45 protein-coding genes and 2 tRNA genes (2 of these 47 cut by a window edge) are annotated in these 57671 nt (G+C 58.5%); 23 read left to right on the top strand and 24 right to left on the bottom strand.

The window, feature by feature from the left end:
• The 10 genes from trpE to PSUM_RS19705 all read right to left on the bottom strand — a co-directional run.
• Window positions 1-458, bottom strand: partial view of an anthranilate synthase component I gene (gene trpE, locus PSUM_RS19750; protein ID WP_083349809.1) — the 5' portion only. 1024 nt of this gene lie to the left of the window's left edge; only the first 458 of its 1482 coding nucleotides appear in the window; it begins with the start codon at window positions 456-458; its stop codon lies beyond the left edge, outside the window.
• A 69-nt stretch (window positions 459-527) separates the two neighbouring features.
• Complete coding sequence (locus PSUM_RS19745; protein ID WP_033044298.1) at window positions 528-1346, bottom strand: phosphoglycolate phosphatase; 819 nt, start codon at window positions 1344-1346, stop codon at window positions 528-530.
• Window positions 1343-2017, bottom strand: coding sequence for a ribulose-phosphate 3-epimerase (gene rpe / locus PSUM_RS19740; protein WP_033044299.1), 675 nt, complete (start codon window positions 2015-2017; stop codon window positions 1343-1345). The genes PSUM_RS19745 and rpe overlap by 4 nt, the downstream gene beginning before the upstream one ends.
• Before the next feature lie 80 nt (window positions 2018-2097).
• Window positions 2098-3246, bottom strand: coding sequence for an iron-containing alcohol dehydrogenase (locus tag PSUM_RS19735; protein WP_083349810.1), 1149 nt, complete (start codon window positions 3244-3246; stop codon window positions 2098-2100).
• 221 nt (window positions 3247-3467) lie between these two features.
• Window positions 3468-4292 (bottom strand): ABC transporter permease, encoded by an 825-nt coding sequence (locus PSUM_RS19730; protein WP_008061581.1) that lies wholly within the window; start codon window positions 4290-4292, stop codon window positions 3468-3470.
• A 12-nt stretch (window positions 4293-4304) separates the two neighbouring features.
• Entirely contained in the window at window positions 4305-5552 is a 1248-nt protein-coding gene (locus PSUM_RS19725) for an ABC transporter permease (RefSeq protein WP_020798799.1), read from the bottom strand.
• Window positions 5553-5744: 192 nt separating this feature from the next.
• Window positions 5745-6788, bottom strand: coding sequence for an ABC transporter substrate-binding protein (locus PSUM_RS19720; protein WP_020798800.1), 1044 nt, complete (start codon window positions 6786-6788; stop codon window positions 5745-5747).
• A gap of 48 nt (window positions 6789-6836) precedes the next feature.
• A complete protein-coding gene (locus tag PSUM_RS19715) occupies window positions 6837-7961 on the bottom strand; it encodes an ABC transporter ATP-binding protein (RefSeq protein WP_008061578.1) in 1125 nt (374 codons plus the stop codon).
• A 253-nt stretch (window positions 7962-8214) separates the two neighbouring features.
• Window positions 8215-8844: a response regulator gene (locus PSUM_RS19710; RefSeq protein ID WP_020798801.1), complete on the bottom strand. Its 630-nt coding sequence runs from the start codon at window positions 8842-8844 to the stop codon at window positions 8215-8217.
• The gene (locus PSUM_RS19705) at window positions 8845-11244 is read right to left on the bottom strand and encodes a PAS domain-containing sensor histidine kinase (protein ID WP_020798802.1); all 2400 of its coding nucleotides are present in this window, start codon (window positions 11242-11244) and stop codon (window positions 8845-8847) included.
• A 73-nt stretch (window positions 11245-11317) separates the two neighbouring features.
• Between PSUM_RS19705 and PSUM_RS19700 the strand changes: the two genes are divergently transcribed.
• A complete protein-coding gene (locus PSUM_RS19700; protein ID WP_083349811.1) occupies window positions 11318-12310 on the top strand; it encodes an alpha/beta hydrolase family protein in 993 nt (330 codons plus the stop codon).
• A gap of 44 nt (window positions 12311-12354) precedes the next feature.
• Here the strand turns inward: PSUM_RS19700 and PSUM_RS19695 are convergent, their stop codons facing one another.
• The 3 genes from PSUM_RS19695 to PSUM_RS19685 are packed head-to-tail and all read right to left on the bottom strand — an operon-like array spanning window position 12355 to window position 14811.
• Entirely contained in the window at window positions 12355-13122 is a 768-nt protein-coding gene (locus PSUM_RS19695) for a TerB family tellurite resistance protein (RefSeq protein WP_020798804.1), read from the bottom strand.
• Window position 13123: 1 nt separating this feature from the next.
• Window positions 13124-13795, bottom strand: coding sequence for an N-acetylmuramate alpha-1-phosphate uridylyltransferase MurU (murU, locus tag PSUM_RS19690; protein WP_020798805.1), 672 nt, complete (start codon window positions 13793-13795; stop codon window positions 13124-13126).
• A complete protein-coding gene (locus PSUM_RS19685; protein WP_033045299.1) occupies window positions 13792-14811 on the bottom strand; it encodes an aminoglycoside phosphotransferase family protein in 1020 nt (339 codons plus the stop codon). The genes murU and PSUM_RS19685 overlap by 4 nt, the downstream gene beginning before the upstream one ends.
• 130 nt (window positions 14812-14941) lie before the next feature.
• On the opposite strand from PSUM_RS19685, the gene PSUM_RS19680 reads away from it, so the two are divergent.
• From PSUM_RS19680 to PSUM_RS19630, 11 genes are all read left to right on the top strand, one after another.
• Window positions 14942-17740: an LPS-assembly protein LptD gene (locus PSUM_RS19680; RefSeq protein WP_083349812.1), complete on the top strand. Its 2799-nt coding sequence runs from the start codon at window positions 14942-14944 to the stop codon at window positions 17738-17740.
• A complete protein-coding gene (gene surA, locus PSUM_RS19675; protein WP_020798808.1) occupies window positions 17721-19037 on the top strand; it encodes a peptidylprolyl isomerase SurA in 1317 nt (438 codons plus the stop codon). The genes PSUM_RS19680 and surA overlap by 20 nt, the downstream gene beginning before the upstream one ends.
• Window positions 19034-20023 carry a 4-hydroxythreonine-4-phosphate dehydrogenase PdxA gene (gene pdxA, locus PSUM_RS19670; RefSeq protein ID WP_020798809.1) on the top strand — a complete coding sequence of 330 codons (990 nt, stop codon included), beginning with the start codon at window positions 19034-19036 and terminating at the stop codon, window positions 20021-20023. The genes surA and pdxA overlap by 4 nt, the downstream gene beginning before the upstream one ends.
• Window positions 20020-20838 carry a 16S rRNA (adenine(1518)-N(6)/adenine(1519)-N(6))-dimethyltransferase RsmA gene (gene rsmA / locus PSUM_RS19665; protein WP_020798810.1) on the top strand — a complete coding sequence of 273 codons (819 nt, stop codon included), beginning with the start codon at window positions 20020-20022 and terminating at the stop codon, window positions 20836-20838. Before pdxA ends, rsmA begins: the two co-directional genes overlap by 4 nt.
• Window positions 20839-20960: 122 nt before the next feature.
• Window positions 20961-21341 carry a Co2+/Mg2+ efflux protein ApaG gene (gene apaG / locus PSUM_RS19660; protein ID WP_020798811.1) on the top strand — a complete coding sequence of 127 codons (381 nt, stop codon included), beginning with the start codon at window positions 20961-20963 and terminating at the stop codon, window positions 21339-21341.
• Window positions 21341-22225 carry a symmetrical bis(5'-nucleosyl)-tetraphosphatase gene (locus tag PSUM_RS19655; RefSeq protein ID WP_020798812.1) on the top strand — a complete coding sequence of 295 codons (885 nt, stop codon included), beginning with the start codon at window positions 21341-21343 and terminating at the stop codon, window positions 22223-22225. Before apaG ends, PSUM_RS19655 begins: the two co-directional genes overlap by 1 nt.
• A gap of 33 nt (window positions 22226-22258) precedes the next feature.
• A complete protein-coding gene (gene glpE / locus PSUM_RS19650; RefSeq protein WP_033045301.1) occupies window positions 22259-22588 on the top strand; it encodes a thiosulfate sulfurtransferase GlpE in 330 nt (109 codons plus the stop codon).
• Window positions 22589-22885: 297 nt separating this feature from the next.
• Entirely contained in the window at window positions 22886-24808 is a 1923-nt protein-coding gene (locus tag PSUM_RS19645) for a PrkA family serine protein kinase (protein WP_020798814.1), read from the top strand.
• Window positions 24809-25012: 204 nt separating this feature from the next.
• Complete coding sequence (locus PSUM_RS19640) at window positions 25013-26284, top strand: YeaH/YhbH family protein (protein ID WP_020798816.1); 1272 nt, start codon at window positions 25013-25015, stop codon at window positions 26282-26284.
• Entirely contained in the window at window positions 26281-27843 is a 1563-nt protein-coding gene (locus tag PSUM_RS19635) for a SpoVR family protein (protein WP_020798817.1), read from the top strand. Before PSUM_RS19640 ends, PSUM_RS19635 begins: the two co-directional genes overlap by 4 nt.
• A gap of 63 nt (window positions 27844-27906) precedes the next feature.
• Complete coding sequence (locus tag PSUM_RS19630; RefSeq protein ID WP_083349813.1) at window positions 27907-29133, top strand: multifunctional CCA addition/repair protein; 1227 nt, start codon at window positions 27907-27909, stop codon at window positions 29131-29133.
• An 83-nt stretch (window positions 29134-29216) separates the two neighbouring features.
• Here PSUM_RS19630 and folK read toward each other — a convergent pair whose 3' ends face one another.
• Complete coding sequence (gene folK / locus PSUM_RS19625; RefSeq protein ID WP_083349814.1) at window positions 29217-29735, bottom strand: 2-amino-4-hydroxy-6-hydroxymethyldihydropteridine diphosphokinase; 519 nt, start codon at window positions 29733-29735, stop codon at window positions 29217-29219.
• Window positions 29726-30082 (bottom strand): dihydroneopterin aldolase, encoded by a 357-nt coding sequence (folB, locus tag PSUM_RS19620; RefSeq protein WP_033043882.1) that lies wholly within the window; start codon window positions 30080-30082, stop codon window positions 29726-29728. Before folB ends, folK begins: the two co-directional genes overlap by 10 nt.
• Window positions 30083-30156: 74 nt before the next feature.
• Here folB and plsY point away from each other — a divergent pair, with 74 nt between their 5' ends.
• Window positions 30157-30726 carry a glycerol-3-phosphate 1-O-acyltransferase PlsY gene (gene plsY, locus PSUM_RS19615; protein ID WP_033043881.1) on the top strand — a complete coding sequence of 190 codons (570 nt, stop codon included), beginning with the start codon at window positions 30157-30159 and terminating at the stop codon, window positions 30724-30726.
• 23 nt (window positions 30727-30749) lie between these two features.
• Here plsY and tsaD read toward each other — a convergent pair whose 3' ends face one another.
• Window positions 30750-31775, bottom strand: coding sequence for a tRNA (adenosine(37)-N6)-threonylcarbamoyltransferase complex transferase subunit TsaD (tsaD, locus tag PSUM_RS19610; protein WP_020798822.1), 1026 nt, complete (start codon window positions 31773-31775; stop codon window positions 30750-30752).
• 199 nt (window positions 31776-31974) lie between these two features.
• On the opposite strand from tsaD, the gene rpsU reads away from it, so the two are divergent.
• The 9 genes from rpsU to PSUM_RS19565 all read left to right on the top strand — a co-directional run bounded on the left by rpsU (window position 31975) and on the right by PSUM_RS19565 (window position 48309).
• Window positions 31975-32190: a 30S ribosomal protein S21 gene (rpsU, locus tag PSUM_RS19605; RefSeq protein ID WP_002551877.1), complete on the top strand. Its 216-nt coding sequence runs from the start codon at window positions 31975-31977 to the stop codon at window positions 32188-32190.
• A gap of 482 nt (window positions 32191-32672) precedes the next feature.
• A complete protein-coding gene (dnaG, locus tag PSUM_RS19600) occupies window positions 32673-34643 on the top strand; it encodes a DNA primase (protein WP_033043880.1) in 1971 nt (656 codons plus the stop codon).
• A 67-nt stretch (window positions 34644-34710) separates the two neighbouring features.
• Window positions 34711-36558, top strand: coding sequence for an RNA polymerase sigma factor RpoD (rpoD, locus tag PSUM_RS19595; protein ID WP_020798824.1), 1848 nt, complete (start codon window positions 34711-34713; stop codon window positions 36556-36558).
• 120 nt (window positions 36559-36678) lie between these two features.
• The gene (locus PSUM_RS19590) at window positions 36679-40425 is read left to right on the top strand and encodes a bifunctional diguanylate cyclase/phosphodiesterase (protein WP_020798825.1); all 3747 of its coding nucleotides are present in this window, start codon (window positions 36679-36681) and stop codon (window positions 40423-40425) included.
• Window positions 40426-40438: 13 nt separating this feature from the next.
• Window positions 40439-40515: transfer RNA gene (locus tag PSUM_RS19585), tRNA-Ile, on the top strand.
• A 718-nt stretch (window positions 40516-41233) separates the two neighbouring features.
• Window positions 41234-44272: a type I restriction endonuclease subunit R gene (locus tag PSUM_RS19580; RefSeq protein ID WP_093935796.1), complete on the top strand. Its 3039-nt coding sequence runs from the start codon at window positions 41234-41236 to the stop codon at window positions 44270-44272.
• The gene (locus PSUM_RS19575; RefSeq protein ID WP_083349816.1) at window positions 44262-45560 is read left to right on the top strand and encodes a restriction endonuclease subunit S; all 1299 of its coding nucleotides are present in this window, start codon (window positions 44262-44264) and stop codon (window positions 45558-45560) included. Before PSUM_RS19580 ends, PSUM_RS19575 begins: the two co-directional genes overlap by 11 nt.
• Window positions 45557-46690, top strand: coding sequence for an AAA family ATPase (locus PSUM_RS19570; protein WP_083349817.1), 1134 nt, complete (start codon window positions 45557-45559; stop codon window positions 46688-46690). The genes PSUM_RS19575 and PSUM_RS19570 overlap by 4 nt, the downstream gene beginning before the upstream one ends.
• On the top strand, window positions 46687-48309 hold the full coding sequence (locus PSUM_RS19565; RefSeq protein ID WP_083349818.1) for a type I restriction-modification system subunit M: 1623 nt from the start codon (window positions 46687-46689) through the stop codon (window positions 48307-48309). The genes PSUM_RS19570 and PSUM_RS19565 overlap by 4 nt, the downstream gene beginning before the upstream one ends.
• A 694-nt stretch (window positions 48310-49003) precedes the next feature.
• Here PSUM_RS19565 and PSUM_RS19560 read toward each other — a convergent pair.
• The 6 genes from PSUM_RS19560 to PSUM_RS19535 form a co-directional block, all read right to left on the bottom strand.
• The gene (locus tag PSUM_RS19560) at window positions 49004-50227 is read right to left on the bottom strand and encodes a tyrosine-type recombinase/integrase (protein WP_083349819.1); all 1224 of its coding nucleotides are present in this window, start codon (window positions 50225-50227) and stop codon (window positions 49004-49006) included.
• 106 nt (window positions 50228-50333) lie between these two features.
• A complete protein-coding gene (locus PSUM_RS19555) occupies window positions 50334-50900 on the bottom strand; it encodes a hypothetical protein (protein ID WP_083349820.1) in 567 nt (188 codons plus the stop codon).
• Window positions 50901-51141: 241 nt separating this feature from the next.
• Window positions 51142-51588 carry a hypothetical protein gene (locus PSUM_RS31735; protein ID WP_083349821.1) on the bottom strand — a complete coding sequence of 149 codons (447 nt, stop codon included), beginning with the start codon at window positions 51586-51588 and terminating at the stop codon, window positions 51142-51144.
• A gap of 336 nt (window positions 51589-51924) precedes the next feature.
• On the bottom strand, window positions 51925-52143 hold the full coding sequence (locus PSUM_RS19545) for a helix-turn-helix transcriptional regulator (RefSeq protein ID WP_083349822.1): 219 nt from the start codon (window positions 52141-52143) through the stop codon (window positions 51925-51927).
• 146 nt (window positions 52144-52289) lie between these two features.
• Window positions 52290-52721 (bottom strand): hypothetical protein, encoded by a 432-nt coding sequence (locus PSUM_RS19540; protein ID WP_083349823.1) that lies wholly within the window; start codon window positions 52719-52721, stop codon window positions 52290-52292.
• Window positions 52718-54145 carry a tyrosine-type recombinase/integrase gene (locus tag PSUM_RS19535; protein ID WP_197677865.1) on the bottom strand — a complete coding sequence of 476 codons (1428 nt, stop codon included), beginning with the start codon at window positions 54143-54145 and terminating at the stop codon, window positions 52718-52720. The genes PSUM_RS19540 and PSUM_RS19535 overlap by 4 nt, the downstream gene beginning before the upstream one ends.
• A 16-nt stretch (window positions 54146-54161) precedes the next feature.
• Between PSUM_RS19535 and PSUM_RS19530 the strand changes: the two genes are divergently transcribed.
• Window positions 54162-54236 (top strand) — tRNA-Leu (locus PSUM_RS19530).
• Between the two features lie 84 nt (window positions 54237-54320).
• On the opposite strand, the gene PSUM_RS19525 is transcribed toward PSUM_RS19530, so the two are convergent.
• Window positions 54321-54998, bottom strand: a complete 678-nt coding sequence (locus tag PSUM_RS19525) for a zinc metalloprotease (protein ID WP_042955514.1) — start codon at window positions 54996-54998, stop codon at window positions 54321-54323.
• Between the two features lie 391 nt (window positions 54999-55389).
• On the bottom strand, window positions 55390-57671 hold the 3' portion of the coding sequence (locus PSUM_RS19520) for a glucose/quinate/shikimate family membrane-bound PQQ-dependent dehydrogenase (RefSeq protein ID WP_020798841.1). 73 nt of this gene lie beyond the right edge of the window; the window shows 2282 of its 2355 coding nt (coding positions 74-2355); its start codon lies beyond the right edge, outside the window; its stop codon occupies window positions 55390-55392.

Raw genomic sequence — 57671 nt, 5'->3', positions numbered from 1 at the left:
ACCATCAGCAGAATGTCCGGCACGCCCAACGGGTCCGGGTTCGGGCATTTGCCCAGACGCTTTTCCACATAACGCACGCAGTCATAACCGAAGTAGCCCACCAGGCCGCCGTTGAAGCGCGGCAAACCGGCAATCGTCGGCACGTTGTAACGGGCCTTGAAGGTTTCGACGAAGGCCAGTGGGTCTTCTACACCGTGGCTTTCAGTCTCGACACCGTCGATGGTCACGCTGACGTGATGGTCGTGCACCCGCAGCACGGTGCGGCACGGCAGGCCGATGATCGAGTAACGACCCCACTTCTCGCCACCCTGCACGGACTCCAGCAAATAGGAGTTGGGCTCGTCGGCCAGTTTCAGGTAGATCGATAGCGGCGTATCGAAGTCGGCCAGGGTTTCGCAAGCAAGCGGGATGCGGTTATAGCCGGCAGCGGCCAAACGCAGGAATTCTTCGCGGATCATGAGGTGCCTCGTGGCTTGAGGATCAAACAGTCAGGTATGCAAACGCGCCGGACAACCGGCAAGGATCAGTCAGGCGCGCCAACGCCAGCGGGCCAGGGCCTTGATGACTTTCATCCAGAGTTTGCGAGTGACCACCACGATGGCGTTTCCAGAAGGGGGTTGGACAGCGTCGGCCAACGTTATCTCAGCGGCCGGGTCCAGGCAACCGCGAATTAGCTTGCGCAGGTCGTCGATCACCAGTGCCGGTGACTCTTCGGCAATCGGCCGGCCGTGGTTGTAGCCGTAGCTCAAGGCCACGCACTTGACCCCCGCCGCTTTCGCCGCCTGTACATCACTGCGCGAGTCGCCGACGAACAAGGATTGCGAGGCCGGGATATTGGCCATCTTCATTACGAAAAACAGCGCAGCCGGGTCGGGTTTTTTCTGTGGCAGGGTGTCGCCGCCAATGATCCACTTGAAATATCGGCCGATTTTCATCTGATCCAGCAGCGGCGCGACGAAGCGCTCCGGCTTGTTGGTAATCAGCGCCATCTCGACGCCCTGCTTTTGCAGCCATTTAAGGGTATCGCGCACACCGGGGTAGACCACGGTCAACCCATGGCTATCGGCATACGCCTGCATGAAAATCTCCAGCGCGCTGTCAGCCTCGGCGTCATCGACCTTCGAGTGGTCGATACCGCCGGCCAGGGCACGGCGCACCAGCACCGGCGCGCCATTACCCACCCATTCACGCACCGCTTCGATACCGGCCGGTGCTCGACCGAGCTTGAGCAGCATCTTGTCCACCGCCACCGCCAGGTCCGGGACCGAGTCGACCAAGGTGCCATCCAGGTCGAACATCACCAGTCGAGGCAGGGTTCCGGGAAACAGCTGCTCAAAGCCACTCATGGGCGGGCCAGCGCCAGTTCGGAACGCATTTTTTCAATCACTTCCTGGTAGTTCGGTGCATTGAAGATCGCCGAACCAGCAACGAAGGTATCAGCACCTGCCGCAGCGATTTCACGAATGTTGTTCACGTTGACGCCACCGTCGATTTCCAGGCGAATGTCACGACCCGACGCGTCGATCAGCGCCCGCGCCTCACGCAGCTTGTCGAGGGTGCCAGGGATGAACTTTTGCCCGCCAAAGCCCGGGTTGACGCTCATCAGCAGGATCATGTCGACCTTGTCCATCACGTACTTGAGCACGTCCAGCGGCGTTGCCGGGTTGAACACCAGGCCCGACTTGCAACCGCCCTCACGGATCAGTTGCAGGGAGCGGTCGATGTGCTGGGTAGCCTCCGGGTGGAAGGTGATGTAGGTCGCGCCGGCTTCGATGAAGTCACCGACGATGCGGTCCACCGGGCTGACCATCAGGTGCGCGTCGATCGGCGCGGTCACGCCGTACTTGCGCAGCGCCGAGCAGACCATCGGGCCGATGGTCAGGTTCGGCACGTAGTGGTTGTCCATGACATCGAAGTGCACGAAGTCGGCGCCGGCGGCCAGGACGTTGTCCACTTCTTCGCCCAGGCGGGCGAAGTCGGCGGAAAGAATCGACGGAGCAATTACGAAGGGCTGCATGACGCACCTTTTCTGAGCAGAATCACGATGGCGCGCATTGTATACCTCATGCTTTGGCCCGCGCACCGAAAGCGCGATGATCAGTAGGCCGCCCGGTAGATTTTCTCGATATCGACAGCACTCAACCGGCGCGGATTGTTGCGCATCAGGCGCTCGATCCCCGCTGCCTCCACGGCCATCGCCGCAATCGCATCCTCGGGAACCCCGACACTGCGCAGGCCTTGGGGGATTTCCACCGCCGCGCACAACGCGGTCATGGCCTCTACAGCTTTGTCGGCCGCTTCATTGGCGCTCAGATGAGCCGTCCTCACCCCCATGGCTTCGGCGATATCCTGCATGCGTTCAATGCAGGCCATCTTGTTCCAGGTCATGACATGGGACAGCAGCAAGGCATTGCTCACGCCATGGGCGATATTGAAGCGCCCTCCCAAGGGATACGCCAGCGCATGCACCGCACCCACCCCGGCATTACCGAATGCCATGCCCGCCATCAGGCTCGCGGTGGCCATGTCTTCACGGGCCTGCAGGTTGGACGGGTTGGCGTAGACCTTGGGCAGCGCCTTGGCGATCAGTTTTATGGCGCCGATGGCCAGGGCGTCGGTAATCGGCGAGGCATTGACCGACAGATAGGATTCGATGGCATGCACCAGCGCATCGACGCCGCTGGCCGCCGTGACCCCGCGCGGACAAGTCAGCGTCATCTGCGGGCTTACCAATGCCACGTCCGGCAACAAGTAATCGCTGACGATGCCTTTCTTCAACTGCGCGACCTTGTCGGAAAGGATCGCCACGTTGGTGACTTCCGAACCGGTGCCGGCCGTGGTGGGGATGGCGATCAGTGGCGGGCCTTTGCGTGGCACCTGGTCAACCCCGAACAAATCTTCGAGGGCGCCGTGGTAACCGGCGTAGACCGCCACGCTTTTAGCGATGTCGATGGCACTCCCACCGCCCAGGCCAATCAAGCCGTCATGCCCCCCATCGCGATAAACGCGCATGCAGTCTTCGACGATGGCGATTTCCGGGTCCGGCAACACCCGGTCAAAAATCTCATAAGTGCGCCCCCCAAGCTGGGCCAGCGCCAGCTCTACCGTGCCGGACTTGACCAAGGCAGCGTCGGTGACGATCAGCGGGTGGTCGATGTCCAGGCGCATCAGCTCGACGGACAACTGCTCGATGGCCGCTGCGCCGGTGATCAGTTTGTGGGCGATCTTGAAGGAGGAAAGACTCATGTGCGCAGCCTCTTATGGATGTGGGAGCTGGGCACAAGAGTAGCTGGGGTTTGAGGGTTGGCTGATATTCAGGTAGTGAATGAACCATGCTCGCGAATCAGCACAAAAACAACGGTGGGAGCGAGCCTGCTCGCGAAGACGGCTGAGTGCTCGACATTTGAGTCGACTGACACTCCGCTTTCGCGAGCAGGCTCGCTCCCACAGTGGATCGGTGTGAAGTTTTAGACCTGCGCAGTACGCAGTTTCTCGCTGCGCCCACGCAGCCACTCCAGGGTCAGGAGCAGGATCACCGAGAAGGCGATCAGCAGCGTCGCGGCGGCGGCGATGGTCGGGCTGAGGTTTTCGCGGATGCCGCTGAACATCTGCCGTGGCAAAGTCGCTTGCTCGGGGCCGGCGAGGAACAGCGTCACCACCACCTCATCGAAGGAAGTGGCGAAGGCAAACAAAGCACCGGAAATCACCCCGGGCGCAATCAACGGCAAAGTCACCCGACGGAACGCCGTCAGCGGCGAAGCGCCGAGGCTGGCCGCCGCGCGCACCAGGTTCTGGTTAAACCCTTGCAAAGTCGCCGACACGGTGATGATCACGAACGGCACGCCCAACACCGCATGCACCACAATCAGCGAAAAGAAGCTGTTGCCCAGGCCCAACGGCGCAAAGAACAGATAGCTGGCCACACCAATGATCACCACGGGCACCACCATCGGCGAAATGACCAGCGCCATCACCAGCGGTTTACCGGGGAAGTCGCCACGGGTCAGGCCGATGGCCGCCAGCGTACCGAACACCATGGCCAGCACCGTAGCGGCCGGCGCGACGATGATGCTGTTCTTCAGGGCGCGCATCCATTCCGCCGAGGCGAAAAAGTCGTGATACCACTGCAGCGAGAAGCCTTGCAGCGGGTACACCAGGAAACTGCCGGAGTTGAACGACAGCGGGATGATCACCAGCACCGGCAGGATCAGGAACAACAGAATCAAGCCGCAGAGAATCCGCAAGCTGTAGAACCACACCCGCTCGATGGGCGACATATAAGGACTCAGCATTTCATTCTCCCCTTAGCTCAGGCGCAGGCGACTGGCGCCCACCAGCCAGCTGTAAATCAGATAAAGCACCACGGTCGCCAGGAGCAACAGGCCACCGAGTGCGGTCGCCATGCCCCAGTTGATGCTGGTGTTGGTGTAGAAGGCGACGAAGTAGCTGACCATCTGATCGTTCGGGCTGCCCAGCAACGCCGGGGTGATGTAGTAGCCGATGGCGAGGATGAACACCAACAGGCAACCGGCGCCGACACCGGCATAGGTTTGCGGGAAGTACACCCGCCAGAAGCTGGCGAATGGATGGCACCCCAGGGAAATCGCCGCACGCATGTAGGTCGGCGAGATGCCTTTCATCACGCTGTAGATCGGCAGGATCATGAACGGCAGCAGGATGTGCACCATCGAGATGTAGACACCGACGCGGTTGAACACCAGCTCCAGCGGCTTATCAATGATGCCCATGGCCATCAGGCCGCTGTTGATCAAGCCACCCGATTGCAGCAATACGATCCACGCGGCAACCCGAACCAGGATCGAGGTCCAGAACGGTAGCAGCACCAGAATCATCAGCAGGTTGCTCTGGCGCGATGGCAGGTTCGCCAACAGGTAAGCCAGGGGATACGCGAGTACCAGGCAGATCACGGTGATGATCAGGCCCATCCAGAAAGTTCGGGCAAAGATGTCGAGGTAGATCGCCTGGTCCGGGGTGGCCGGGGCGATTTCGCCGAGGTCGTCGATGCGGTGATCGACCGCGGCCAGCAGATAGTACGGCGTAATGTTGCTGGTATTGCGGCGTACGGCTTGCCAGTAGGCCGGGTCACCCCAGCGCTCGTCGAGACCTTCCAGCGCTTCTTTATAAGAGGCCGGTTCACCGGCGAACGGCAAGGCGCGGGCGGTTTTGGTCAGCAGGCTACGATAGCCGGCCAACTCCATGTTCAAGCGCTTGGACAAATCGCCCAGGGTCTGATTCTTGCGCGCTTCGGCGAGGTCTTCGCTGGCCGCCTTGTAGACCGGTTCGGCAGGCAGGCCTCGGCCGTCCCAACTGGCGATGGCCGCCACGGTGCGCGGCATGCCACCGACCACTTCCGGGTTACCCACGCTTTTGTAGAGCAGCGCCACGATTGGCACCAGGAACACCAGCAACAGGAACAGCACCAGCGGCGCGATCAACGCCTGGGCCTTCCAGCGGTTGACCCGCTCGGCGTGCTTGAGCCGCTGCTTCAAGGTGGGGTCAGTGCCCGCGTTCACGGGAACGGCGATAGCCATGGCGTACTCCGGAAATCTTTGGATGGGCGGCATCAAACAGCGCGATGCCGCATTACATCAATGTTCTTGAACCATTCACTGGCCCCTGTAGGAGCTGGCGCAGCCTGCGATCTTTTGGCGGCTTAGAGACCGCTGAAGATCAAAAGATCGCAGCCTTCGGCAGCTCCTACAGCATAAGCCCGCGCTGCGGTCTTACTTCGCAGCCCAGGAATTGAAGCGCTGTTCCAGTTGCTCGCCGTTGTCAGCCCAGAAGCTGACGTCGATCTGTACCTGGTTGGCGATGTTTTCCGGGGTGGTCGGCATGTCCTTCAGGACATCCTTGGCCAGCAACGGTACGGCCTGGGTATTGGCTGGGCCGTAGGCGATGTTTTCCGAGTAGGTCTTCTGCTGCTGTGGTTGTACCGAGAAGGCGATGAATTTCTTCGCCGCTTCTGCACGCTTGGCATCCAGACCTTTTGGAATGGCCCATGCGTCGAAGTCGTAGATTCCGCCGTTCCACACCACTTTCAGGTTGCTTTCTTTCTGCACGGCGGCGATGCGGCCGTTGTAGGCCGAGCTCATGACCACGTCACCGGAAGCGAGGTATTGCGGCGGTTGTGCGCCAGCTTCCCACCACTGGATGTTGGGCTTGAGTTCGTCGAGTTTCTTGAACGCGCGATCCTGTCCATCTTTACCGGCCAGCACTTTATAGACGTCTTTTGGCGCAACGCCGTCAGCCATCAGTGCGAACTCCAGGGTGTACTTGGCGCCTTTACGCAGGCCTCGCTTGCCTGGGAATTGCTTGGTGTCCCAGAAATCCGCCCAGCTGGTCGGCGCGGTTTTCAGCTTGTCGGCGTTGTAGGCCAACACGGTCGACCACACGAAGAAGCCTACGCCGCATGGCTGGATAGCGCCTTTGACGTAGTCCTCGGTCTTGCCGAACAGGGCCGGGTCGAGTTGCTCGAACATGTCTTCGTCGCAACCACGGGACAGTTCTGGTGATTCGACTTCTACCAGATCCCAGGACACGCTCTTGGTGTCGACCATGGCCTTGACCTTGGCCATCTCACCGTTGTATTCGCCCGCCACGATCTTGCCGTTGCCTGCCGCTTCCCACGGTGCGTAGAAGGCTTTGACCTGCGCCGCCTTGTTCGCCCCGCCAAAGGACACCACGGTCAGGTCCGGGCCAGCTGCCATTGCGCTTGCTGCCCCCATCATGCCCAGTGCCAGAGCGGTGAATTTCAGGGATCTCAACATTTATTGTTCTCTCCACGTGCAGGGTTTGTGTTGTTGAAGCCGGGGCGATCAGTTCGCCTCTAGAATGGGATCGAGCGCGCGAACGTGTTCGACCTGCCAGCCAAGCGGAACCACGTCACCGACCGCGAGCGCAGGATCGAGCTCGGCAATCGGTTGTTTCACGAAGAAGTCGGTCTTGCCACAGACCTCCAGGCGAACCCGGACGTGGTCGCCCAGATAGATGAATTCCGCTACCCGTCCCGAGAAGCGGTTGATGCAAGACTCGCTGGAGCCATTGAGACTCACGCGTTCCGGGCGAATGGACAAGGTCACCGGTTCACCGGTCTTGCCGACGTTCACCGCCAGGGCTTCAACTTTTTCACCACGGCCCAGTTCGACCACGCAACGGTCGCCGGTCTGGCTGTGCAGACGGCCGTTAAGACGGTTGTTTTCGCCAATGAAGTTGGCGACGAAGGTGTTTTTCGGCTCTTCATACAACGTACGTGGAGGCGCGATCTGCTGGATCTCGCCCTGATGGAAAACGGCCACACGGTCGGACATGGTCAGGGCTTCGCCCTGGTCGTGGGTCACGTAGACCACGGTCACACCCAGACGCTGGTGCAGGTGCTTGATTTCCATCTGCATGTGTTCGCGCAACTGTTTATCCAGTGCGCCGAGGGGTTCGTCCATCAGCACCAGTTGCGGCTCGAACACCAGTGCGCGGGCCAGCGCCACGCGCTGCTGCTGGCCACCGGACAGTTGTGCCGGATAACGCTGGGCAAAGGCATCGAGCTGCACCATGCTCAGGACTTTCTTGACCTTATCGCTGACGTCGCTTTTGTTCAGCCCGCGCACAGTCAGAGGGAACGCCAGGTTCTCGGCAACCGTCATGTGCGGGAACAACGCATAGTTCTGGAAGACCATGCCGATGTCACGCTTGTGCGGCGGCACGTTGTTGATGGCGCGTCCGGCCAGCAGGATCTCACCTGCTGTCGGAGTTTCGAAACCGGCGAGCATCATCAGGCTGGTGGTTTTGCCGGAGCCTGAGGGGCCGAGCAAGGTGAGGAATTCGCCTTTGCGAATGTCCAGGTTGAGGTCCTTGACGATCAGGTTCTCGCCATCGTAGCTCTTCTGCACTCCACGAAAGCTGACCAGAACATCATTGGCCCCTGCGCTTGAATCGACCTGGCTCATACCCACACCTTTGTTGTTGATGACTGCTGTGGACTAAGCCTAGTGGACGCTGGGACCTGCGCAAATCGGGGGGCAAGAGAGAATCGCCTCAGCCATATGGAAGGCTGGGGGTAGGGATTGCCCTACAAGGATGGCGCGCTTTGGCAAGCGCAGCGGCGAGCGGTGAGCTGCACGCCGCAAGAACGAGCAATAGCGGTTGATCAGGCATGTCGCAAATGGACATGGCGACGCGCGCAGGGGGTGGGGGTGTTTTTCAGAGGAGCTTGTGTTCCATCGCGTACTTCACCAGCTCCGCCAGCGAGGTGATATTGAGTTTCTGCATCAACCGCGCCTTGTGGGTACTGATGGTTTTGCTACTCAACGCCAGTTGCTGGGCAATGTCGTTGACGTTGGCGCCCTGGGCCAGGCGTTCGAACACCGAAAACTCACGCTCCGAGAGCAGTGAGTGCAGCGGCCGCGAATCGGTCAGGCCGACTTCGAAGACCATTCGGTCGGCCAGGTCCGGATCGATATAGCGCCCTCCCGCTGCCACCCGGCGGATGGCCGTCAGCAACAGCGCCGGATCACTGTCCTTGGTGGCATAGCCTGCCGCACCGACTTTCAAGGCCCGTGCCGCCATTTGTGCCTCGTCATGCATCGACAACACCAGGATCACCGGCGGATTGTTCAAGGCACGGATCCGCGGGATCGCCTCAAGGCCGTTGACACCCGGCATGGAGATATCCAGCAGCACCACTTCGCAGGGCACATGCCGCAAGGTTTCGAGCAGCTGTTCGCCATTGCTCGCCTCCCCCACCACCAGCAGGTCCTTGGCCAGGCCGATCAATTGCTTGATGCCTTCGCGGACAATGGTGTGGTCTTCGGCAACCAGTACACGGATCACTTACGTCTCCTTATCCAAGGGTACTCGCACAGTCAGGGTCGTGCCCTCACCCGGCTCACTCTCAAGGGACAGTTGCCCGCCCATGATCAACACCCGCTCGCGCATGCCGACCAACCCAAAGGATGTTGGCCTGCCGCTTTCGGCGACAAATCCTACGCCATCATCGCTGACGGTCAGGCACAACTCGTCGCCTTCAAGAGTAAGTGTCAGTTCGACAGTATGCGCCTGGGCGTGGCGCATGACATTGGTCAGCGCTTCCTGAAGTATACGAAACAGGCCGATGGCCTTGGCATCACTGAGCACGGGCAAGTTTTCCGGCACCTGTACCAGGCACGGAATCTGCGTACGCGCCTCGAACCGGCGTGCCTGCCATTCGATGGCCGAGGCTATCCCGGCATCGAGGATCGGTGGCCGCAACGCCGTCGCCACATCGCGTACCAGCTGGAACAGCTGTGCGATCAAACGCTTCATGCTGTTCAGGCGCTCGTTCAATCCGGGGTCGAGTTGCGCATAAGCCAGCTCGCACATGGACGTTTCCAGCTTGAGCACCGTCAACATCTGGCCCAATTCGTCGTGAACTTCCCGGGCAATGCGCGCCTTCTCCTCTTCGCGCACGCTTTCAAGGTGCGCCGACAATTCGCGCAGTTGCTCACGCGAGCTCGCCAGTTCCAGTTCGATGCGCTTGCTCTCGCTGATGTCCCAGACAATGCCATCCCAAACGTAGGCGCCGCCCTCGAGTCGACGGGTTATCGCCTTGATTTCCGCCCAGCGTTGTTCCCCCTGACGCGTAAGGATCCGCCCTTGCCAGGACCAGTCGCTGTCAGTGTCCAGCGCACGATCCTGGGTCTGGTGATAGCTGGCCTTGTCGTCCGGATGCACCAGGCTGCGCAGGCCTTTGTCACGATGGGCCAGGGTCGCTGGCGAGTAACCCACCAGGCTCTCGCTGCCCTCACTGATGTAGGCAAAGTCGATCTGGCCGGTCACCGGCGCCCGTTCCAGGCGAAAGACCAGGCCCGGCACATTCGCCGCGATCCCTTGCAAGCGTGCTTCACTTTCCTGCAACGCCGCCAGGGCGCGACGACGTTCAGTGACATCGGTCAGGTAGACCACCAGGTACTCGCCATCGCGAAAGCGCAAAAAACTCAGGGAGACATCGGCCGGCAGGATGCTGCCATCGGCCCGCAGGCAATTGGATTCAAAACTTTGCGGCGCGTCGTCGCTGGCCCTGGCGCGCTTCCACAGGTTCAACCAGCGATCCATGTGCAGTTCGGGTTCGAACTCGATCAATGGCCGGTCGATAATCCCTCCGGGCGGATAGCCCAGCATGGTTTCGGCAGCGCGGTTGGCGTAGCGCACGTGGCTGTCCCAATTCACCCAGAGAATGCCGACGGTACTCTGGTCGATGGAAAACTGCGTGAGCCGCAGGGCCTCTTCACTGGCGGCACGCAGGGCAATGTCTGCCTGCGCCGCCGCCAGTCGTTGCTCCAGACTGTGCTGCTGGCGTCGTTGCCAGAACACGATGGCCATGGCGCTGAGCGCCAGTACCAACAGCAGCAGGCAGAGGTTTTGCCAGAATCCCGGGGATTCGGTGAGCCGCGGGTACTTGGGTTGCAGCCACTGGTTGTGCAGCGCCTCCAGGTCCTTCGCCGGGATCGCCCGCAGCGCGCTTTCGACAATGCCGGCCAGCTCCGGCAGGTCGCGACGCGTGGCCACCCGCAGCAGCTGTGGCAAGCCGATATCACCGACCACCACCAGCCCGGAGAACTCAGGTTCAACGGACAGGCGCCCCAATTGTGCCTCGTCGACCACCGCGTAGGCGGCTTGCTGGCTTAGCAACAGTTGCAAGGCCTGGCGTTCGGCCGGTACACCCTGCAGGTTCAAATGCGGATAGTTTCCACGCAGGTAGTCGGCGGTGGCACTGGGCATGCGCACGGCGACGCGGGTTTGGCTGTCGAGTTTTTCCAGCTCAACCGCCCCAGTTCTTTTCTGGTCGCTGACCACCAGCTGTGGCACCCGCATGTACGGATCGGAAAACTGCCAGAGGCGCAGGCCGCCAGGAGTCTGGGTCAGCCCCGGGGCGAGATCGATTTCGCCGGCGCGAGCGGCCGCCTCCAATTGCTCGAGATCGGGAAAGTTGCGCCAGCTCAGTTCGACCTTGAGCGACTTGGCCAGCCACTTCATCAGCTCGACATTGACCCCGGACAGGCGCTGCAAGCGGCGGTCGTACTGGGCGTAGGGCGCTTGCAACACCAGTCCCACCCGCAAACCGCCCTGCTGCGCCAACCACTGTTGCTGGCCTGCCGACAATGGCGCGACATGCGCCGGTGGCGCGGCCGCCGCCCAGCCCATCAAGGGCAACCACAAACAGCCGATAACCCACAGGCAGCGAAAACGCATCATCGAACTCTCACACACTGACAAAAACTGACCAACCCATTAGGCTGCCGGAATAACTTCTGGCCTGGAATATCCAATGCTCCCTGTCTACCGCCTGGCACTGCCAGCATTGTGCCTGTCGCTGGTCCTGCCATGGGCTTTTTCCGTTGAAGCAGCCGACCCGACGCCTGCCGCGGCAGAACCCCCCTCCGAAACAAAACCACTCGAACGCCAGCCGTTGCCTGAGCGTAGTCAGGAAGAAGCCATTGCACTGGAGCGAAAAATTCCGCGCCAGGAACAACAGCAATTGCAAGCAGGCTCCGATACGTTCCTGGCCCTGTGGAAGGCGGCCAATACCGCCGACCCCAAAGGTGCGGTCATTATCATTCCTGGCGCTGGCGAAACCGTTGACTGGCCGCAAGCAATCGGTCCGCTGCGCCGCCAATTACCGGATGCCCAATGGAGCAGCCTGAGTATCACCCTGCCTGATTTGCAAAGCGAAGCCATGACGCCGCGCGGGGTGCAAGCCACTCCAGCAGCCAAAGCGCCAGACGTCGGCAGCAAAGACTCGACCACCGCAGCGCCCATCGAACAGGCCGCGGGCGGCGAAGCCGAGGTGGCGGACAAGGCCGTCGCCGAAACGCCTGACGAGCAGAGCAAGGCTGACGCCGAGCGAATCTTCGCCCGCATCGACGCAGCCATCGCTTTTGCTGAACAGCAAAGTGCTCGCAGCATGGTGCTGCTGGGGCATGGTACGGGCGCCTATTGGGCTGCGCGGTATTTGAGCGAGAGGCAGACGGCGCAGGTCGAGCGCTTCGTCATGGTCGCCGCGCAGACACCGAACACAGCGGCCCCTGAACTGGACGAACTCGCGCCAACCCTCAAGCTGCCCACCGTCGACTTCTTCTATATGGACAAGCCGCTGGACCGCAACGCGGCGCTGGCCCGCCTGCAGGCCAGCAAACGCCTGAAGACTTCGGCCTTCAGCCAGGTCTCGCTCAAGGCTTTGCCAGGCAATAACAAGACACAACAGGAACAATTGGTGCGCCGGGTGCGGGGCTGGTTGAATCCGCAGAATGCGTCGAACTGATGGACTGAGTCGCCCCATTTTCGGGGCGACGCAACGCTTCGCTGCTAACGAAAGTCCCGCCGTTGACGAATCAACGTATAGGCGTTGTGCAGCTCGCGCGTCTTATCGGTGGCCTCTCGAACCTGCGACGCCGTTGCACCACTGCCGGCAATCTTGTCCGGGTGATGACGACTGAGCAGGCGTCGATAGGCGCGCTTGATCTGGGCGGGCTCACTGGTGGCAGTTACACCCAACAGCCGCAAAGCGTCCTGATAGGTTGTCACGCTGCTGACCAACGGACGATGCTGTGGCTCGTAATCGGCCGCCAACGCCCTGACCTGCCGTTCGGACCACCCCAGCCAATTACCCCACTGAAAGAGCAGCTCACGCTCGCGATTGCCCGCATGCCCATCAGCCCAAACCATCCGCCAACAAGCGCGCAAGACCCCTTCTGCCGCATAGGGTTGAGACCTTAGCCTGCGCAAATGGCCACGCAACCGGTCACTGCCCGACTTGCCACGATTGAACGCGGCAATCGCCCGGCGCTGTGCCGATTCGGACATTTCCAAGGCACGCATCTCCGCGCGAGCCTGCTGGATATGCCCCTCCACGACCCGTCCATCACACTTGGCCAGGCGTCCCAGCAACACAAACAACAACTCGTCGTTGCGCAGGACAGATCGCCCTCCGAGCTTTTCGCGCAAATGCGCCAGGCTTTGCAGGTGCAGGTGCCGATCCAGCACCTGCCCCAACAAGGCGCCAAGCATGGCTCCCGGAATGCTGGCGATGGCAAACCCCACTCCGGTTCCGATCAGCGTCCCTGGCCACAGCATGTCAGCGGCTCGCTTCGATCAGGGTTTCAGCTTCGGCCAGGCGCTCGTGAGTGCCGACATCGACCCAATGCCCCCTCAGGTGTTCGCCGCTCACTAGCCCGTCTGCCATAGCCTTGCGCAATAGCGGCGCGAGCTTGAACGCTCCTGCCGAGCAGCCATCGAACAACTGTGGATGCAGCACGGCAATACCGCTGTAGGTCAGGGTTGCGGTGTCCGGCTGTCCGTCCCGGACCTGGCCGTCGCTCAGGCTGAAGTCTCCGGCGAGATGATGGGGTGGGTTGTCGGCCAGCACCAGATGCGCCAGCCCGGTAATGGGTTGATGCAGCACGCTGAAGTCGTAGTCGGTCCAGATGTCACCGTTGACCACCAGGAAAGCTTCGTCACCCAACAAAGGCAAGGCGCGGAAGATTCCGCCACCAGTCTCCAGGGGTTCACCTTCGGCCGAGTAGCGAATGCTCACGCCGTAGCGCGAGCCATCGCCCAGATAGTCTTCGATCTGCTGGCCCAGCCAGGCATGATTGATCACGATCTCGGTAAAACCTGCCGCCGCCAGGGCTCGCAGGTGATACTCGATCAGCGGCACGCCACCGGCGCGCACCAGCGGCTTGGGCGTGGTCAGGGTCAAGGGACGCATGCGCTCGCCCTTGCCTGCCGCCAGAATCATCGCCTTCATGCGGTCACTCCGGCACGCAGGCTGGCCAGCAATACATCCAGCCCAGCCAGTTCAGGACGACGCGCAATCACTGCATCTATATAGGCAAAGAAGCGTGGTACATCGCCCAGGTAGCGCGGTTTGCCGTCGCGGTGGCAAATGCGGGCGAAGATACCGATCACTTTCAAGTGACGCTGCACGCCCATCAGGTCGCTGGCGCGCAGGAAGTCTTCGAAGTCTGGCTGCACCGGAATGTCCAGCGCAGCCGCTTGCTGCCAGTAATTTTCCAGCCAGCCGCGCACGCGCTCCTCGGGCCAACTGAGGAAGGCATCCTTGAACAGGCAGGTTACGTCATAGGTGACAGGACCATAGACGGCGTCCTGGAAATCCAACACGCCCGGGTTGGGTTCGCTGAGCATCAGGTTGCGTGGCATGTAGTCGCGATGAACCAGGACCTTCGGCTGGGCCAGGGCACTGTCGATCAACAGATCGCTGACCTGCTGCCAGAGCACTTGCTGCGCCGCATCGAACTCGACGCCCAACTCATGCTTGACGTACCACTCGGGAAACAATTGCAGCTCGCGTCGCAACAGCGCCACGTCGTAACTCGGCAATGGCGCAACCATCGGCAATTGCTGGAACGCCAGTAGCGCTTGCAGGGCATCGTTGAACAAATTGTCGGCGTTTTCGCTGTCGATCACGTCCAGGTAGGTCTGGTTGCCCAGGTCATTGAGCAAAAGAAATCCGCGCTCAAGGTCTTCGGCGTAGATTTTCGGCACATTTATCCCGGATTTCGCCAGCAGAAAAGCGATATCCACGAAAGGCTTGCAGTTTTCCTGGGGCGGAGGTGCGTCCATCACGATCAAGCTTTGACCTGCACCCTCCCACCGAAAATAGCGCCGAAAACTCGCGTCGCTACTTGCCGCAGTCAACGTGGCCGGGGGTACGGCACCCCATCCATGTTGTGCAAAAAGAATTGCCAATTGCTCATCGAGCCAAACTTTCAGGTGTTGCAAACGTATATCTTGGTCAGGCATTGCAAGGGTCTCCGACGGCGCTAGCCGTCAAGCGGGTCATGCTTTATTATCCAGCATCTTTTTCAGACCATCGAGAGGCGTGCGGCCCACACCGCGGGCAGATGGCACGCAGGAAGCCCGGACTATTAAGATGGCATTGAAATCCCCCGCGTTTCGTAAAAAATTTCCGTTGTTGATGACCGGCAGTTTGCTGGCTCTGCAACCCTTGGCCAGCCCTTTCGTGGTCGCCGCGGAACAGTATGACTGCTCGGTCTCCGCTTCGGGTGCCTGGAATTGTGCGCCAAAATCGCCGGCGGCTGCATTGCCACCGCGTCCAGTCCACGAGGGCAGCGCAGTCTCCGCCACCGGCGAGTCACCCGCCGAAACGGGCGCCAGCGAAGACACGGGGGCCAAACCTGCACTGGTCACCGAATCCAAAGGCCGTGGCCTGAAGTCGCGTAGCGCAGACTACAGCCACCTCGACTGGGTTCCGCGCGAGCAGCTCACTGCAGCACAATTGGCCGAAACCGGTCCTTACTGCTCTGGTTCCTATATCGAACCGATTCGTCCTGGCATGAATGACAAGACGAATAAAAGTGACGCCCCGACCTTTGTCGGCGCCAAAGCCTCCCGCTACAAGCAGGATGAGCAGGTCGCCAGCCTGGCCGGTGACGTGGTCATGCGCCAGGGCAGCATGCAGGTCGAAGCCGATGAAGCCAACCTTTACCAGGCCGAGAGCCGTGGCGAGCTAAGCGGCAACGTGCGCATTCGCGACAACGGTGCACTGATCGTGGGTGACCACGCCGACGTGCAGCTCGATACCGGTGAAGCCAAGATCGACAACGCCGAATACGTGATGCACAAATCGCGTATCCGCGGTAACGCGCTGTACGCCAAGCGTGCCGAGAACGCGATCATCCGCCTCAAGGATGGCACGTACACCACGTGCGAACCGAACAGCAACGCCTGGCAACTCAAGGGTAACAACATCACCTTGAACCCGGCGACCGGCTTCGGTACCGCGACCAACGTGACACTGCGGGTCAAGGACATTCCGGTCCTGTACACGCCGTATATCTACTTCCCGATCGACGACCGCCGTCAATCCGGCTTCCTGCCGCCGACCATCGGCACCGGCACCGATACCGGTTTCCTTCTGGTTACGCCGTACTACTTCAACCTGGCTCCAAACTACGATGCCACGTTGTACCCACGCTACATGAGCGATCGCGGCCTGTTGATGGAAGGCGAATTCCGCTACCTGACCAAGTCCAGCGAAGGTCAGTTCGGCGCGGCGTACCTCAATGATGAGAACGACGATCGTAAGCTGCAGACCGATTACGATAAAACCCGCTACATGTACAACTGGCAGCACAAGGGTGGTCTTGATTCGCGTGTCCTGACCCAGGTCGATTACACCAAGATCAGCGACCCTTATTACTTCCAGGATCTGCAGACCGACCAGATTGGCGTGAAGAGCGCCGACTACGTCAACCAGCAGGGTGCTGTTACCTACCGCGGCGACAGTTACACCGCCCGCGTGAATGCCCAGGCCTATCAACTGGCGACTGTGTCGAACATCACCCCGTATGACCGTTTGCCGCAGATCACCTTCAACGGTGCGCTACCGGATCGTCCAGGTGGTCTGAATTTCACCTATGACACTGAGCTTGTGCGGTTCGATCGGGATTTGAAGAACGGCGACTACACCGATGAAGACGGCAATGTTGAGCCGCGCCTCGACCAAAACGTTCAAGGCCTGGCCCGTGCCAATGGCGATCGCCTCAACCTTGCGCCAGCGGTCAGCTTCCCGATGGAGGCGAGCTACGGCTTCCTGACGCCTAAACTCAAGTACCAGTACACGCAGTACCAACTGGACCTGGACAGCATCGGCAAAAGCCAGATTGCCGCGCAGAGTGCAGAACAGGACCGGCTCAATGGCACGTTCGACAGCAACCAGAACCGTGGTGTGCCAATCGCCAGCATCGACAGCGGCCTGTATTTCGATCGCAAGACCAACTGGTTTGGCAAGAACTATAACCAGACCCTCGAACCACGCCTGTTCTACCTCTACGTACCCGAGAAGGACCAGGAAGACATTCCGGTATTCGACACCAGCGAATACACCTTCAGCTATGCATCGCTGTTCCGTGACAACCGTTTCTCTGGCTCCGATCGTGTCGGCGACGAGAACAAACTGTCCCTGGGCGTGACCAGTCGCTGGATCGAAGAAAACGGCTTCGAACGCCAACGCATCAGCGTCGGCCAGGCCCTCTACTTCAAGGACCGCGAAGTCCAGCTGCCGGGCATCGATGCAAAAACCCGCGAAGATGCGCACTCTGACGTCTCTCCTTATGCGCTGGAGTACGAATACCGCTGGAACCGCGACTGGCGGACCACGGCCGACTACAACTGGGACCCGGACAGCCGCAGCCCTCGTTCGGGCAGCGCGATGTTCCACTACCAGCCTGAGGACAACCCGAACAAGGTCATCAACGCCGGCTATCGCTATCGCAATGACCAGGTTCGTTACGACCAGAACTCCGGTACATGGCAGGTCGGCGGCGGTGACTATGGCACCCCGGGCCAACCTGGCTACGTGAAGGACTACTACAAGATCGAACAGCACGACTTCTCGGTGATCTGGCCTGTCGTGCCGCAATGGAACGTCATCAGCCGCTGGCAGTACGACTACAACCGCAACCGTACCCTGGAAGCCTTCGGTGGCTTCGAGTACGACAACTGCTGCTGGAAACTGCGCCTGATCAACCGTTACTGGGTCGATTATGACGAAACCAGTCAAGACGCCCCGGAAAACGAAAAAGGCGACCATGGCGTCTTCCTCCAAATTGTTCTGAAGGGACTCGGCGGCCTCACTGGCTCCAAAGTAGAGAGTTTCCTCGACAAAGGCATCCAAGGTTATCGTGAACGTGAAGACCAAGCTTTCTGATTGTCTGCGCCCGCTGTTGCTGGGCGCGCTGTTCCTGGGTACCGCGGCCAACGCCGCGGTACAGTCCATCGATAAAGTGGTGGCCATTGTCGACAACGACGTGGTCATGCAGAGCCAACTGGACCAACGGGTCCATGAAGTCCAGCAAACCATCGCCAAGCGCGGCACCGCCGTGCCACCGGCCAGCGTATTGGAGCAACAGGTGCTTGAGCGCCTGATCGTCGAGAACCTGCAACTGCAGATCGGCGAGCGCTCCGGCATCCGCATTACCGATGAAGAACTGAACCAGGCCGTCGGCACGATTGCCCAGCGCAACAACATGTCGGTCGAGCAGTTCCGCGCCGCCCTGACGCGTGACGGCCTGTCCTACGACGACGCACGTGACCAGATTCGCCGCGAAATGGTCATCAGCCGTGTGCGTCAGCGCCGCGTTGCCGAACGCATCCAGGTCTCCGAACAGGAAGTGAAGAACTTCCTGGCCTCGGATCTTGGCAAAATGCAGCTGTCCGAAGAATTCCGCCTGGCCAACATCCTGATTCCTACGCCGGAAAGCGCCAACTCCGACGCCATCCAGAATGCCGCCAAGCAGGCCGACGCGGTTTACCAGCAGCTCAAGCAAGGCGCTGACTTCGGTCAACTGGCAATCGCCAAGTCCGCCAGCGAAACCGCACTGGAAGGTGGCGACATGGGCTGGCGTAAAGCCGCTCAACTGCCGCCACCCTTCGATCGCCTGCTGAGTACCATGGCTGTGGGCGACATCACCCAACCGATGCGCACGCCGGGGGGCTTCATCATCCTGAAGATCACCGACAAGCGTGGCGGTGAGGCGCAAGTGCGTGACGAAGTGCACGTACGCCACATCCTGGTCAAACCAAGCCCGATCCGTGACGAAGCAAAGACCAAGGCCCTGGCCGAGTCGCTCTACGCCCGCATCGAAGCAGGCGAAGATTTCGGCGAACTGGCGAAAAGCTTCTCGGAAGATCCGGGTTCCGCCCTCAATGGCGGCGACCTGAACTGGATCGACCCGAATGTACTGGTTCCGGAGTTCCGCGAAGTGATGGCCAAGACCCCGCAAGGTCAGCTGTCCAAGCCATTCCAGACCCAATACGGCTGGCACGTGCTGGAAGTCCTTGGTCGTCGCGCCACCGACAGCACGACCCAGGCTCGCGAACAGCAAGCGATGACCGTGCTGCGTAATCGCAAGTACGACGAAGAGCTGCAAACCTGGCTGCGTCAGATCCGTGACGAAGCGTATGTGGAAATCAAACTCCCTGGCGCCGACCAGGCAGCACAGTGAAACCCAAGCGTTTCGCGCTGACACCCGGCGAACCGGCCGGCATAGGTCCCGACCTGTGCCTGCTGCTCGCCGCGCACGCCCAGCCGCACCCCCTGATAGCCATTACCAGCCGCGACCTGCTCCTTGAGCGGGCCGCGCAGTTGGGCGTGGCCGTCGATGTGCTACCCGTCACGCCGGACAACTGGCCGGATGCTCCCGCTCCCGCCAACAGCCTGTATGTGTGGGATACCCCGCTCAATGCCAAGGTGGTCGCCGGGCAACTGGACAAGGCCAACGCCGCTTTCGTCCTGGAAACCCTTACCCGCGCTGGCCAGGGCTGCCTGGACGGGCATTTTGCCGGCATGATCACCGCTCCGGTGCACAAAGGCGTGATCAATGAGTCCGGTATCGCTTTTTCCGGGCACACGGAATTCCTCGCCGACCTGACCCATACCGCGCAAGTGGTCATGATGCTCGCCACCCGTGGTCTGCGCGTGGCGCTGGTCACCACCCACCTGCCGCTGCGCGAGATTGCCGATGCGATCACGCCGGAGCGTCTGGAGCGGGTGACGCGAATCCTGCACACCGACCTGAAAGAAAAGTTCGGCATCGCCCAGCCACGCATCCTGGTCTGTGGGCTCAACCCCCATGCCGGTGAAGGCGGACACCTGGGCCATGAAGAAATCGATATCATCGAACCCACACTAGAGCGCCTTCGCGGCGAAGGCATGGACCTACGCGGCCCACTGCCCGCCGACACTCTGTTTACCCCCAAATATCTGGAGCACTGCGATGCAGTGCTGGCGATGTACCACGACCAGGGCCTGCCTGTGCTGAAATACAAAGGCTTTGGCGCAGCAGTCAATGTGACTCTCGGCTTGCCGATCATCCGCACCTCGGTCGACCACGGCACCGCCCTGGACCTGGCCGGTAGCGGCAAGATCGACACCGGCAGCCTGCAAGTCGCCCTGGAAACCGCCTACCAGATGGCCGAGACCCGTTTATGACCGAGCAATACCAACACAAGGCGCGCAAGCGCTTTGGCCAGAACTTTCTGCACGATGCCGGCGTTATCGACCGCATCCTGCGCTCCATCCATGCCAAGACCGAAGACCGCCTACTGGAAATCGGCCCTGGCCAGGGCGCGCTGACCCAGGGCCTGCTCAGCAGCGGCGCCCAGCTCGACGTTGTGGAACTGGACAAGGACCTGATCCCGATCCTCAACCAGCAGTTCGCTGGCAAGAGCAACTTCAACCTGCATCAGGGTGATGCGCTGAAGTTCGATTTCACCAGTTTGAATGCGGCACCTGGCAGCCTGCGCGTAGTCGGCAACCTGCCATACAACATCTCTACACCGCTGATTTTCCACCTGCTGCACAACGCCCACCTGATTCGCGACATGCACTTCATGCTGCAAAAAGAAGTGGTCGAGCGTCTGGCGGCAGGGCCTGGCGGCGGTGATTGGGGCCGACTGTCGATCATGGTCCAGTACCACTGCCGGGTCGAGCACCTGTTCAACGTAGGTCCTGGCGCGTTCAACCCGCCACCAAAAGTCGACTCGGCCATCGTGCGCCTGGTGCCCCATGCAGTACTGCCGCACCCGGCCAAGGATCACCGCCTGCTTGAGCGCGTAGTGCGCGAGGCTTTCAACCAGCGCCGCAAGACCCTGCGCAACACACTCAAGCTACTGCTGAGCAACGCCGAAATCGAAGCCGCCGGCGTCGATGGCAGCTTGCGTCCCGAGCAGCTCGATCTGGCGGCGTTCGTACGCCTTGCTGACAAGCTCAGCGAACAAGCCCTACAGAAAGCCGCGGACGCCTGACAGAACTGAAGCGTTATCGGGTAGGACACCAGCGCCCATGTCTGGTTTACTATCCGATACCTGGCCTAGACTGACTTATCAGCTACGTCCCGCGTTCCGCTTCGTTTTTAAGGCCCTTTTGCATGTCCGATCCTCGTTATCAGGTCGACGTCAGCGTCGTCACCCGCTATCTGGCAGAACAATCACAACCCGAGCAAGAGCGTTTTGCCTTCGCGTACACCATCACCGTGCGAAATAACGGCCTGCTACCGGCCCAACTGTTGTCACGGCATTGGGTCATCACCGATGGCGATGGGCATGTCGAGGAAGTTCGCGGCGCGGGCGTAGTTGGCCAGCAACCGCTGATTGAACCGGGTAAGAGCCATACCTACAGCAGCGGCACCGTCATGACATCCAAAGTCGGCACCATGCAAGGCACCTACGAGATGCGCGCCGACGACGGCAAGCATTTCGAGGCCATCATCGCCCCATTCCGCCTGGCGGTCCCCGGAGCCTTGCACTGATGGCAACCTATGCCGTCGGCGACCTGCAAGGCTGCCTCGATGCCTTGCAATGCCTGCTCAAGAAGGTTGCCTTCGACCCGGCAACAGATCGTCTGTGGCTGGTAGGCGACCTGGTCAACCGCGGCCCGCAGTCGCTGGAAACCTTGCGCTTCCTCTATAGCATCCGTCACTCACTGGTGTGCGTGCTCGGCAACCACGACCTGCACCTGCTGGCGGCCGGCAAGAATATCGAGCGCCTGAAGAAGGCCGATACCCTGCGCGAGATTATCGAAGCCCCGGATAGCGCCGAGCTGCTGGAATGGCTGCGCCAGCAAAAACTCATGCACTACGACGAGCAGCGCAACGTGGCGATGGTACATGCTGGCATTCCGCCACAATGGTCGCTGCGCAAAGCATTGAAATACGCCGCCGAAGTCGAGACGGCCCTGCGCGATGACAACCTGCTGCCGCCTTACCTCGATGGCATGTACGGTAACGATCCGGCGAAATGGGACAGCGACCTCAAGGGCGTCACGCGCCTGCGGGTGATTACCAACTATTTCACGCGCATGCGCTTCTGTACGGCCGAGGGCAAACTCGACCTCAAGAGCAAGGAAGGTCTGGGCACGGCACCTGCAGGCTTCAAGCCGTGGTTCCAGCACAAGGAACGCAAGACCAGGGACGTGAAGATCATCTTCGGGCACTGGGCAGCACTGGAAGGCAAGATCCAGGAGCCGGGCATCTCGGCCCTCGACACTGGCTGTGTCTGGGGCGGTGCCCTGACCCTGATGAATGTCGACACGGGTGAACGCCTGGCCTGCAAATGCGACGAACACGGCCATACCGCAGAGCCGCCAGTCGCCCCACAGATTTCCGAACCATCGCCAGCCAGCGCCCCGCGCTAGACTGCACTTTCTGCCGAGCCACAGGAGCCCGCCATGAGCGAATTCAAACGTATCCCCCCGGAACAGGCCCAGGCCCTGCGCGAACAGGGCGCAGTGGTGGTCGACGTCCGTGACCCTGCAACCTTCGCCGCCCTGCACATCAGCGGCTCGAAGCATCTGGACAACCACTCCCTGCACGCCTTCATCCAGGGTGCTGATCTGGACGCACCTACCGTGGTGGTTTGTTATCACGGCAACTCCAGCCAGGGTGCCGCCGCCTACCTGATCAGCCAGGGTTTTTCCGACGTCTACAGCATGGACGGCGGATTCGAGCTATGGCGTACGACTTTTCCTTCAGAAACAGCGCAAGGCACCACCGAATAATTTTTTTGTCATGCGCAAGGCCCCGCCCCCTGCGGGCTAGCGCGGTGGCAGACGAACGGTCTGCCACAACTAATTACGTATCTCGCCTTTACCTCCCAAATTCCCAACTATCCTTAAGCGCAGGCCATCCAAAACAGGGGAGAGCCGGTACACCGGCGCACGGGTCATCGGGAGTAGCTTTCGGGGTAGTCAGCTCCGAAAGAGTTCTGGGGGGTAAACAGCGACCGCCTGTTCGGTTGCTGCCAGCATCGACTGAGTGATCCGGCGTCGGCTCCACGTATCGAGCGAGGTGACGTCATGAGTATCTTTAGCCACTTCCAACAACGTTTCGAGTCCACACGCCAGGAAGAACTCTCTCTGCAAGAGTATCTGGAGTTGTGCAAAAAGGACCGTAGCGCCTACGTTTCCGCAGCCGAGCGTCTGTTGCTGGCCATCGGTGAACCGGAGCTGCTCGACACCTCGACCAACTCGAGGCTGTCGCGAATCTTCTCCAACAAGGTAATCCGTCGCTACCCGGCCTTTGAGGACTTCCACGGGATGGAAGAATGCATCGACCAGATCGTGTCGTATTTCCGCCATGCCGCCCAAGGCCTGGAAGAGAAGAAACAGATCCTTTACCTGCTCGGCCCCGTCGGCGGCGGTAAGTCGTCCCTGGCCGAAAAACTCAAACAACTGATGGAAAAAGTGCCCTTCTACGCGATCAAGGGCTCGCCAGTATTCGAATCGCCCCTGGGTCTGTTCAACGCCACTGAAGATGGTGCGATCCTCGAGGAAGACTTCGGCATCCCACGGCGCTACCTCAACACCATCATGTCGCCATGGGCCACCAAGCGCCTGGCCGAATTCGGCGGCGACATCAGCCAGTTCCGCGTGGTCAAGCTCTATCCGTCGATCCTGAATCAGATCGCCGTGGCCAAGACCGAGCCGGGAGATGAAAACAACCAGGACATCTCGGCACTGGTGGGCAAGGTCGATATCCGCAAACTGGAAGAATTCCCGCAGAACGACGCCGACGCCTACAGCTATTCGGGCGCACTGTGCCGGGCCAACCAGGGCCTGATGGAGTTCGTCGAAATGTTCAAGGCCCCGATCAAGGTACTGCACCCCTTGCTGACGGCCACCCAGGAAGGCAACTACAACAGCACCGAAGGCCTCGGGGCGATTCCGTTTACCGGGATCCTGCTGGCCCACTCCAACGAATCGGAATGGCATACCTTCCGTAACAACAAGAACAACGAAGCGTTCATCGACCGGATCTACATCGTCAAGGTGCCGTACTGCCTGCGGGTCAGCGACGAAGTGAAGATCTACGACAAGTTGCTGTTCAACAGCTCGCTGGCCAAGGCCCATTGCGCGCCCGACACCTTGAAAATGCTCGCCCAGTTCACCGTGTTGTCACGCCTGAAGGAGCCGGAAAACTCCAACATCTACTCCAAGATGCGTGTGTATGACGGCGAAAACCTCAAGGACACCGATCCGAAGGCCAAGTCGATCCAGGAATATCGTGACAACGCCGGCGTCGATGAAGGCATGAACGGCCTGTCCACCCGCTTCGCGTTCAAGATCCTTTCCAAGGTCTTCAACTTCGATCCCCACGAAATCGCTGCCAACCCGGTGCACCTGCTCTACGTGCTGGAGCAACAGATCGAACAGGAACAGTTCCAGGCCGAAACCCGCGAACGCTACCTGCGCTTCCTCAAGGAGTACCTGGCACCGCGGTACATCGAATTTATCGGCAAGGAGATCCAGACCGCCTACCTCGAGTCCTACAGCGAGTACGGCCAGAACATCTTCGATCGTTATGTGCTGTACGCGGATTTCTGGATTCAGGACCAGGAGTACCGAGACCCGGAAACCGGCGAGATCCTCAACCGCGTAGCATTGAACGAAGAGTTGGAGAAAATCGAAAAACCGGCCGGCATCAGCAATCCGAAGGATTTCCGCAACGAAATCGTCAACTTCGTGCTGCGTGCCCGTGCCAACAACAACGGCAAGAACCCGACCTGGCTCAGCTACGAAAAACTGCGGGTGGTCATCGAGAAGAAAATGTTCTCCAACACCGAAGACCTGCTGCCAGTTATCAGCTTCAACGCCAAGGCCAGCAAAGAGGACCAGCAGAAACACAACGACTTCGTCACACGGATGGTCGAGCGGGGTTACACCGACAAACAGGTACGGCTGCTGTCCGAGTGGTACCTGCGGGTCAGAAAATCACAATAACCCGCTGCCGGTCAGACCGGTTGTCGTCAGCCAGAGACCTGTGCGTGCTTTTTCTGATACACAGGCCTCTGGAAGGTGTTCGAAAGTCGGTAGCGAGTTCAGGCAGCATCCAAAGCGCTTGGGGGAGCGTTGAATATCCCCTGGCTCTCGGTCCGATGCTGCATCACCGCTCGCCCCTTTCAGGACAGCTTCTAAGGAGCAGTCATGAGCTATGTGATCGACCGACGTCTCAATGGCAAGAACAAGAGCACGGTAAACCGCCAACGATTTCTGCGGCGTTACCGTGATCACATCAAAAAGGCTGTCGAAGAGGCGGTCAGCCGGCGCTCCATTACCGATATGGAACACGGCGAGCAAATCAGTATCCCGGGGCGCGACATCGACGAACCGGTGCTTCACCATGGTCGCGGTGGCAAACAGACCATCGTGCACCCGGGCAACAAGGAATTCACCAGCGGCGAACACATTGCCCGCCCACCAGGGGGTGGAGGCGGCAGAGGCCCTGGCAAGGCTGGTAACTCGGGCGAAGGGATGGACGAATTCGTCTTCCAGATCACCCAGGAAGAATTCCTCGAATTCATGTTCGAAGACTTGGAGCTGCCGAACCTGGTCAAGCGCAACCTGACCGGCACCGACACCTTCAAGACAGTGCGCGCGGGGATCAGCAACGAGGGCAACCCGTCGCGGATCAACATCATCCGCACATTGCGCTCAGCCCATGCACGGCGAATCGCCCTCTCGGGCAGCAGCCGGGCGAAACTGCGCGAAGCCAAGGAAGAACTCCTGCGACTCAAGCAGGAAGAGCCTGACAATTTCGGCGATATACAGGAACTTGAGGCAGAAATCGAAAAACTCAGCGCCCGCATTCACCGCGTGCCGTTTCTCGACACCTTCGACCTCAAGTACAACTTGCTGATCAAACAACCCAACCCCAGCTCGAAGGCGGTGATGTTTTGCCTCATGGACGTTTCCGGCTCCATGACCCAGGCGACCAAGGACATCGCCAAGCGCTTCTTCATCCTGCTGTACCTGTTTCTCAAGCGTAACTACGACAAGATTGACGTGGTATTCATTCGCCACCACACCAGCGCTCGCGAAGTGGACGAGGAAGAGTTTTTCTACTCCCGCGAAACCGGCGGGACCATTGTGTCCAGCGCCTTGAAGCTGATGCAGGAGATCATGGCCGAGCGCTATCCGGCCAACGAATGGAACATCTACGCCGCCCAGGCCTCCGACGGCGACAACTGGAACGACGACTCGCCGATTTGCCGCGACATTCTCATCAACCAGATCATGCCATTCGTGCAGTACTACACTTACGTTGAGATCACTCCACGAGAACACCAGGCCCTGTGGTTCGAGTACGAGCGTATCGCCGAAGCCTTTTCCGACACTTTCGCCCAGCAACAACTGGTCTCGGCCGGGGATATCTATCCGGTCTTCCGTGAACTCTTCCAGCGCAGGTTAGTGACATGACCGCCAAAGAGCTGAAGCGCCAACCCATATCCACCGGATCGGAGTGGACGTTCGAGCTGATCCAGGCGTACGACCGTGAAATCAGTCGTATTGCAGCTCGCTACGCGCTCGATACGTACCCTAACCAGATCGAAGTGATCACCGCCGAACAGATGATGGACGCCTACGCCTCCGTCGGCATGCCGCTGGGCTATCACCACTGGTCCTATGGCAAACACTTCCTCAGTACGGAAAAGTCCTATACCCGCGGCCAGATGGGGCTGGCCTATGAAATCGTGATCAACTCCGACCCCTGCATTGCCTACCTCATGGAGGAAAACACCATCTGCATGCAGGCGCTGGTGGTGGCGCATGCGTGCTACGGGCATAACAGCTTTTTCAAGGGCAATTACCTGTTCCGCACCTGGACCGATGCCAGCTCGATCATCGACTACCTGGTGTTCGCCAAGCAGTACATCATGCAGTGTGAAGAGCGCCATGGCATCGATGCGGTTGAAGACTTGCTCGACTCCTGCCACGCGCTGATGAACTACGGGGTGGACCGCTACAAACGCCCCTATCCTATTTCCGCGGAGGAAGAACGGCGTCGGCAAAAGGACCGGGAAGAACATCTGCAGAAGCAGATCAACGATCTGTGGCGCACCATACCCAAGGGCGCGGACAAGTACAGCGACAAGGACAACGCGCGCTTCCCCGCCGAACCGCAGGAAAACATCCTGTACTTCATCGAAAAACATGCACCGCTGCTGGAGCCGTGGCAGCGGGAAATTGTGCGGATCGTACGCAAGATCGCCCAGTATTTTTATCCACAGCGCCAGACCCAGGTCATGAACGAAGGCTGGGCGACATTCTGGCACTACACCCTGATGAACGACCTGTACGACGAAGGCCTGGTGACCGACGGTTTCATGATGGAGTTCCTGACATCACACACCAGCGTGGTCTTCCAGCCTGGCTTCGACAGCCCCTACTACAGTGGCATCAACCCTTACGCCTTGGGCTTTGCCATGTACCGCGATATCCGTCGCATGTGTGAAGAACCTACTGAAGAGGATTACCGCTGGTTCCCTGACATTGCCGGCACCGACTGGCTCGCGGCCATCAAGTTCGCCATGAGCAGCTTCAAGGATGAGAGCTTCATCCTGCAGTACCTTTCACCCAAAGTGATTCGCGACTTGAAATTGTTCAGCATTCTCGATGACGACCAGAAGGACGACCTGCTGGTGCCAGCCATTCACGACGAAGGCGGTTATCGCATCATCCGTGAAACCCTGGCGGCACAGTACAACCTTGGCAATCGCGAACCCAACGTGCAGATCTACAGCATCGACAGGCGCGGCGATCGCTCCCTGACCCTGCGCCACCAACAACACGACCGTAAACCCCTGGGAGAGTCCACCGAGGAAGTGCTCAAGCATCTGCACCGTCTCTGGGGTTTCGATATTCATCTGGAAACCCTGCAAGGTGACCAGGTCATGAAAACCCACCATGTGCCACCTAAGGGGGAACACAGCGAAGGCGATTACGGACGGCTGGACCTGGCCGTCATCCATTTGTGATCCTGGTTGTGCCTCCGAACGCTCGACGTAAAGGTTATCCTGTCGAGCTAACGGAGGTTTTTCATGCGGATTTATAAAGTTGGCGGTGCCGTACGTGATCGCTTGCTCGGCATAGCAGTCACCGACATCGACCGCGTCGTGGTCGGTGCGACCACTGAAGAAATGCTCGCCAAGGGTTTTCGCCCGGTAGGCGCTGATTTTCCGGTGTTTCTTCACCCGAAAACCGGCGAGGAATATGCCCTTGCCCGGACCGAACGCAAAAGCGGGCGTGGTTACGGCGGGTTCACGTTCCACGCCAGCCCTGACGTGACACTGGAAGAAGACCTGATTCGCCGCGACCTGACGATCAATGCGATGGCCGAAGACGATGAACAGAACCTGACCGACCCCTATCACGGCCAGCGCGATCTCGAGGCTAGAATACTTCGCCACGTTTCCCCCGCGTTCGCCGAAGATCCCCTCAGGGTTTTGCGCGTTGCCCGTTTCGCGGCACGCTACGCGGAGCTTGGGTTCACTGTCGCCACCGAAACCCTCAAACTGATGCGCCAACTCAGTGAGTCTGGCGAACTCCAGGCGCTGACGGCGGAGCGCAGCTGGAAAGAAATCTCCCGCGCCCTCATGGAAAATCAGCCACAGGTGTTTATCGAGGTGTTGCGCGCCTGCGGTGCGCTCAAAGTGCTGATGCCGGAAGTCGACGCGCTGTTCGGTGTACCGCAGCCCGCGATACACCATCCGGAAATCGACACCGGCGCCCACACCCTGAGCGTGCTTCAGCAAGCGGCACACCATAAACAACCGCTGACCGTACGCTGGGCCTGCCTGCTGCATGACCTGGGAAAAGGGCTGACGCCAGAGGAGCAATGGCCTCGCCATATCGCCCATGAGTCCAAGGGGCTGAAGCTGATCAAGGCGGTCAACGAACGCTTCAAGGCGCCAAGGGATTGCCAGGAGTTGGCGCTACTGGTGGGCGAATATCACACCCACGGGCATCGCGCGCTGGAGCTGAAGGCATCTACTTTGCTCGAGCTACTGCAGAGCTTTGACGTTTTCCGTCGACCGCAGCGGTTCGAAGAGTTTCTCGCCGCATGCGAAATGGATGCACGCGGACGCAAGGGACTGGAGGAGAGAAGTTATCCACAGGCGGACTATTTGCGCGGGGCAGCGACGGCGGCGCGCAGCGTTGCGGTTCAGCCTTTGCTGGAGCAGGGATTTAAAGGGCCTGAATTGGGTGAGGCGATCAAGCGAGAGCGGCTCAAGGCATTGAAAGCTTACAAAGAGGCGTCGTCCTGAAAAGCTTCGCGAGCAGGCTCGCTCCCACAAGGGTTGCACTGAACCCTGTGGGAGCGAGCCTGCTCGTGAAGGCGTCAGTTAAATCACAACAAATTCAAAGGTGTCAGTTGCTCACCGCGCCATTCGAAAGCCACTGGCGCCAACACCTGGTCAATCTGCGATTCGGCCCACAACACGGCGAAACTTTTACCTACGCCCGGGTGCACGCGATCCGGAGCAATCAGCGACAGCGGCCACAACACAAAGGCGTTTTTAAGAATTTCCGCCCTCGGCAGCACCAGGCCATCGAAGTTGCCCACCAAATCACCGAAGAGTAAAACGTCGATATCCAGAGGCAAACCTCGGCGATCGGGTGCGTAACGCCCATTATCCGCTTCGATAAACTTCAGACGGCGATCCAATTCCATCAACGGCAAGTCGGTATAAGCCGACACCACGAAGTTGAAGAACGGCCCGCTCTTGATCCCCACCGGCTGGCTTTCGAAGACCGCCGAGCAACGCATATCCACGAGAAAGCTCGCCAGGGCATCCAGGCCGGCCTGCAAATGGGTTTCGCGCTCGATGTTGCTGCCGAGCCCGAGATACACCTGAGTCAGCGACATCCGCGCTCGATCTCCACACCCACGCCACCTGTAGCAGCAGGAACCGCACCTGGCTTGGTCAGTTTGAGACGCATCCAGGTAATCTTGAATTCGCTCATCAGTGCTTCAACCAGGCGCTCGGCAAAGGTCTCGACCAGTTGAAACTGTGCCTGTTCGGCAAAGGCCTGGATACGCGACGAAACGCTCGCATAATCAAGCGCCAGGGACAGGTCATCGCCAGCGGCGGCTGGACGATTGTCCCAAGCGAAACTCAGGTCAAGCCGCAAGCACTGTCGGATGCCTCGCTCCCAGTCATAGGCACCGATCACGGTGTCGACTTCCAGGCCCTCGATAAACACTCTGTCCAAGCACTTTTCTCCGCTACACGACAAGGGCGCAATGCGCCGTTAGAATCAGGGCGTCCTCGCCCGGAATAGTTAGCATGTTTTGGTTACTGGCGATCCTCGCCTACCTGCTCGGCTCGCTGTCCTTCGCCATCTTGCTCAGCCGCCTGACCGGTAACCCCGATCCGCGAATGAGTGGTTCGGGCAATGCTGGCGCCACCAACATGTTGCGCCTGGCCGGCAAGAAACTCGCCATCCTGACCCTGCTCGGCGACTTCTGCAAAGGCCTGCTGCCTGTACTGGTCGCCAGTGCCGCCGGCCTGTCACTGCAGGATCAGGCCTGGGTCGGCGTTTGCGCCGTCATCGGTCACCTGTTCCCGCTTTACTTCCGCTTTCGCGGTGGCAAGGGTGTCGCCACCGCTGCCGGCATGTTGCTGGGGTTATACCCGCCTGCAGCCTTGATGGCGGTCTGTGCCTGGCTGCTGACGTTCTACCTGACCCGCACCAGCTCGCTGGCCGCCTTGATCGCCACGCCCTTGACCCTGCCACTGCTGGCCTGGCAAGAACCGGCAGCACTGCTGCCCATGTGCGCCCTGACCGGCATGATCGTCTGGCGCCACCGGGGCAATCTACGCGACCTGTTTGCGGGGCGCGAACGGCATTTTTAGCAGCCCGGCATGAGTACGCTTCATCACAGGGGCGACAACTGCTCCATCGGCCACCGCGCCTGCACACTGATCGCCAGGCTTTCCTGCTGACCAGCCTTCAGGCGTTGGCAGCCCGCAAACGCAATCATGGCGCCATTATCGGTACAGAACTGCGCACGGGCGTAAAAAACATCGCCCTTCATGTCGCCTAGCATCTTTTCCAGGGAAGAGCGCAACGCCTTGTTGGCACTGACGCCCCCAGCGATCACCAGGCGCTTCATGCCAGCCGCTTTCAGGGCACGCTTGCACTTGATGGTCAAAGTCTCCACCACGGCCTGCTGGAACGCCAGCGAGATGTCGCAACGGGCTTGCTCACCGTCGTCCCCGGCACTCACACACTGCTGCCAGGTGTTCAGGGCGAAGGTTTTCAAGCCGCTGAAACTGAAGTCCAGGCCAGGGCGGTCGCACATCGGACGCGGAAAGACGAAACGCCCTGCTACGCCTTGCTCTGCCAGCCGAGCGATTTCCGGCCCACCCGGATAATGGAGCCCCATCATCTTCGCGGTTTTGTCGAACGCTTCGCCCGCGGCATCGTCCAGGGTCTCACCCAGAAGCGTGTATTGGCCGATCCCGTCGACCTGAACCAACTGCGTATGGCCGCCCGACACCAACAAAGCGACGAACGGGAATTCCGGCGGTTGCGACTCCAACATCGGTGCCAGCAAGTGACCTTCCATGTGATGCACGCCGAGCGCCGGAATGCCCCAGGCAAAGGCCAGTGCCTGAGCGCAGGAAGCACCCACCAGCAAGGCACCGACAAGGCCAGGGCCCGCGGTATAAGCGATGGCGTCGATCTCGGTTGGCACACAGTCGGCTTCGGCCAGGACCTGACGAATCAAGGGCAGCATGCGCTTGACGTGATCACGCGAGGCCAGTTCCGGCACTACGCCACCATACGCACGGTGCAGGTCGATCTGGCTGAACAGCGCGTCGGCCAGCAGGCCTCGTTCACTGTCGTAGAGTGCGACACCAGTTTCGTCGCAAGAGGTTTCTAATCCCAGTACTAGCATGGGTTTGCGCCTTGTTTAGGCTGAATTCGAAGGCGCGCATAATAGTCGTCGCGTGATGCCCCGACCAGCGGTTTTCGATCAGAGGCTTTGCATTCCGTGCGATGAGGGGTTAACATCCGCAACCCTTAAAAACCGACGTCTTCAAGTGCTCTTTTGCCGCGAGGATGTTGACCCCGGTAATGAATGAAGGTAGCTCTGGATGCCAGCCGTCAAAGTAAAAGAGAACGAACCCTTCGACGTAGCTCTGCGTCGTTTCAAGCGCTCCTGCGAAAAAGCCGGTGTACTGGCTGAAGTTCGTAGCCGCGAATTTTACGAGAAGCCAACTTCTGAGCGTAAGCGCAAAGCAGCAGCCGCTGTTAAGCGTCACGCCAAGAAAGTTCAGCGCGAACAGCGCCGCGCCGTTCGTCTGTACTAATACACAGACGATCGTAGCAAGCTTCTGCCAAGCCCGGCTCTGAGCCGGGCTTATGGCATTTGCGTAAAACGCTTGATGCTTCACCGTCGAAGCCGCAGATGCGACTGAGACAAATCTGCTTCACCGCGTCAGACCTGGCTCTTTTGCCAGCGGTGCACGTCTTTTCTGACGAGCCTTTCAAGGCTACTGACGAGCACACCCACTGATTCCTCTCACGACGATCAGCCCAAGGCACCTGTTTGCGTGCCGAATTACGAGCTATCCGAGACCATTGACTGGTCGCAGCCGGATTCAGCGTAACATTTTCAAATAGTCGAATACTGATGAGCAGTAACGTCAGTGGATTTTCGGCAGATACACTTCCCGACAGCGATCATGCAGGCGATACCGGTCGAGCCGCACACTTTGCGCGCCTCAAGTAATGACCCGCGCTCAGCTACCCTTCGCTTCGGTTCCTTTTCAGCGCAGATGACGAGAACGCCATGGCCGGGCTAATTCCCCAGAGCTTCATTGACGACCTTCTGAACCGCACCGACATCGTCGACGTGGTCAGCTCGCGCCTGCAATTGAAAAAGGCCGGAAAAAACCATACGGCCTGCTGCCCGTTCCACAAAGAGAAAACCCCCTCTTTCAGCGTGAGCCCCGACAAGCAGTTCTATTACTGCTTCGGCTGCGGCGCTGGCGGCAATGCCCTGGGCTTCATCATGGACCACGACAACCTGGATTTCCCCCAGGCTGTCGAGGAACTGGCCAAAGCCGCCGGAATGGAAGTCCCCCGCGAAGAAAGTGGGCGCTCGCACAAACCGCGGCAGCCAACCGACTCGCCGCTGTACCCACTGCTCACAGCCGCCGCCGATTTCTATCGCGCCGCCCTGAAAAGTCATCCGGCACGCAAAGCCGCCGTGGACTACCTCAAAGGTCGCGGGCTGACCGGTGAAATCGCCCGGGACTTCGGCCTGGGCTTTGCGCCACCTGGGTGGGACAACCTGTTCAAGCACTTGAGCAGCGATACCCTGCAACAAAAAGCCATGATTGATGCCGGCCTGCTGATCGAGAACGCCGAAACCGGCAAACGCTACGACCGCTTTCGTGACCGCGTGATGTTCCCGATCCGCGACAGTCGCGGGCGTATCATCGCGTTTGGTGGCCGGGTGCTGGGCGACGACAAACCCAAGTACCTCAATTCACCGGAAACTCCGGTCTTCCATAAAGGCCAGGAACTCTACGGCCTGTACGAAGCGCGCAAGAACAATCGCAACCTCGACGAAATCATCGTCGTCGAGGGCTACATGGACGTCATCGCCCTCGCCCAGCAAGGCTTGCGCAATGCCGTCGCGACCCTGGGCACCGCCACCAGCGAAGAGCACATGAAACGACTGTTTCGAGTCGTGCCCAGCGTGCTGTTCTGTTTCGACGGCGACCAGGCCGGCCGCAATGCGGCCTGGCGCGCACTGGAAGCGACACTGACAAGCCTGCAGGACGGTCGCCGCGCGCGATTCCTGTTCCTGCCCGAGGGTGAAGACCCGGACACCCTGGTCCGCTCCGAAGGCACCGACGCCTTTCGCGCACGGATCAACCAGCACGCGCAGCCGCTGGCCGATTACTTCTTCCAACAACTGACCGAAGAGGCCGACCCTCGCTCGCTCGAAGGCAAGGCCCACATGGCCACCCTCGCCGCACCGCTGATCGACAAGGTCCCCGGCGCCAACCTGCGCACCCTGATGCGCCAGCGGCTGCTGGAAATCACCGGACTGAGCGGCGAGGCGGTGAGCCAACTGGTACACAGCGCGCCTCAGGACGCGCCACCGGCCTATGACCCTGGCATGGATTACGATGCCATGCCGGACTACTCCGACTTCCACCAACCCCAGGAGGCCTACACGCCCCAGCAGGAGTGGACGCCGAAGAAATCCGGGGCCGGCGGCAAGAAATGGGACAAGAAACCCTGGAGCAAGAACGGCAAGCGCGGTGATCGCGACGAGCCTTACGCCCCACGCAAGCCAGTCGCAGTGGAAGCCCCGACGCTTATCGCTTTGCGCACACTGATTCACCACCCGCAACTGGCCAAAAAAGTTGAGAGTGCCGATCATTTTGCCAACGAGAGCAACACGTACGCTCAAGTACTAATCGCCCTGATCGAGGCTGTGCAGAAAAATCCTGGGCTAAACTCTATTCAGTTGATGGCCCGTTGGCACGGTACAGAGCAAGGACGTCTCTTGAGAGCCCTCGCAGAAAAGGAATGGCTAATTGACGGCGATAACCTTGAACAACAGTTTTTAGACACCATTACTAGGTTATCCGCGGGCCAGCACACGCAGACCCTCGACGACCTCATCAAGAAAGCAAGGCAGCCGGGATTGTCGGCTGAAGAGCAAATTCAGATAGCTAAACAGATGCGCGACCTCTTAAAACAGAATGTTTCCGCATCAAACCCGACCTCAACTGGCGCGTGAGGTCATAGCTCAGGTATAATCCTCGGCTTGTTTTTTGCCCGCCAAGACCTTCAGTGGATAGGGTGTTATGTCCGGAAAAGCGCAACAGCAGTCTCGTATTATTGAGTTGATCAAACTGGGTCGTGAGCAGAAGTATCTGACTTACGCCGAGGTCAACGACCACCTGCCCGAGGATATTTCAGATCCAGAGCAGGTGGAAGACATCATCCGCATGATTAACGACATGGGGATCCCCGTACACGAGAGTGCTCCGGATGCGGACGCCCTTATGTTGGCCGACGCCGATACCGACGAGGCCGCTGCGGAAGAAGCCGCCGCCGCGTTGGCAGCGGTGGAGACCGATATCGGTCGCACCACTGACCCAGTGCGCATGTACATGCGCGAAATGGGTACGGTCGAGCTCCTCACGCGTGAAGGCGAAATTGAAATCGCCAAGCGTATTGAAGAGGGTATCCGTGAAGTGATGAGCGCAATCGCGCACTTCCCTGGCACGGTTGATCATATTCTCTCCGAATACACTCGCGTTACCACCGAAGGTGGCCGCCTGTCCGACGTCCTGAGCGGTTATATCGACCCGGACGACGGTATTGCGCCGCCTGCTGCGGAGGTTCCGCCGCCGATCGACACCAAGACCGCGAAAGCGGATGACGATTCCGACGACGATGACGCCGAAGCTTCCGATGACGAAGAAGAAGCCGAAAGCGGTCCGGATCCCATCATCGCCGCCCAGCGCTTTGGTGCTGTCGCCGATCAGATGGAAATCACCCGCAAGGCGCTGAAAAAGCACGGTCGCCACAACAAGCTGGCGATTGCCGAGCTGTTGGCCCTGTCCGACCTGTTCATGCCGATCAAACTGGTTCCGAAGCAATTCGAAGGCCTGGTCGAGCGTGTGCGCAGTGCCCTGGATCGTCTGCGCCAGCAAGAGCGTGCAATCATGCAGCTCTGCGTTCGTGATGCACGCATGCCGCGTGCCGACTTCCTGCGCCAGTTCCCGGGCAACGAAGTCGACGAAAGCTGGAGCGATGCACTGGCCAAAGGCAAAAGCAAATACGCTGAAGCCATCGGTCGCGTGCAGCCGGATATCATTCGTTGCCAGCAGAAGCTGACCGCGCTGGAAACCGAAACCGGTTTGACGATCGCCGAGATCAAGGACATCAACCGTCGCATGTCGATCGGTGAGGCCAAGGCCCGCCGCGCGAAGAAAGAGATGGTCGAAGCGAACTTGCGTCTGGTGATCTCCATCGCCAAGAAGTACACCAACCGTGGCCTGCAGTTCCTCGACCTGATCCAGGAAGGCAACATCGGCCTGATGAAAGCGGTAGACAAGTTCGAATACCGCCGCGGCTACAAATTCTCGACTTATGCCACCTGGTGGATCCGTCAGGCGATCACTCGCTCGATCGCCGACCAGGCCCGCACCATCCGTATTCCGGTGCACATGATCGAGACGATCAACAAGCTCAACCGCATTTCCCGCCAGATGTTGCAGGAAATGGGTCGCGAACCGACCCCGGAAGAGCTGGGTGAACGCATGGAAATGCCTGAGGACAAGATCCGCAAGGTATTGAAGATTGCAAAAGAGCCGATCTCCATGGAAACCCCGATCGGTGATGACGAAGACTCCCATCTGGGTGACTTCATCGAAGACTCGACCATGCAGTCGCCAATCGATGTTGCAACCGTTGAGAGCCTTAAGGAAGCGACTCGCGAAGTGCTGTCCGGCCTTACTGCCCGTGAAGCCAAGGTACTGCGCATGCGCTTCGGTATCGACATGAATACCGACCACACCCTCGAGGAAGTTGGTAAGCAGTTCGACGTTACCCGCGAACGGATTCGTCAGATCGAAGCCAAGGCGTTGCGCAAGCTGCGCCATCCGACGAGAAGCGAGCATCTGCGCTCCTTCCTCGACGAGTGATACCAGAACCCCCGGCCCAGGCCGGGGGTTTTGTTTTTGCAGATAATTCCCCCGCTCCACCCCACCCGCCAATTTGCCCGTCTACACTCGAAACATTCCCCGAGCCATAACGAGACCGTTATGCCCAGACTGCCGACCGTGTGTTTTTTGCTGTCGCTGATGACCTGGACCGCAACGGCTGGCGCGCTGACTCTCACTGACGAAGAACGTAGCTGGCTGGCGGCCCATCCGGACCTGCGCCTGGGTGTCGATGCATCCTGGCCGCCCTTTGAGTTTCGCGACGACCAGGGGCGTTACCAGGGCCTTGCTGCAGACTATATCGACCGTATTCGCCAGCGGCTGGCCATCAAGCTCACGCCCATTGAGCCCGTGAGCTGGACGGTAGTACTGGACCAGGCCAAGCAAGGCAAGCTGGACCTTTTGCCGGGCATCATGTCGACCCCGGAACGCCAGGCCTACCTGTCATTCACCCGTCCCTACCTGGACTTCCCGATCGTCATCCTGGCGCACGTCGGAGGCGCCCAACCGCGCAAACTCAAAGACCTGTACGGGCTAAAAATCGCCGTAGTGGAAAACTACGCACCTCACGAACTGTTGCGCACCCACCATCCCGATTTGAACCTGGTGGCGATGCCCAATGTCAGCTCCGCTTTACAGGCGCTGGCTACCGATGAAGTAGACGCCGTGGTAGGCGATCTCGCTTCCAGCGTCTGGAGTCTGCGCCAGCTCAAACTCGACGGGCTGTACGTCAGCGGCGAAACCCCCTACCGCTACCAGTTGGCAATGGGTGTACCCCGTGACAACAAAATGCTGGTCGGCATTCTGGATAAAGTCCTCGCCGACATGACACCTGCTGAAATCAGTTCGATCCAGGAACATTGGGTCGGCAACGTACTGGATCATCGAACATTCTGGTCCGATCTATTGGTCTACGGCTTGCCTGGGCTACTTTTACTGATCGCCGTGCTCGCCGCCGTGATCCGCGTCAACCGCCGCTTGAGCTCGGAAATCGCCCGCAGGGTCAACCTGGAGCAGGAACTGCGCAGCAGCGAATACCACTACCGCGGGCTGGTGGAAAGCCTTTCGGCCATCGCCTGGGAAGCGCGGATGAGCGACTTCACCTACAGCTACGTGTCGCCCCACGCCGAAGACCTGCTCGGTTACCCCTTGTCGCATTGGCTGATCCCAGGCTTCTGGCGCAACATCATCCACCCCGCCGACCTCACCCGCGCGCAGAGTTTCTGCGACCACGAAGTGTTGGCCGGGCGTGACCACACTCTCGATTACCGGGTCATCACCGCTGACGGTCGTTGCATCTGGGTCCGCGACATCGTCAGCCTGATCGAACACGGTCATGAGCCGGTGATGCGCGGCTTGATGATCGACATCAGCGAGACCAAACGCACCGAAGAAGCACTGCGCTTGTCTGAACAGAAGTTTGCCTCGGTGTTCCAGCAGTGCCCAGACATCCTGGTGATCGCACGCCTGAGTGACGGTTGCCTGCTGGAGGTCAACGATGCGTTCGAAGAACAGATCGGCCTAAAGGCCGAAGACGTAATCGGCCAGACTGCCACCGACTTGAACATCTGGGGTATTCCGGGTGTCGGGCCCGGGCTGCTGCAGCGCTTGCAGGCCGGCAGCATTCGAAACCTGGAGATGCCCTTTCGTCGCAGCAATGGCCAGGTGTTCACCGGCCTGATCTCGGCCGAGCCCTTCGACCTCGATACCACCCCGGCGCTGGTCGTCGTGGTGCGAGACATCACCCAGCTCAAGGAAACCCAGCAACAACTGCAAACCTCCGAAGAAAAGTTCGCCAAGGCCTTCCACGCCTCCCCCGACGGCTTGCTGCTGTCGCGCCAGAGCGATGGCCTGCTGTTGGAGGTCAACGAGGGGTTCAGCCGCATTACCGGCTTCAACAGCGCGATGTCGGTGGATCGCTCAGCCCTTGACCTGGGGATCTGGGTCAACCTCAACGAGCGCAAACAAATGCTCGACCTGTTGCACCGGGATGGTTTCGTCCGCGATTTCAGCTGCCATATCCGCCGCAGCGATGGGCAGATCCGCCTCTGCGAAGTCTCCAGCCGTCCGCTACCGATCGGTGACGACGACTGCATGCTGACCATCGCCCGGGACATCACCGAACGCCACCTGATGCAGGAAAAACTGCAGCAGGCCGCGACGGTATTCGAGAGCACCGCAGAGGGCGTGTTGATCACCGATACCCAGCAGCACATCAGTGCGGTCAACCGCGCCTTTACCGAAATCACCGGCTACAGCGAAAGCGAAGCACTGGGGCACACCCCGCGCCTGCTTGCCTCGGGCCTGCATGACAGTGCGTTCTACGCGGCCATGTGGCATCAACTGACCGACGAAGGTCATTGGCAAGGCGAGATTTCCAACCGACGCAAAAATGGCGAACTCTATCCCAGCTGGTTGACCATTAGCGCCGTACGAAATCGTAACAACTTCATCACGCACTTCGTGGCTGTGTTCGCCGACATCTCCAGCCTCAAGCACGCCCAGGCCAAACTGGACTACCAGGCTCACCACGACCCGCTGACCGGTCTGCCAAACCGCACGTTGTTCGAAAGTCGCCTGCTCAACGCGCTGAATCACCAGAAGGAAAACGGCGGTCAGGGCGCAGTGCTGTTCCTGGATCTGGACCGTTTCAAACACATCAATGACAGCCTCGGTCACCCGGTCGGCGATCTTTTGCTCAAGGGGATTGCCGTGCGTCTCAAGGAGCAGTTGCGAGACATCGACACTGTCGCGCGCCTGGGCGGCGACGAATTCATCATCCTGCTCCCGGGCCTGCAGCAACCCAGCGACGCCGACAACATCGCCACCAAGCTGCTCAATTGCTTTACCGCGCCGTTCCAGGCGGGTGAGCATGAGTTTTTCATCAGCTCCAGCATCGGCACCAGCCTCTACCCCAAGGATGGCAGTGACGTAGCCACGCTGATCAAAAACGCCGACGCAGCGATGTACCGCTCCAAGGCCAAAGGCCGTAACCGCGTAGAAAGCTATACCTGCGACCTCACCGCTCAAGCCAGCGAGCGTGTGGCGCTGGAGCACGAACTGCGACGCGCCATCGAGCGCAATGAACTGCACCTGTGCTACCAACCCAAGATCAGCCTCGACGACTATCGCCTGGTGGGGGCCGAAGCGCTGATTCGCTGGCGTCATCCGACCTTCGGCGAAGTGCCGCCCGAACACTTCATCTCACTTGCCGAAGAAAACGGCATGATCCTGCAGATAGGCGACTGGGTACTCGAGACCGCCTGCCGGCAGATGTTCGAATGGAACCAGATGTACGAAGGCCTCGGCCCACTGTCGGTCAACCTCGCCGGTGCCCAGCTGCGCCAACCGAATCTTTTGGGGCGAATCGAACAACTGCTCAAGGACAACCGCCTCAATCCCGGTTGCCTGCAACTGGAGATCACCGAAAACTTCATCATGAGCCAGGCCGAAGAAGCGCTCGCCGTGCTGCACCAACTCAAGCATCTGGGTGTGCAATTGGCGATCGACGACTTCGGCACCGGGTACTCCTCGCTGAGTTACCTCAAGCGCCTGCCGCTGGACATACTCAAGATCGACCAGTCCTTCGTCCGCGGCTTGCCGGACGACCCCCACGACGCCGCTATCGTGCGCGCCATTATCGCGCTCGGTCGAAGCATGCAATTCACGGTCATCGCCGAAGGCGTCGAAACCCAGGCGCAGCAGCAATTCCTGGCTGCCGAAGGCTGTGAGCAGATCCAAGGCTACATCGTCAGCCTGCCCCTGCCCCCTGACGAATTCGCCGCGACGTTTCTTCGTACAGCAGTAATGGATTTTTCGGATAGCACAGCCGCGAAACCATCGCTATAATCCGCGACCAATGGGGCCTATAGCTCAGTTGGTTAGAGCAGAGGACTCATAATCCTTTGGTCCACGGTTCAAGTCCGTGTGGGCCCACCAATTAAATCAACAAGTTAGGTCAACCATTACGGTTGGCCTTTTTTGTTTGTGACGCTTTTGTAAGCACTTTGTAAGCATTCAGCGTAAAAATCCCATCTCAAGGGCCTGGCCGGATGGTCTTGCGCGATCAAATCGGACCTGCGGCTAGCGCATTTGTCGGCAAATATTGCCCATAGCAACAAACAGATAACGCCCCAGCTGCTTTACCGCCTCCGTCGGCCCATTCACCGTCGCGCCGACACGTTCAGCGGGCGGATAGACCGGCACGGCCTGGACTGAATCGATGGTGGCGGGCGACTCAGGTAGCAATAGCTGCCAAATTTCTTCCAGTCACGACTGACAGCAACCGGCCAGGATTGGACAGTCGCCGCCCGCAACAAAGATGTGCTTAATCACTGCCTGAGTCGCGATACCCCCCCCTGTTAGGGCTAATCGACGGCGACTAGGACAAATGCCACACAGCCCTGGCCGAGCGCCAAGGGATTCAGCATCAAAACGCAGCGTGAGCAGGGCTTGGGGTAAACGTACGCCGTAGGATGTACTGAGCACAGCGAGTCCCATCGGCAGCAATCGCGGCAACCGCAAAAAGAAATGATGGGTATCGCGCAGCTCGATTAATCCTAAGAACTACGAACGCAGACCTTTTCCAGCTAACACGTGGCGATTCACAATAGTCATGTTTTACTACGGGCCATATGAAGATCGCAGAGCATCATCAATGAGTGAGCAAATAATCGAACAGGGCTTTATCGACAAGCTGATTGAGCTCAAATACAGCTACCGCCCAGACATCAGAGACCGCGCCTCGCTAGAGCGCAACTTTCGCGAGAAATTCGATGCCCTCAACCGCGTTTGCCTCACTGATGGCGAATTTTCTCGCCTGCTCGACGAGATCGTTACCCCTGATGTGTTTGCTGCGGCGCGTACCCTGCGCGAGCGTAACGCCTTCACCCGCGAAGACGGCACGCCGCTGAACTACACACTGGTCAATATCAAAGACTGGTGCAAAAACACCTTCGAGGTGGTCAATCAGCTCCGCATCAATACCGACAACAGCCACCACCGTTTCGATGTGCTCATCCTCATCAACGGTGTGCCGTGCGTTCAAGTTGAGTTGAAAACGCTGGGTATTAATCCCCGCCGCGCCATGGAACAAATCGTCGAATACAAAAACGACCCCGGCAACGGCTACACCAAAACCTTGCTTTGCTTCCTGCAGATGTTCATCGTCAGCAACCGCGACAACACTTACTACTTTGCCAACAATAACGCCCGTCACTTCTCGTTCAACGCCGATGAGCGATTCCTGCCCATCTATCAGTTTGCTGACGAGGCGAATAAAAAGATTACCTACCTCGACCGCTTCGCCGAGACCTTCCTCGTCAAATGCACGCTTGGCCAAACAATCAGCCGCTACATGGTGCTGATAGCGAGCGAGCAGAAGCTCATGATGATGCGCCCGTATCAGGTCTATGCCGTCAAAGCCATTGTCGACTGCATCGAACAAAACTGTGGCAACGGCTATATCTGGCACACCACCGGTAGCGGCAAAACACTCACATCTTTCAAAGCGTCCACCTTGCTCAAGGACAACCCGGAGATCGAGAAATGCCTCTTTGTGGTGGACCGCAAAGACCTCGACCGCCAAACCCGTGAGGAATTCAACAAGTTCCAGGAAGGCTGCGTCGAAGAAAACACTAACACCGCTGCACTGGTGCGTAGGCTGCTGTCCGAGGACTACGCCGATAAAGTCATCGTCACCACCATCCAGAAGCTCGGCCTCGCCCTGGATGAAAGCAGCAAACGCAACAAGCAGCGCCAACGCAACGACCAGCCCACCTACAAAGAGCTGTTGGCCCCACTGCGCGACAAACGCATTGTGTTTATCTTCGATGAATGCCACCGCTCCCAGTTTGGGGATAACCACAAAGCCATCAAAGAATTCTTCCCCAAGGCCCAGCTGTTTGGCTTTACCGGCACGCCCATTTTTGAAGAGAACGCCTCACGGGTAAAAGTGGAAGACCAGCAGGCGTCTTACCAAACCACGGATGAGCTGTTCCAAAAGCAGCTACACGCTTACACCATTACCCACGCGATTGAAGACGCCAACGTGCTGCGCTTCCATATCGATTACTTCAAACCAGAAGGCAAGAAAACACCCAAGCCTGGGGAAGGCTTAGCCAAGCGAGCCGTGGTAGAAGCCATTCTCGCCAAACACGACATGGCCACCGCGCAGCGCCGTTTCAATGCCATTTTGGCGACAGCCAGCATCAACGACGCCATCGAATACCATAGCCTGTTTGCCGAACTGCAACACGCCAAACAACTGGCCGACTCTGACTACCAGTCGCTGAATATTGCATGCGTATTCTCGCCGCCTGCCGAAGGCAATGCGGACGTCAAACAAATTCAGGAAGACCTGCCGCAAGAAAAGCAGGACAACGAAGAAGATCCAGAAGGCAAAAAAGCGGCGCTGAAATCCATCTTGGCCGACTACAACAGCTGCTACGGCACCAACCACGGCATCAGCGAGTTCGACCTCTACTACCAAGATGTGCAAAAGCGTATTAAAGACCAACAATGGCCAAATGCCGACCACCCGCATGCGCAGAAAATCGACATCACCATCGTGGTCGATATGCTGCTAACCGGATTCGACTCCAAATACCTGAACACCCTCTACGTGGATAAAAACCTCAAGTACCACGGTTTGATCCAGGCCTTCTCGCGTACCAACCGTGTGCTCAGTTGTGCTCAGGCACCAGACAAGGGCCCTACTGGGATAAAACCGTTCGGCAATATCCTCGACTTCCGCCATCAGCAAGACGCCGTGGATGCAGCCGTCAGCCTATTTTCTGGTGAAAATTCCGGCCCACAGGCCCGCGAAATTTGGCTGGTGGACAAAGCCCCCGTGGTGATTGAAAAACTACAGGCTGCCGTACAAAATCTAGATGATTTTATGCAATCACAAGGCGTGGCCTGCGCACCGGAGGCCGTGCATAACCTGAAAGGCGACGATGCCCGTGCCGCTTTTATCAGCCACTTCAAGGAAGTGCAGCGCCTCAAAACCCAGCTCGACCAATACACCGACCTCACCGAAGACAACACCGCCGCCATTGAACAGATTCTGCCCAAGGAAAGCCTGCTGGGCTTTCGCGGTGCTTATCTGGAAACGGCCCAGCGCCTCAAAGCCCAACAAGGTAAGAGCGGTAAAAACGCGGATGGCAAAACCGACGCAGTGGATCAACTCGATTTCGAGTTCGTGCTCTTCGCTTCTGCCATTATTGACTATGACTACATCGTAGGGCTGATGTCGCGCTTCTCGCAGCAAGAACCCAGCAAGCAAAAGATGAGTCGCGATCAGCTTATTGGCTTGATCCAAGCCGATGCCAAGTTTATGAACGAGCGCGACGACATTGCAGCCTATATCGCCACGCTCAGGGCCGGCGAGGGCCTGAGCGAAACCGCGATCCGTGACGGCTATAGACGCTTCAAGCAACACAAAGACGCCGCCGAACTCGCTGATATTGCAAACAAACACCAGCTGGCCCCAGCCGCCTTGCAAGACTTTGTGGATGGCATTCTGCAACGCATGATCTTCGACGGCGAACAGCTCAATGACCTGATGGCGCCACTCGACCTCGGTTGGAAAGCACGCGCCCAGGCCGAACTGGCGCTGATGAAAGAGCTGCACGGCTTACTTATAAAACGCGCCCAAGGCCGCGAAATTTCAGGACTGAGTGCGTATGAGCAGTGAAACAACAACCAACAGCGCGGTGGATGACACCACGCCAGCGCGAGTGCCGAAGCTGCGCTTTCCGGAGTTTCGGGAGGCGGCGGGGTGGCATTTTGTACCTCTAAACCGTTTGGCGATTCGAGCTAAACAAAAAAATCGAGACGAACAGATTGATCGCGTACTGACCAACTCTGCTGAGTTTGGCGTAGTAGATCAGCGAGATTTTTTTGATAAGGACATCGCAACGCAAGGAAAGCTTGAGGGCTATTTTGTTGTTGAGCTTGGCAGCTACGTCTACAACCCACGCACATCTTCAACAGCGCCCGTAGGCCCCATATCAAAGAATAAAATTGGCACGGGAGTAATGTCCCCGCTGTATACAGTCTTTAAATTCAAAGACGACATGAACGAATTTTACGAGCACTTTTTCAAGACTACCGGCTGGCATACCTACATGCGACGCGCATCTAGCACTGGTGCACGCCACGACAGGATGGCCATATCAAGCGACGACTTTATGGCAATGCCTCTGCCTGTATCGTCACCCGCTGAGCAACAAAAAATCGCTGCCTGCCTAAGTTCACTAGACGAGCTGATCGCCGCGCAAGCTCGCAAAGTGTATGCACTCAAGACCTATAAACAAGCGCTGATGCAGCAGTTGTTCCTCCGCGAAGGCGAAACCCGACCCCGACTTCGTTTCCCCGAATTTCAAAAAACCGGAGAGTGGGAGATAAAGACGATTGGAGATATTTTCGAGACGTCGGCAGGGGGGACGCCAGAGCGTTCGAAACCGGAGTATTGGAATGGCTCAATTCCGTGGGTAACAACATCCCTAGTAGATTTCAATGTCATTAGCTGCGCGGAAGAATTTATTACTAATGAAGGTTTAAAAAACTCTTCGGCGAAGATATTTCCCAAACATACAGTGTTGGTCGCGCTGATTGGACAAGGAAAGACTCGCGGAAAAGTCGCATTACTCGACTGCGAAGCGTCGACCAACCAGAACTGTGCCGCAATCCTACCTACTGAGGTCGTGATTCCGAACTTCACTTTTCTGAATTTGTGTAGCCGCTACGAAGAGATTCGAGCACTGAGCAACACTGCTGGACAGGGCAGTTTGAGTCAAGGACTCATCCGAACTCTCCCGTTCGGCTTTCCGAAAGACAAAGCCGAACAACAACGCATCGCCTTGTGCCTCACCAGACTCGACGACCTGATCGCCGCACAAATCCAAAAGCACGAAGCCCTTAAGTCACACAAGAAAGGGCTTATGCAGCAACTTTTCCCGACTCAAGAGAAGGTGGCATGAATCACGCAATAATCGCCAAGGAGCTTGCGGAGGCTAAGGAGCAGATCGTGCTCATCTACGCCTTCAACGCGACCGGAAAGACAAGATTGTCCGTTGCCTTCAAAGACGCCACCAAGAGCGAAGATGGCACTCATGCTGGTGTCTATTACAACGCTTACAGCGAAGATCTTTTTACTTGGGACAACGATTCTGAAAACGGTGAGGCAAACGTCCAGCTAGATATTCAAAAGAGTAGCTTGAACCGCTTTCACAGCTCGCTCTCGGAAGACGACATCCGCAACAAGCTGAACAGATTCCGGCCCGATTACAGGTTTGACTTCATCCCTCACGATAACCCTGAAGATGGGATCAAGTCTGTGCTGTTCTTTGATGAGGTCGCCGACCCGGAAGATCCAAACAATATTTCAAAGGTAGCGCGCAAAATTTCACGGGGCGAAGAAAGGATTTTCGTTTGGTGCTTTTTCCTCGCCCTTTTCGAGGTCGAGGGATGGGCAGACAAGCAGTCTTCCCACTTCTTTATTGACGATCCAGTTTCAAGCCTGGACGACCACAATATATTTATTACGGCTTCAACCCTCTTTGACTTGATTGAAGAGCACTATAAAGAGCGGAAATTCGTCATCACCACCCATCACATCGGTTTTTTTTCAGTATTGTCAGACTGGTTGATGAAGGGTGAGAAGGCTTCTAAATTCAAAGGCAAGGCGCGAGTTTGCACTCTCAGCTCAAAGAGCGGTGAAATTTCACTGGAGAACTGCCGCAAGGATGTCTTTCTCTACCACCTCCGCCTTCTTCAAGTTTTGGAGCAGGCGCACGCTGCAGGTGAAGTGAAGTCCTATCACTTCGCACTGCTTCGTCAGGTCCTGGAAAACGTTGCATCGTTCCTCGGGGTGGGACAGTTTGGTTATGTCCTCAAGCAGATAGGAATCGAGGATGCTGACGAAGTAGCAACCATCGTCAACACGCTCTCGCACAAGAAAGTTTACTATTTCGAGTCTGATGAAGTGGTGCCCGATAACTTGAAGACGTTTGACAAGATATTCATAGGCCTCAAGGAAAAGTATAACTTTGTGCTGCACGCTCCAGCGCCCGCACTAGTTCTCGCACCCGCACCCGCAGGCACACCATGAACGACACCAGTAGAAAACAACTTGGCCAAACCCTTTGGGCGATTGCCGATCAATTGCGCGGAGCTATGGATGCGGATGATTTCCGCGACTACATGCTGTCCTTCCTTTTCCTTCGCTACCTCTCGGACAACTATGAGATCGCGGCCAAGAAGGAGCTTGGAAAAGACTATCCAGAATTGCCCATTGACGTTTTGCTAAGAACGGGGGCCTCGACTCCACTGCAAGTCTGGTATGAGGAGAACAAAGCGGACATCCCGGCCTTTGAGAAGCAAATGCGCCGCAAGGTGCATTACGTCATTGAGCCGGCACACCTCTGGAAAAGCATCGCCAATATGGCCCGCACCCAGGATGATGAACTGCTCACTACGCTGCAAGCGGGCTTTAAATACATCGAAACCGAATCCTTTGAAAGCACCTTCCAAGGCCTTTTCTCGGAAATCGATCTGGGTTCCCCCAAGCTGGGCAGGAGCTATTCGGAGCGCAACACCAAGCTCTGCATCATCATCCAGAAGATCGCTGAGGGTCTGGCGGACTTCTCCACAGACATTGATGCACTGGGAGATGCCTACGAATACCTGATCGGCCAGTTTGCCGCCGGTTCCGGCAAGAAGGCGGGTGAGTTCTACACGCCCCAACAGATTTCCGACATCCTTTCCGCCATTGTCACACTCGACAGTCAAGCCCCAGAAACAGGCCTCAAAAAGCGCCTGGAAAGCGTACTGGATTTCGCCTGCGGCTCTGGCTCGCTTCTGCTTAACGTGCGCAAGCGCATGGGGCCGCATGGTATTGGCAAAATTTACGGCCAGGAAAAGAACATCACCACCTATAACTTGGCCCGCATGAACATGTTGCTGCATGGGGTGAAGGACACCGAGTTCGAGATTTACCACGGCGACACCTTGAGCAACGACTGGGACATTCTGCGCGAGCTGAACCCCGCTAAAAAATCTACGTTCGATGCCATCGTCGCCAACCCGCCCTTCAGCTACCGCTGGGAGCCGACAGAAGCCATAGCCGATGACGTGCGCTTCAAAAATCACGGTTTGGCCCCTAAATCGGCTGCCGACTTTGCCTTTCTGCTGCACGGCTTTCACTTTTTGAAAGACGAGGGCGTGATGGCCATCATCCTGCCCCACGGCGTTCTGTTCCGAGGCGGCGCGGAGGAGCGCATCCGCACCAAGCTGCTAAAAGACGGCCACATCGACACAGTGATCGGCTTGCCCTCCAACCTGTTTTATTCAACAGGTATTCCGGTATGCATTCTCGTGCTCAAAAAGTGCAAGCAACCGGACGATGTGTTGTTCATCAACGCGGCTGAACACTTCATCAAAGGTAAACGCCAGAACCAACTGACCGATGAGAACATCGCCAAGATCATCGAAACGTACCAGTTCCGCAAAGAGGAGCCTAACTATGCCCGCCGGGTAGAGATGGAGGAGATCGAGAAGAACAGCTACAACCTGAATATTTCTCGTTACATCAGCACGGCAAGCGCAGAGACAGAGATTGATTTACAAACCGTGAATACCGAACTGGTCACACTGGAAAAAAACATTCGGGAAGCACGGGACAAACACAATGCCTTCCTCAAAGAGCTGGGACTGCCACCGTTAGTGTGAACCACAAAGCGATTTAATGAGACCGTATAACAAGGCTCTGCACGGACAGCAATGCCTTGTTATGCGTCTATACATTACTGAAAGATGAAAAGGGGGCGATTTATTTATAGGGCAGACCGGCCGCTTTTGGCCTACCACTGACTTTCGTGACAGGCAACAATCGGCCAAAAGCTGGGTTCAATGATGTCAACCAAACCAGGGGCGATCCAACAGGTTTTGAGCAATCAAATCAGAACTACGGCCCAATGCATTGACCGTTGGCCATCAGCACCAGGTCAAAGGTCCTTTCCACGTCGATGCTCCTATTTGCAGGCACCTCTCCCCCGACTTTCCCTTTGCAACCCACTGATTTACCGGTTGTTATGCTATCTGGTAAACTTTTTTAACGCACCGTGCTCATGCCCACTGTTACCGATCCCATACCCGCCAGGTACACGCGCAGCCCGCAAGGGCACGCACTAGAGCGCGTCATAGTGGATTTGACATTCGAACACCTCAGACTGATAAGCCAATCCCGGTCAACACCATGCAACCCCTCTAAATCCCAGCTTTCACGCCTTACCCCGAAAACATCTCGCAGCTATTCTTTTTTCCAACGGCCCTGTTTTATCCATAAACATACGCACTTTTACCGGGTAAACGCGGCTATAGGCGCGCAGATTATCTAGCACGCGCGTTGGCAGGATCAGGAAAATTAGACCGGATTAACTATAAAGCCGAAGCGCCGCGACAAATCCAGCCCATCCACACCACCCGCACCGACACCCTGCCAGTCCTCCAGCGCCTGCCGCTTCAGCGCCGACAGGTCACCCTGCACATAGGTTTCGGTCAATCCCGGCATCGCATGATTCAGCAACTGCTCGGCAATCACATAGTTGACATTCAGATGCTGCCATCCGACCCGCGCCAGCTTGCGCAGGTCGTGGCTTGACCAGTCACCAGCGCTCAGAGCGGCAATCGCCAACGATGCCCCCGGCCCTGTCAGCGCGTGACCGTGACCACCTGGAAACAGATATACGCTCGGCTTGCTGGATTGCTGATCCTTGTACCAACGCAGCACAGCCACCACCGTAGGTGTCAGCGGCAGCTCAAGCCGCATTCGCGTCTTGGTCAGCTCAGCCGGAATGACCCACCAGCCAGTATCCAAGTCAAAATGGTCCCAGCGCGCCTGCCGCGTCTCGCCGATCCGCGTACCGTGACAGAGCATCAGCAGCGCCAACAGACAAGGCCCCGGCGACTTCAGCAGGCGCTGCGCCAGTAGATCCATCACCCAACCAACGTCACGCGGAAACAACCGTGCCCCCTTCGGCCGTATGCGGCCCAGCCCGAAATCGGTGAACCTGACGTCAGCCAGAGGATTGACGTTCAGCAACCCCAGACGCTTGGACGTGCGAAACGCCGCATTCAACACCCGATAGGCATTGCACACCGTGGCCGGGGCTACCAACGCTTGCATCGGTTGAATCAATAGCTGATCAAGTGTGGCCGTGTTCAACTGATCCACCGGCATACCCACCAGCCGTGGGAGAATCCAATTCTTGGCAAGCGACCGGCAACTGGCCTTGCGCGCCTTCGATACCGTGGCCGTGTTCAAATGTCGCTCCAGATACCACGACACCACGTCAGCCACCGTATACAGAGCGCGCAACCTGGCGTCAGGTTGAGCACCTCCAGCACGCAGTAACATCAGCGACGACATCCGCGCCTCCATCTCCTTGCAGCCACAGCGAGGCCAGTCAGCCACCTTCTGCCACTTGCCATCGTGCACCATGTACCACGCACCGCGCCGCCGATCCTTTAGAAAACGGAACCGCATATCCGGGTAGCGCTGGTCGCGCAGGTCGCGGACGTATTCATCCTTGGCCTCGGCCCGAATCGCTGCGTCACTGAAATCGATATATCGCGTCTCACCCATCATGGACCTCCGCAAAGAATGACCACCAGATCGATTTCGATCACCATGACGAAGCCGTCATCGACCACCACGACGAAGCCGACATCAACCACCACGGCGAAGCCGTCGATCAGCACGTAAAGCCACGCGCCGACATCACAGCCGCCACACACAGGACACTGTGCCAACCTTCCACCAGGCAGCACAGGCGACCGTCAAACTCACACCTCAACGCCTCTACTTGCTCAGCCGTCGCGCCTAACTTGACGTATTCACACAAGTGCTCCGCTCGCCATTCAGCCGTGCCCAGGTCTGGACACACTCGCATGACCATTGCGCACAGGTCTCCCAGATTGAAGAACTCGCGCAGTAGCTCGCGCACCCTGGCGTTAGCTTCAGCCTTACCCAGTGATTCGCCCCTACGCCCTACGAACAAGCGATCACCCCGCCCAGCACAGCAGAGCTGATAGCGCTTCAGAAGCACCACGAAAGGCGCGGTCAGCGGCAACGCCTCGCCACCGACCCACCAGGCACAAGCCTGTAAGTCGAAATCAGACCATTGCGCTCGCAGCAGTACCGGCACCGGCTGGCCGTAACCGAGTGCCATCAGGCCGAGCACCGCTGCCACCGAATCACCGTCGAATCCATCCAGAAGGTCCCCAACCACCGTCCTAGCCCATTCATAGCCAGCTGTCATACACACTCCCATAGTTCACGGCCCGCCAGTCGTCGTTGACGGAAAATCACCCTGGCATGGCGCAGCTTGATGCTTTTCACCAAGCCCTCGACCCCGCGAGCGGGGCCCCACTCGGGCTAAAAATCAAAGTCAATGATCTTTCGATCATTAGGCAGAGCAAGAGCAAGAGCGGGGGTGAGGGCTAAATCAGGAATCGGTGAATCGGTGAATCGGTGAATCGGTGAATCGGTGAATCAGTGAATCAGTGAATCAGGGCGTTTTCTAAAGATGGATTAACGCTATCTAACGGTGGATTAACGTGGACCTTCCGTTTCTTCCCCGTGACACAACCGTTCTTTTTGCGTTCATGGATAGTTAATTCACCATGCCTGTCCGGCAGCGCGCCGTCCTTTTCAGTCCCGTGTGGGCTCTGATGTTTGGCGAAGTTCAACACCTCAATGACTGCCCAACCGGCGACGATAAATCGCTCGATAAATCCCGCCTGCTCCAGCGCCGCAAGCCCCTGCTCAACTGAGTAGTCATCACAGGGAAACAGCTCCATCTTGATCCGCTTCGGACGGTCCTCGATGCGCCCCTCTCGGTCGGCAAGGCACCACAGACCGATGAAAAGTAGACGGTCAAAGGCGGCGAGTTCGGCCAACATCTCGTTCTTGAAGAAACCGGGCTTAATGTTGCGCGCACGCGCCATAGCTCAGTCCCTCCCGCCGCGACGACTGGAGCCATGCCAAATAACAGTGCTGTGCGGGTGCCACGAAGTGAAAAAACCTTCGCCGGTATGATGAAGTAAGTACCAGCCGCTATCGCGTCCTGGCTCATCACCGGGAGCGTGGAGTCGATGAATCTTTCCGTCAGGAACCATCTCACCAGTGAGCGGCAAGCAATGGTCCTGAAGCTCATTTTTGATACTCATGAGGGTCGCCCCCGAATGGTTTGTCGAAGGCCAGACCGAGTGCGACAATCAGCGTGCTTACCACTGCTTGGCGGGAGTGATTGGCACAGCCGGACGCGCCTATGTCCGGCTTTTTTATGCGACTGATTTAGTTGGGCGAACTATGTCCAGCAGTGCGCGAACCTCAGCAGTTGGCCATGCAAGGCGGCCACCAATGCGAACGCACTTCACCGGCCCATCATTGCGAACGGCCCAGTTACGCAGGGTTTGCTGTTTGCGGTTGAGAAAGTGCGCGGCTTCGGCCGTTGTCAGCGTTGGACGGTCGATTGCATCCAGAGTTTGAAAGGTGTCCATATGCTGCTCCCGATGGCTAGCCGGTTTGTCCGGCCCTCGGGTTCATCATTATCCGCACCAAAACATTCAGGTCCACAAGGTAGCGGACAAGTGCCCTGGGGTAGGTGTCCGCTACCTGTTTGACAAGTACCCTGGGCTATGGGTCGTTATGATTTGTTCTTCAAACTCTGCTTGATTCGCCTGCTTTGCCGCTGAAGAGTGGCTAAATTTTTGTCATCAGGACCTGCACTGGCTAACTTTTGCATCACTGCTTCGCCCTTGAAGATCCGATCGATCGACTTACCCTGCCAACTTCGATACGCCCGAAGCGCTTTCAGCAATTTCTCCCCGTCCTTAGAATAAATCAGCGTATCCATGAGCACCTGCATCGCTTTGCTGTCTTCCTGGTTAACAACCTCGCCGTCGAGCATTTGCTCACAGACCGACTCATACAACACAGATAAACCCTCGATTGACCGGAAGGGCATATAGTGCTCGTGTAGCTCTCCTTTACCCCTAAGTGGCAACTGCAACTCAACACCGTCAAAATTATCTTCCTGCCGTACCATCATCATGATGGTTTGTTCATTGTCAGTCATTGCACAGCCCTCAAGCGGTGGCCATCACTCATCGGTACTGGTAGCCGTGCCTGCTCCAACATCCACGTTTCGAACCGCTCATGATGAAGGCGCAGCAGGTCCAACGGGCGCACCTTGTAGTGTCGCTCCTGAGTAGCGCTTGGCTTGTGGCCTCCTATTTGAGCAATAACTCCAGACGGCAACTCCAGCCACTCAGACAGACTCACAAACGAGCGGCGCAGGTCATGCGGTGTGACCGACACACCGGCAACAGCACAGGCTCGGTCAAGCGCGTGGTTGGCTTCGGATATGCGCCCAGTCGTGCTGGCAGGGCTTGAGAACACCCATTGATTGCGCCGAGGCAGATCACTCAGTAGGCGTTCGACATAGGGCGTCATCGGAATTGTTCGAGTGCCGTCACGGCCTCCCTTGCTGGCATCCTTGTCGCGGATGGTCAGGCTGTGCCACTTCCAATCAATGTCCGACCACTTCAAGGCCAGCAGTTCGCCTGGGCGCGAACCAATCAGCAGCAGCGTTTGCAGGTAGGCACTGATAACGATGTTGTCGATGCCACGCACAGCAGCAAACCACGCTGGCAGTTGTTCCTTCAGCAGGCAGCCCTGCTTTGCCTCGGCACGCCCCAAACGATCTTTGGCGCGTTTGGTGATGGCCTGATCGCCAGCCACCACGGCCCGATACTTTGGCTCATCAGCGGCCCAGCGCAGGAATGCCTTGAGGCAACGCATGGCCAACCTTGCGCGAGTTGGCCTTGTTGCGCCTTCCTGTGCTGCCCAGCGCTCCAGTGCCTCGCCACTCAGCGCCGATAACGGCAACCCCATCAGAGAGTGCAGAGGACCGGCGACCGTTTCGCCGGCACCGCGCTTGCGCTTTTCGCCACCGGCTTTGGCCAGATTCACATGGTCTTGGTAATGAGCATCGCCCCAATGCGAACGGCGATCGGCAAGGTAGTCGGCCCAACCATCGGCCAGCGTGACAATCTCCAAGCGGGCCTGCTCAACCGCAGCAGCGGCAGCGGCCTCGTTGTCTTTCTTCAGTTGCCGGGGATCGCGGCCTTGATCCAGCTCGGCCTGGAACGTGCGAGCCACCTTCTCGGCATCGCCGATGCTCTTACCCGGCCAGTCACCAATGGTGATCCGAACAACCTTGCCCAGATAGCGGCCTTGCCAGATGAATGCCTTCTTGCCTGCAGTCACGCGGACAGCCAACCCTGCCTGATCGGCGCTCCAGTAGAAATCCTGACCACCGACAGCGGCTGGCGGCATCAGGTCATTGATACGCTTGACCGTCAGCCCGAATCGCTTTTTCTGCCCCATAACACCCCCAAATCTTTGTAAGCACTTTGTAAGCATCCGGCCAGGATAGATCGGTAAACAGATCAACAAAGGCGAATGGTAAAGCCCATAGATTACTGGACTTAAAGCCATATTCTATCAACGTTTCGGGATATTTTGGGATAGCCATTTGGCAGGACTCATAATCCTTTGGTCCACGGTTCAAGTCCGTGTGGGCCCACCAAACAAGAAAGCCGCGCAATGCGCGGCTTTTGCGTTTCTGAAGGGTCCGATTGAGCGGCGACGAACTTCAAGGACCATCGGCGGCTCATCTATTAAATACACGCTCCGACCTTTCGGGGCCTCCAATTGTCATTGACGGAATGGCTTGCACTGCCCGCAGCCGCTCCAACGTTGGCCCGGTGTACACAACCTCATACGTATCCGCCGCCCGTCCCCACTGCTCCACGATAACCATGCCGTCAACCAAGACCGCTGCCAATTCGGCAATGATCCCAGACAGTTCTTCCACGATGTCTTGAGTTCGCTGCCACACGCGATCCGTCAGCATTTTAAGCTCAGCCGTTATACGCTCGGATGAAGCCGGATCGGTCTCGGGGTAGAGGATATTGCGCAGCAGGTGCTGCAACTCCCGGATCTTTGCGTAATCCTGATGTGCGCCCTGCTCGCCTTTAAGGATGGCTGTCGCTTTCAACCTGTCGACGCGCTGCCCGGCTGATTTTTTTAAAGGCAGGGTCTGCGCCATCGCGCCAGCCAGGAGGACCATCATCCGGGCCTCCAGATGTTGCTTCATGGCGTCTATCGACGGAATGGACCGCACCAGGCTGATGGACGCCCCGCCTTGGTGCCGCAAGTCCATGGTCACCGTCAGGTTCACGCTGCCCGTGGCAAAACCCAAGGCACGGGCCACGACGTAGTGGCCCATTTCGTGATGTGCGATCTGCCAGGCGTGATCCCTTACAGCGGGCGGCAACTTCTTCGTCATGACCTGTCCCCTCGCGCCACGGCCTCAATTGAGCGTTCCTTTTCGATTTGTCATACATCACAGACCCAATGGGGGTCCAGGGTCAATCATCAAAACCCGAATCGAACCACCGTTCGCCAGATGTTCTCCAGCAGCCCCTTGGCACCTTCACAAACCTCTCCGCGATCCAGCGCCACGGAAAAATCAATGATAGGCAAGTGGACCCCGCCGTGTATGTCAGACACGACCTGAAATGGCGTTTCTTTTTTCCCTCCCAATTAGCGCCCACGAAAAAGCCGCGACATTGCGCGGCTTTTTCGTGGGAGGGTTCAGTCAGCTTGCCTGAATTGCCGAGTTATCGTTCTTCGCGGGCAAGCCTCGCTCCTACGGTTTGTGAGAATGGACACGTTATCTATGGCAATGCGTAGGCAATCACATAATCACCACGGTCCGGCGACTGACGTGCACCGCCAACGGTGAGCAGGATGTACTGCTTGCCCGTTTTCGGCGAGACATAGGTCATCGGACCGGACTGGCTTCCCACCGGCAACCGCGCCTTCCAGATTTCCTTGCCGTTGCCGGTATCGAAGGCGCGCAGGTAGAAGTCCTGGGTGCCGGCGAAGAACAGCAGGCCCGACTGGGTGGCGAGCGAGGCGCCCAGGGTCGGCATGCCGATCGGGATCGGCAGGTGCATGCGGATGCCCAGTGGGCCGGTGTCCTGTACGGTGCCGACCGGTACCTGCCACATCAGTTTGTGGGTCTTGAGGTCGATGGCGGACATGGTGCCGAACGGTGGTTTCTGGCACGGAATACCGACCGCCGAAAGGAAACGCTCACGCATGGCGCCGAACGGCGTGCCTTCCTGGGGTACCACGCCCATTTCGATGCCACTGGCCCCGGCTTTGATCTTGTCGCGCGGGATCATGTAGTTGGCCAGGCCCAGGCGCATGTCGTTGACGAACATGTAGTTCGTGTTCGGGTCGACCGAGACGCTGCCCCAGTTCATCCCGCCCAGCGAGCCCGGGAATTGCAGGGCGCGATCCATGCCTGGCGGGGTGTAGACGCCTTCATGACGCATGCCTTTGAACTGGATGCGGCACATCAACTGGTCAAACGGAGTGGCTCCCCACATGTCGGACTCGGTCAGGGTCTTGTTGCCGATTGACGGCATGTCCACCGAGAACGGCTGGGTCGGCGAGTAGCGTTCGCCAGGCACATTGCCCTGCGGCACTGGACGCTCTTCGACCCGCGCTATTGGCACGCCGGTTTCGCGGTTGAGCAGGAAAATCTCCCCCTGCTTGGTCACTTGCGCCAAGGCCGGCTGGGTGCCGCCCTTGTCGTCCGGCACGTCATACAACAGCGGCTGTGCAGGCAGGTCGAAGTCCCACAGATCGTTGTGGGTGGTCTGGAAGTGCCAGCGCACCTGACCGGTTTTCACATCGAGGGCAACGATGGACGAGTTCCATTTGTTGTCCATGTCGGTCCGCTGGCCGCCGAAGAAATCCGGTGTCGCGTTGCCGGTGGGCAGGTAGACAAGACCGAGCTTGGCGTCGTAGGACATCGCCGACCAGACGTTCGGCGTACCCCGGGTGTAGGTCTCGCCGGCCGGTGGGCGTTTGGTGGTGTTCGGGTTTCCCGGATCCCACGCCCACACCAACTCGCCGCTGCGCACGTCGTAGGCACGGACCACACCTGGCGGCTCGCCAGTGGAGTAATTATCGGCGACACGGCCACCGACGATCACCACCTCCCCTGCGACCAACGGGGTCGAGGTCTGCTGGTAGTAACCCGGTTTGACTTCACCCATGTCGGTGGTCAGGTCGACGGTGCCCTGGTTGCCGAACTCTTCGCACGGCTTGCCGGTTTCGGCATTGATGGCGATCAGGCGAGCATCGCCGGTCGGCAGGAACAGACGTTTCGTACAAGCGCTTGGCTGCTCGGCTACAGGCGCAGCGCCAGCATCGAAGTAACCCAGGCCACGGCAACGCTGCCAGTTGGGCGCGGTGCCTTGCGGGTCGAACTTCCAGCGCTGGGCGCCAGTGTCGGCGTCCAGGGCGAAAACCTTGCCGTACGCGGTGCAGGTGTAGACCGTGTCACCGATCTGCAACGGGGTGTTCTGATCTTCGGCACCGGCGCCGGTGCTTTGCGGGATATCGCCGGTGCGGAAGGTCCAGGCCACCTGCAATTTGTCGATGTTGCCTTTGTTGATCTGGTCCAGCGCGGCGAAGCGGTTGCCGGCGGTGGTATTGCCCCAGTGCGCCCAGTCTTTCTGTTCGGTACCTGGTACCACCGGCGTGACGGCCGGTTCAGTGGTGGCCTTGACCACCGGGGTCGGTACGAACATGTAGGCCAGCGTCGCGACGACACCGACACCCAGCAGCCCGGCCAGGCCATAGGCGCCTCGACCTGCGGTTGCGCCGGAAGCGCGCACCAGCGCCGGATAAATCAATGCGACGACCAGGCCGATGACGGCAAAGGTCAGCACGCGCGAGACCAATGGCCAATATTCGAGACCGGCATCCCACACGGCCCAAACGGCCGTGAGGATCAGCGCCAGACCATAAAGCCACGCCCCCAGCGGTCTACGCCGGGCAATCATCAGCCCCGAGACCAGCATCGCCAGGCCCATCAGCAGGAAATACCAGCTGCCACCGAGGGTGATCAGATACCCGCCGCCACCAGCCAAACCGAGTC

The organism is Pseudomonas umsongensis, assembly GCF_002236105.1.
Taxonomy (GTDB): Bacteria; Pseudomonadota; Gammaproteobacteria; order Pseudomonadales; family Pseudomonadaceae; genus Aquipseudomonas; species Aquipseudomonas umsongensis.
This window is presented reverse-complemented; position numbering and strand designations above follow the sequence as displayed.

Coding starts and splice junctions, on each gene's coding strand:
- PSUM_RS19745 (WP_033044298.1), bottom strand. CDS start 1,346: ATGAGTGGCTTTGAGCAGCTGTTTCCCGGAACCCTGCCTCGACTGGTG.
- rpe (WP_033044299.1), bottom strand. CDS start 2,017: ATGCAGCCCTTCGTAATTGCTCCGTCGATTCTTTCCGCCGACTTCGCC.
- PSUM_RS19735 (WP_083349810.1), bottom strand. CDS start 3,246: ATGAGTCTTTCCTCCTTCAAGATCGCCCACAAACTGATCACCGGCGCA.
- PSUM_RS19730 (WP_008061581.1), bottom strand. CDS start 4,292: ATGCTGAGTCCTTATATGTCGCCCATCGAGCGGGTGTGGTTCTACAGC.
- PSUM_RS19725 (WP_020798799.1), bottom strand. CDS start 5,552: ATGGCTATCGCCGTTCCCGTGAACGCGGGCACTGACCCCACCTTGAAG.
- PSUM_RS19720 (WP_020798800.1), bottom strand. CDS start 6,788: ATGTTGAGATCCCTGAAATTCACCGCTCTGGCACTGGGCATGATGGGG.
- PSUM_RS19715 (WP_008061578.1), bottom strand. CDS start 7,961: ATGAGCCAGGTCGATTCAAGCGCAGGGGCCAATGATGTTCTGGTCAGC.
- PSUM_RS19705 (WP_020798802.1), bottom strand. CDS start 11,244: ATGATGCGTTTTCGCTGCCTGTGGGTTATCGGCTGTTTGTGGTTGCCC.
- PSUM_RS19700 (WP_083349811.1), top strand. CDS start 11,318: ATGCTCCCTGTCTACCGCCTGGCACTGCCAGCATTGTGCCTGTCGCTG.
- PSUM_RS19695 (WP_020798804.1), bottom strand. CDS start 13,122: ATGCTGTGGCCAGGGACGCTGATCGGAACCGGAGTGGGGTTTGCCATC.
- murU (WP_020798805.1), bottom strand. CDS start 13,795: ATGAAGGCGATGATTCTGGCGGCAGGCAAGGGCGAGCGCATGCGTCCC.
- PSUM_RS19685 (WP_033045299.1), bottom strand. CDS start 14,811: ATGCCTGACCAAGATATACGTTTGCAACACCTGAAAGTTTGGCTCGAT.
- PSUM_RS19680 (WP_083349812.1), top strand. CDS start 14,942: ATGGCATTGAAATCCCCCGCGTTTCGTAAAAAATTTCCGTTGTTGATG.
- rsmA (WP_020798810.1), top strand. CDS start 20,020: ATGACCGAGCAATACCAACACAAGGCGCGCAAGCGCTTTGGCCAGAAC.
- apaG (WP_020798811.1), top strand. CDS start 20,961: ATGTCCGATCCTCGTTATCAGGTCGACGTCAGCGTCGTCACCCGCTAT.
- PSUM_RS19655 (WP_020798812.1), top strand. CDS start 21,341: ATGGCAACCTATGCCGTCGGCGACCTGCAAGGCTGCCTCGATGCCTTG.
- glpE (WP_033045301.1), top strand. CDS start 22,259: ATGAGCGAATTCAAACGTATCCCCCCGGAACAGGCCCAGGCCCTGCGC.
- PSUM_RS19645 (WP_020798814.1), top strand. CDS start 22,886: ATGAGTATCTTTAGCCACTTCCAACAACGTTTCGAGTCCACACGCCAG.
- PSUM_RS19640 (WP_020798816.1), top strand. CDS start 25,013: ATGAGCTATGTGATCGACCGACGTCTCAATGGCAAGAACAAGAGCACG.
- PSUM_RS19635 (WP_020798817.1), top strand. CDS start 26,281: ATGACCGCCAAAGAGCTGAAGCGCCAACCCATATCCACCGGATCGGAG.
- PSUM_RS19630 (WP_083349813.1), top strand. CDS start 27,907: ATGCGGATTTATAAAGTTGGCGGTGCCGTACGTGATCGCTTGCTCGGC.
- folK (WP_083349814.1), bottom strand. CDS start 29,735: ATGTCGCTGACTCAGGTGTATCTCGGGCTCGGCAGCAACATCGAGCGC.
- plsY (WP_033043881.1), top strand. CDS start 30,157: ATGTTTTGGTTACTGGCGATCCTCGCCTACCTGCTCGGCTCGCTGTCC.
- tsaD (WP_020798822.1), bottom strand. CDS start 31,775: ATGCTAGTACTGGGATTAGAAACCTCTTGCGACGAAACTGGTGTCGCA.
- rpsU (WP_002551877.1), top strand. CDS start 31,975: ATGCCAGCCGTCAAAGTAAAAGAGAACGAACCCTTCGACGTAGCTCTG.
- dnaG (WP_033043880.1), top strand. CDS start 32,673: ATGGCCGGGCTAATTCCCCAGAGCTTCATTGACGACCTTCTGAACCGC.
- rpoD (WP_020798824.1), top strand. CDS start 34,711: ATGTCCGGAAAAGCGCAACAGCAGTCTCGTATTATTGAGTTGATCAAA.
- PSUM_RS19590 (WP_020798825.1), top strand. CDS start 36,679: ATGCCCAGACTGCCGACCGTGTGTTTTTTGCTGTCGCTGATGACCTGG.
- PSUM_RS19580 (WP_093935796.1), top strand. CDS start 41,234: ATGAGTGAGCAAATAATCGAACAGGGCTTTATCGACAAGCTGATTGAG.
- PSUM_RS19575 (WP_083349816.1), top strand. CDS start 44,262: ATGAGCAGTGAAACAACAACCAACAGCGCGGTGGATGACACCACGCCA.
- PSUM_RS19570 (WP_083349817.1), top strand. CDS start 45,557: ATGAATCACGCAATAATCGCCAAGGAGCTTGCGGAGGCTAAGGAGCAG.
- PSUM_RS19565 (WP_083349818.1), top strand. CDS start 46,687: ATGAACGACACCAGTAGAAAACAACTTGGCCAAACCCTTTGGGCGATT.
- PSUM_RS19560 (WP_083349819.1), bottom strand. CDS start 50,227: ATGATGGGTGAGACGCGATATATCGATTTCAGTGACGCAGCGATTCGG.
- PSUM_RS19555 (WP_083349820.1), bottom strand. CDS start 50,900: ATGACAGCTGGCTATGAATGGGCTAGGACGGTGGTTGGGGACCTTCTG.
- PSUM_RS31735 (WP_083349821.1), bottom strand. CDS start 51,588: ATGGCGCGTGCGCGCAACATTAAGCCCGGTTTCTTCAAGAACGAGATG.
- PSUM_RS19545 (WP_083349822.1), bottom strand. CDS start 52,143: ATGGACACCTTTCAAACTCTGGATGCAATCGACCGTCCAACGCTGACA.
- PSUM_RS19540 (WP_083349823.1), bottom strand. CDS start 52,721: ATGACTGACAATGAACAAACCATCATGATGATGGTACGGCAGGAAGAT.
- PSUM_RS19535 (WP_197677865.1), bottom strand. CDS start 54,145: ATGGCTTTAAGTCCAGTAATCTATGGGCTTTACCATTCGCCTTTGTTG.
- PSUM_RS19525 (WP_042955514.1), bottom strand. CDS start 54,998: ATGACGAAGAAGTTGCCGCCCGCTGTAAGGGATCACGCCTGGCAGATC.